Source organism: Microcoleus sp. B3-D2 (assembly GCF_036705345.1).
Classification (GTDB): Bacteria; Cyanobacteriota; Cyanobacteriia; order Cyanobacteriales; family Microcoleaceae; genus Microcoleus.
The window spans coordinates 1-57,671 of the sequence record NZ_JAUBUG010000025.1 but is presented as its reverse complement, the minus strand read 5'-3'; the positions used below and the strand labels follow the sequence as shown (position 1 = coordinate 57,671).

Genomic DNA, 57,671 nt, shown 5'->3' with positions numbered 1-57,671 from the left:
AAAGTGCGATCGCCACCGCTGTAATTATCCAAATCGTACCGCCGACAATCAGCAATCCCGACTGCTGAATTGCTTGGGGAAAATTGGGCATTGCCGGGTCGTCTCCCAGCCAGTTGTAGCAGTAGAAAGTTGCTCCGGCTATAATTAATAAAAATACGACATTGAAAATGTATGTAGCTAACAGCCCTCGCGGTAAAGAATTCGGTTTTTTTTCTAACTTTATCCGCCTGTTTTCAGGTTCGTTACCTGCAATAATATCGCTCCACAGCAGCGTTACCAAAATCGCAGCGGCGGGGATTAAAGGCAATACATAACTCGGCAATTTGGTCACGGCGATCGTAAAAAAGCCAAAAATGCAGCCGAACCAAAATAGGGCAAATAAACTCAACTGAGCCGATCGCGGTTGACGACGCCAGTAACTGCGCTGCCAAAAACGGGTGCGGGCGATCGCCACCGGCAAATAAATCGACCAAGGCGCAAAACCCACTAGCACTACAAAAAAGTAAAAATACCAAGGCGCCGAGTGCTTGTTCACTACTCCAGTAAAACGCTGGAAATTGTGATAGCCAAAAAAGCTGTCAATATAAGTTTGACCGTTGTCTAAAATAACCAAAATGTACCAAGGCAGGGCGATCGCCAGAATAATTAAGATTCCCGACACCGGACGCATTTCGCGCCAAAGTTGCCGAAAATTTCCCAAATAAAGCCCGAAGCAGCCAACAATCAGCGCTGGCACGACAATTCCCACAGGCCCCTTAGCCAGAATTGCTAAGGCAATTAGTACGTAAAAAGTCAGATACCACTTATTAGGAAATCGGGAAGCGGAAACGGTAGAAAATTCGGCTTTTTCTCTCTGTTCTTCGAGGGTGTAACCGAGAAAAAATGCGAGTAGTGCCGAACACATACAACCGACTAATAGCATATCTGAAACGCCAGTCCGTCCCCAGGCAATAGTTTGGGGATTTAAAGCTATTAGGGCCGCACCAATCCAAGGAGTAGAAAAAAAGATTGGAAGATTGGGGGAGTGTCCGAGGGGGGGAGTGTCCGAGGGGGGAGACTTTGCTTCTTCCTCATTCTGTCTTCCTTCTTCCTTCTTCCTTCTTCCTTCTTCCTTCGATTTCGATAGGGTATAAAATCCGAGGCAAGTCAGACCGATCGCGCACAAAGCCGAGGGAAGACGCACGGCCAATTCGTTAACGCCCAGAGTGCGGTAAGCCACCGCCATCAGCCAGTAAATCAACGGCGGCTTGTCAAACCTGGTTTCGCCGTTGAAATAAGGAGTGATGATATCTCCTGTCACCGTCATTTGACGGGCGGCTTCGGCAAACAACGGTTCGGTTTCGTCAACTAAACCGATGTTGCCGAGATTCCACAAGAAACCTACCCAGGCGATCGCGCACAGCCATACAATCGATAGCAGCAAAGGTGCGATCGGGCGATTTCTAAACTCTGACAAACTTTTAATAACTTCCTTCACCCAAACTTCCTGCGATTTTAGATTTAAAATTTTAGCTCGCATAGAGAGTCTACCGAAAGATTCGCATTCTCGAAACTCCCAATTCGATCGACTCCGGTTAAACTCACATCTTGCACCAATATCAATTACTTGTTTAGGAACAGGCAAGATGCCTGTTCCACAAGAGATCAATTTTATTGTGGAACAGGCATCTTGCCTGTTCTTGAGAATGGTGCAACATCTCTGTTTAACTGAGATGTTGCACCATTCTCAACAAGGCTTTCATGGGCGGGCTCTCCTGCCCAAACCCTACTCGCCACAAGAAAATTCACTCTTTGTGGAACAGGCATCTTGCCTGTTCCTTATAATGATGCCGCTATCTGAGGTTAACTCCCATAGCGGCATTGTTCTCAATAAAACCGGATCGACCGGGTTTCTCGACCAAAATCTCGGCACCTGCTGCTAAGGGTTTAAGGCTGCAAAATTAATTGCCATTCTCCGGCTGTGCTGTTCCAAGCGGGCGAGGGTGTCTCCCCGGCGACGAAAGGCCCCCAGTAGCGGCGAGAACCATCCTGAGCAAAAACCACCAGAATGTCTCCCCGTTTGACTTGTAACTTGCCCTCCGGCAGCGATAGCATCAGTCCCTTGCCGCCGCCTTCCCCCGGCGCAAAATCCCAGTGCGCGGGTTTGCCGTAGGATTCCTTGGCTTGCCGTTTCGACAGCAGGGCCACTCGCACTGGGTGTTCGCTGCGGTTGCTGACGCGCAAAAGGCCGGAGGCCTTAGCATTTATAGGGATTGAGGAAAGCAATTCCTCCTCTGGATCTGGGGGGGTTGGTGTTGAGTCGGGCTTGGGCGCGGTGGCGGTGCCGGCAGAAGCTGTCGGGACTGGGGGAACCGGGGGTGTGCGGGGATGTGCGGTGGCTTGTGAGGGCCAATCGCTCGACTGATTTGAACTGTTGGAGATAGTGATTTCAAAACGTCCTAGAAACATTCCTGTAATTAGGACGATCCACACTCCAATTATGATCTGGTAAATTTTAAGATTCATAAATTTTAGGCTTAAAGGATAGGCTGCACTCGCAATTAGTCTTAACTATTTTTAATGTAAAACTAGGGGCTGCTGTGCCACAAGATACAGTTACACTTAATTACTTGAGCGTTCTCGGCTATAAATCCGCGATCGCTCAATACCATCTTAGATGTTAAATTTTATATTTTAGATGGCGACATACTCACCCCGGTAAGAATTTGAAGTTGGTCGGGAGGGGCATTTGTTTACTCATCGGTCTAGCTTTTAATACCAGTTGAAAAAAAGAGTGCCACTATAGCCCCGTACTCCAAACCCCAATATTCATCAGTCATTCCGCCTCTCCAATCTCAAATCTCACATCTCAAATGGTATAACTTTTATGCAGAATACCCGAATTAACAGATTAATTGATGTTCTGGGCGATCGCTTCCGAGGCTGGCTGAGCAATCCTTGGCGGCGGATTTCGCTCCTGATAATTAGCCTGCTGTTCGGCACTTTTTTGGGAACAGCTATTTCGACCATCGCGGGACAATCTGCCGATTGGGATATTATCGCGGCCGGGCTGTTGGTGTTGTTGACCGAGTTGGTGAACTGGCTGGTTTACGGCGGCCCGCGGTCTGCGGCAGGTTCTTTGTGGGTGGAGATGCTCAATGCTCTGAAAATTGGTCTGACTTACAATTTATTTGTCGAGGCTTTCAAACTAGGTTCTTAAAAAATGGTGAAATATTTGTCTGCTGTAGATAGTATTTACATAAACGTGTTCTTAAAAAAATCTTAATTTGAACTAGGGTGGGAATTTTTGAACTCTCCACGACCCGAGTTGAGGCTTGTATCCGTTTTGAGTGGGGTCAAATATTTGTCAATTGCAGATAGGATTTGTACACAACCCGCCCCCGCATCAAGAGTTTTGAGAAGATGGATCGATCGACTGTAACGCCTGTTGAAATTTTACATCGGTGGCACGCCGGCGATCGCCCGATGGCGCCCGACTTCGAGCACCTGGCTTTTTGGGAACTTGCAGATGATGTGCGATCGCGCGCTTTTGGCATTACTCCCGACAATGCAGCCGATGTTGTCCGCTGCCAAACCGATTTATTCTTTTCTATTCTTGATGAACTGCATACTTTCCCGCTAAAGTCAACTGTTTTTCTCGAAACTTTGTGGAATCTTTGGCTGCCACTGGCCATGCAATTATCGGCTAAAAAACAAAGTTTAAACCGTCCTTTAATTCAAGGAATTTTAGGAGGGCAAGGAACGGGAAAAACTACTTTATGCCAAGTTTTGACGCTGATTCTAGGAAAATTAGGATATTCTACTGTCAGCCTTTCTTTAGACGATCTTTACAAGACTTATGCCGATCGCCAACAACTCCAAAAAGCAGACCCGCGTTTAATTTGGCGAGGCCCCCCCGGCACTCACGATATTGACTTGGGCATCTCAGTTTTAGACAAGTTGCGCGGTTCTCAAACTCGCGATTTAGCAGCAGTTGACAATCCACAATCTGATGCCCTCAAACCGGATATAATAAAAAATATAGAAATTCCCAGGTTTGACAAATCTGCCTACGGAGGTGCAGGAGATAGAAGTCAACCCGAAATTATTTCCGGTGCGGATATTGTACTTTTTGAAGGTTGGTTTGTCGGTGTGAATCCGGTGGTTGATGCCAAATTAAACGAGTTTTTGGCTGCTGCACCGTTTCCGATTTCTACAGAAAGCGACTGTCAGTTTGCGCGCGACATGAATGCGAAGCTGCACGACTATCTGCCGCTGTGGAACCGATTAGATCGGTTGATGGTTTTGTATCCCCAAGATTATCGCATTTCTCAAGTGTGGCGCAATCAGGCGGAACGGGAAATGATGGCGGCGGGGAAGTCGGGAATGTCAGAAGCTGAAATTAATCGGTTTGTCGAATATTTCTGGAAAGCGCTGCATCCCGAGTTATTTATTAAGTCGATGGTGGAGGGCGATCGCGTGGATTTAGTAATTGAAGTTTTGAGCGATCGCACTGTCGGCAAAATTTGTCGGGCGATCGACTTAAAATTAAGCGATTAGAAAGACTTAAAATTAATGCTTTGAAGACACAACAATGTTGTGTCCCTACCCTATTGCAGCTTTTAAGGACACAACAATGTTGTGTCCCTACTGTATTGCAGCTTATCAGAAAATTGGGTCTAAAACCCCGTCCTTCTAGGACGGCTTTTAGTATTGTATTTTTCCCAGATATTTGTTGCTTTCTCAGTGTAATATATTGTACAATAAAAACGACGCTGACAGATTGGACGATGAAAGCAAGATATCAATACAGGTTCTACCCCACAGACCAACAGCGATTGAGCTTAGCTCAGTTGTTTGGTTGTGTGAGAGTGGTCTGGAATGATGCCTTAGCTTTGTGCAAATCTGCTGATAAACTACCAAACTACAACCAACTATCTGCACTATTAACCAGTAGCAAAAAGACCGAATCAAGAGTTTGGTTAAACGAGGTTTCGTCTGTTCCTTTGCAGCAGTCTTTGAGGCATCTAGCCACGGCTTACAAGAACTTTTTTGATTCCCATAATGGCAAGAGAAAAGGGGGTAAACTTGCAGCGCCTAAGTTTAAGAAGAAGACCAACAATCAATCAGCGGAGTTTGCTAAGTCGGGATTTTCTCTTAAAGGAACTCAAGTTTCCTTGGCAAAAATAGGGTTGGTCAGTCCTATTAGGTCTAGGGAATTGCCCTCAAAACCTAGTTCGGTAACAGTAATTAAGGACTGTGCAAATCGGTATTTTCTAAGTTTTGTAGTAGATGTATAACCTCAAAATTTAGAGGCTATTAATCATTCAATTGGCATTGATTTGGGTTTAAAAACCTTCGCTACTCTCAGCGACGGAACGCAGGTTAAAAGTCCAGACTACTCAAAATCGGAGCGCAAAATCAGGAAGTTGCAGCGCCGATTGGCTCGGCAACAAAAAGACTCAAAACGCCGTCATAAGACCCGCATTCAAATTGCCAAGTTGCACAATCAAGTTACTGACACCCGCAAAGACTTTTTGCACAAACTATCAACCAAAATAGTCAACGAAAACCAAGTGATTGTTTTGGAAGACCTCAACGTGTCGGGCCTGGTTAAGAATCGGCGCTTAGCTAGAGCGATTAGCTCTCAAGGATGGAGAGAATTTCGGGAGCTCTGTGAAGCTAAATCCGACAAATTTAGTCGGGAGTTTAGGGTAATTAGCCGGTGGGAACCTACAAGCCAAGTCTGTTCTAAATGTGACTATCGATGGGGTAAATTAGACCTCAAAGTCAGAACTATTACCTGTTTAAGCTGCGGTACAACTCACGATAGAGATGAGAACGCAGCCAAAAATATATATAAAGTCGGGATAGGGCATTGCCACGACTCTAAACGGACGCAGAGGGGACGTAAGACTACTTCAGTAGCAGACCCCAAAGAAGCGTCAAGAATCACCGCACTTTTAGGGCGGTGAGTATGTCAACGTGCACTCACTTGACAATTCATGACTTATGCAAAAAGTGATTTGACGCGCGAATTATAGGGGTAAGGCGCGCCATCAGCACCCTACAATACAGAGGTTTTGCATCGAGGATGGAGAATTTCTAAATTAACTGCCGGGAGTACCAAGATCGAGCGCTTTCTGCATCAAATCGTCGGTAACTTCGCCCGGTGTACCTGTGGGGTTAAGGTCCTGAGCCATCGAACGAAAAGCATCGGGATTGCCGCTTGTATCTGCAGGCTTTGCAATATTATCTGTAGGGGCGGGAATAGGAAATTTAGGTGCAGTTGCAGCGGCGGCAGCTTCGGCGCCGGCACTCGTGCGATCGATGTCACTAACGCTGAATTCTTTTGAAGCTTCGTAGTCTGCTGATACATTAACGGTCGGCAACTTTTGTTCTCCAGCTTCCGCGCTTTCAGTGATCTGCTGAGCGTCAAAGTTTTCAATGTTATTGACTTCTGGATTGATTTCAGACATAGCCGACTCCTTGCTAGTTTTATTTAACAATGCACTGTATCAATTATCACTTGAATTTCCAGGCTTTTTCATCTACCCGCAGATGTATCGTTGGCTTCTATCTTAAGGATGATTTATTCTAGGGTGGTATGTTAACATTACACCACTTTCTGAAAATAATGCAACTTTAGGCAAGCTCCAAACCCATACATACTCAGCCATTTCCCATTGTTTAATCTCAAATCTCAAATCTCAAATCTCAAATCGTATTACCTCTAGGGGATGGTGACTTGCACTTACAAATCTTGATACTTATATATTCTGGAAACATTTTTAAGGAATTTTATTTATGAACTCACCCGCCGCGACCAATCCTCACTCTCTCTCCAACGACACTCAAAACATCGTTCAGGCAATCAACGGGTTGGGTACAGATGAAAAACTGGCGCTGCTCTACTTTGTTTATGAAAAAATGGGAGATTCAGTTACACCAGCAGCTCCCGCCGCCGCCGACCCACAATTAGCTCCCATGCTGCTCGATGATTTTTACAAGCTTTCCCATGACCAACAACTGAATATAATGCGCGGTATTGTCAACCGCGACGACACGCCGTATTCTCACGCTTACGGAGCTTTAACTGCTAACAATCAGTTGGTGGTTTGGTATGCTTGGGCTATTGGTATGGGAGAAACAATTGTCGATATCCCCGAAGGATATGAGGCAACTGAGGCTGTCAATGGCGTGTTGGGTCAAATTGAAGGTCTTGAGTTTGAACAGCAAATTACAGTGCTGCGCGACGTAGCTAATAATATGGGCTACACCGATGTTAAACCAATTGCTACTCAGGCGGAAGTAGGGAAAACTTCTAGTCTGTAAGATAAGACTCGGCGGTTCAAACCGCTGCATAGAGTCAAACGCAGCCTGCGGAGCGACTGAGCTTCGCCCAACGTCATCCGCAGACTGAAGAATAAAGGAGACATTAAAACCAAATTTTATATGATTGGCGGCCATAAATAAACCTCATTGTGTCCGCAGGTTTGTATACTAAATCCGGTTTTAATACTTGCTTTTTTTAGTTGCATGAGTATAGTATGTCATGGCGAGCGATCGCCAAACAATTGCTCGCTATGACTATTACATCACTCTTGAGATAAGCAATTTCCTGTAAATATAATACCAGTTTAACAAAGTCTTGCTACAGCACATTTCAACTGAGCGAACTACTTTTACTCCAGCCGCCCTATTGGGAACACTCCCCTGATTCAAGGGGAAGAGAGGAAGCAGGATTATTCTTGTTTCCCCTATTAATAAGGGGGGAATTGCGGGGCGTGAATTTGACTTGGGGAAGAACTCTAATCATCAATCTTATACCCATTATTAAAACTCGAAGCACCCCGCGCGGGACTTAGGTCTGGGCGTTTCCATACAGATGCTCCCCTATAATCTATAGCGGTTCTCAAAAAAGTGAGGTATGCCCTATGCCCTATGCCCTATGCCCTATGCCCTATGCCCTATGCCCTATGCCCTATGCCCTATGCCCTATGCCCTATCCCCTATGCCCAGTCGTACCTCATCTTTCTGAGAAAGGCTATATATATAGCCCTATTTTTCAGAAATTCTAGAAAAAAGGTTTTCAGTCAGCCAGTGAGTTTTTTAGGGTAAACTTTACGCGGGAATTCCATCCGAAATACCGAACCTTTTTGGGGTTTACTTTCGGCAGTAATTGTACCGTCGATCAGCTTGACTAAAGAAGCACAAAGAGCTAGTCCTAAACCGGTGCCTGGATATTGGCGAGTTGTGGTTTGGTCGCCTTGGTGGAACTTGTCGAAAATGTGGGGAAGATACTTTTCACAGATGCCGATTCCTGTATCCCGAACGGTTATACTTAGCCGATCGCGATTTAATTCCCGCACCTCAATGTAAATGCTGCCCTCATGCGTGAATTTAACCGCGTTGGAAACGAGATTGACCAAAATTTGCCGCAGGCGCAACTTGTCATTAACTATAAACTGATCCTGCAAGCAGACGCTGACGGCCATTGCCACGTTCTTATCGGTGGCTTGATTTCCGAATTCCCGGGCGACATCCATTACTAAATGCCCTAAATGAAATTTTTCAATTTTTAAGTCCGTGCGGCCACTCTCGATTTTGGAGAGGTCGAGGATATCGTTAATTAGCAGTAGCAGGTTTTTGCCGTTATGTAAAATGCGCCCCACCATTTCTGTTTGCTGGGGGGTCAGCAGTTGTTTGTGCTGGCGCAGCAGCAATTGGGAAAAGCCGATAATCGAATTCATGGGAGTTCGCAATTCGTGGGACATGATGCCCAAAAATTGCGATTTTAACTTCGCTGCTTCTAGCAGTTGCAATTTTTGCTGTTGAATGCGTCGCGCCTGATTTTCGAGTTCTTCCTGCTGGCGAATTAGCAGCTCGTTTTGCAAGTCTAAAAGCTGTTCCTGCTTTTTTAATTTTTCGATCGCCAGCGCGTTGTTAATCGCGATCGCAGCTTGTTTTCCCATCACCGCCAGCAGTTGCTGAGTATGGGCGTTAATCGCCCTGCTGTCTTTGCCGTTGCCGATGGCCAACACACCCAAACGCCCGCTTGGCGCCGACTCGATCGCCGCAGCACAGGCCGCCGCCGGCAGCAAGCCGTCGCCAGACTCCGACCGCAACAGTACAGACTCTCCCGTCGCAAATGCTTTCCAAAGCAGCTTGTTTTGCACGTGCGGGGTTTTGCCCTTACCAAAGTTTTCCGTGCCCCCGACAGCGGTGAGTTTGAGGCCGCTGGAATCGTACTCCAGGAGAGCAACTAGGCAAAATTCAGCTCCTGCGATCGCCTCTACAGTCGCGTCCGCAATGCCTTGCAACAACTGACCCAAGTTACCAGCGCGCTGGCTCAACAGATTTGTAAACCGATCGATCGCGTGCAACTCCCGCCCGCTGTCCCTTACCGTTTCGGCTTCACACAACTTTTCTGCTGTGAAATTGTCTTCCGAGGGCACTTGATGGGGCAACAATTCTGGTTCTGCTTGGGGTTCGGGTTGAGTTTGTTGGAGCGCGTCCATATCTGTATAGGTTCCCACCCATTCCAAAACTTCCTGACTGTCTAGATTAGCGGGCGTTGCTCTCGCCAGATTCCAGCGGTAAGTACCCTCCCGCGTCCGCAGACGAAATATAATTTCGTAACTTAGTGGCGGGAACTTAGAAGCCTGCGATCTCGCCAACAGACGAGAACGGTCTTCTGGGTGGATCTGGGCCAGATAGCCGAAACCCAAAGCTGCTGCTGCTGGTACCCCCGTATATTCCTCCCAGCGCTGACCTAAATAAGTCACCCACCCGTCGGCATATGCTTTCCAAACTATGTAAGGATTTGCCTCCCACAAGCGATCGTCCTGAGTTTGGGAGTCGCAAACTTGCGGTTGGGGGGATGTTATTTCAGATACTTTGTGTAAGATTTCAGAGCCGGAAAACTCCGACTGAAAAGACTTATTGCCGGGATACTGAGTCATAACAGGTTATATAAATAAGCATTGGACTTAAGCCCTAACACCGGCTAAAGACTCGTGCTGCTAGCTTTATTGATTTTGACGAGCCAAGTGCATCAAAATTTTTTATACTTTAAATTTATATGGGTAGTGGTATCTTTACCTCTATCAACGGGCGGACAATGAGATAATTCAGTTAAACTGTTGAAACATTGAGAGCTTACCTGTCCGGATCGGGCTCGTGCAGGCATCGCCGCAAAATAACTTAAAAATTAACTTGCATTCTGGGCGGCTACATGAGTATGCTTAAAAATGATGTGCAGCCTGTAAAACCCTAAATCAGGACACATTCTCAAATTTTCTCAGTTTAGCTGAGTCAGTTGACGATATTTTTAAAGTTTACTGGACTATTGGAAGAAAGATGAGTAAAATTCGCGTTGCTTTGATAGAAGACCATGACCTGACAAGAGTCGGCATCCGCACAGCTTTACAACAGCGTGACACGATAGAAGTTGTCGGGGATGCCGCTAACGCTACTGAGGGATTGAAACTGCTTCAGTCTTCAAAACCTGACGTGGCAATTGTAGATATTGGGCTGCCGGATTTTGATGGCATTGAATTGACACAAAAGTTCAAAAAAACGGTAGCGGAGTCCGATCCAGATACCAAAATTTTGATTCTGACTTTTCAGGACAATGAAGAAGAAGTTTTAGCAGCTTTTGCCGCCGGAGCTGACTCTTACTGCATGAAAGATATTAGCTTCGATCAGTTATTAGATGTAGTAAAAGTAACTCACGAAGGTAACTCTTGGATCGATCCGGCGATCGCCCGCATCGTCCTGAAACAAGCTCGCACTCAAGAGTCCGCGCCGGAAGAACCGAAGGCTGAGGGCAAAAGAGTCACAATTAAGGCTGCCGAACCCGAGTTTAGTCACATCATTGAGACTTACCCTTTAACCGAGCGGGAATTAGAGGTTTTGGAACTGATCGTGCAGGGTTACAGCAATGCTGCAATCGCCGAAAAGCTTTACATTACTGTCGGTACAGTCAAGACTCACGTCCGCAATATTTTGAACAAGTTGTGTGCTGATGACCGCACTCAGGCTGCCGTTCTTGCCCTGCGTTCTGGCTTGGTTGGATGAAGCCTGATCGTCAGGCAAAATCAAGTTAAAAGTAGGGTGCGCTGGGCGCACCTTACGGCCACTGATTTAGGGTGTGCAGTGCACACCGACTGACTAATTATTACCAAAAAATTAGGGTAGGCAGTGTGCACCAGCCGAGCAATTATTTGTTGTTAAAAAATTGATAAAGTTTAAGTCCGCATCTATCCCAGTACAGATATTTTTTCACTATTTTAAAAAAATAATATACCTTAAGATAGATGCTAAAAAACTATCATATTACTAATATTTATTGTTGAGCGATACCCAGTTAAATAAATTTCGCTCCCACCGCCAATATTGCGCGATATCACTTCATAAAAGGCGCAGGCCCAAGCCAGATTAAGATACTTTTAGGAATAGTTAAGCCTTAAAGAAATTATATCCGCAGAGCGATGCTGAGTTCGCTTAAATTAGCGAAATTAAAAGTAGCAACTACTACTGAAATATTTTAGAAAGAGGTATTATGGCCGCTCCAATTGAATTCAAATTATTTGCTCCCTACAACAAAGGAGCTGCCTTGATTGGCTCTTTTTCTAATTGGGAAGAGATTCCGATGGAAAAGGACGAAGAGGGTTTTTTCCGCACGCGAGTTGAGTTGGAGGATGGCGTTTATCAATACAAATTCCGCGTTCAGTCGAAAAGCTGGTTTGTGGAAGCGGATCAGTGGGTAGATATAGTCGATCCCTACGCGACTGACATCGACGATCCTACTCAAAATGGCCTGGTTCGGATCAAAGACGGCGATCGCATTGTCGATACCTACGTCTGGAAACACGACGATAAACCGCTACCGGCCGATCGGGAATTAGTGATTTACGAAATGCACGTTGCCGACTTTTCCGGCGGCGAAGCCGATCCCCTGGCCCGCGGCCAGTACAAGCACGTCGTCGAAAAACTCGATTACCTAGTCGAACTCGGCGTCAACGCGATCGAACTCATGCCCCTCAAAGAATACCCAGGCGACTACAGTTGGGGTTACAACCCCCGCTACTTCTTCGCTGCCGAGTCCAGCTACGGAACCACAGAAGAACTCAAAAACCTGATAGACGAGTGTCACGGGCGCGGCATTCGCGTCATCATCGACGGGATTTACAACCACGCGGAAGCATCGAGCCCCCTCACTCAAATCGATCACGATTATTGGTTTCACCACGAACCCCGCGATCCAGACAACAATTGGGGCCCGGAATTTAACTACGAATTCTACGACGAAAACTTAGGAACTTTCCCCGCACGCAGATTTGCTGGCGATACAGTCCGCTTCTGGATTCAAGAATATCATCTCGACGGCATTCGTTTCGACGCGGCGCGACAAATTGCTAACTACGATTTCATGCACTGGATCGTTCAAGAAGCAAAAAGTGTCGCCGGCCCCAAACCGTTTTACACTGTTGCCGAATACATTCCCGACGAGCCCAGCATCACGAATTTAGACGGGCCGATGGACGGCTGCTGGCACGACAGTTTCTATCACTCCCTAATTCCACAACTCTGCGGGGACAATTTTGATTTAGAACGGCTCAAAGAGGTAATTGACTGCAAGCGGCAAGGTTACTTGGGTGCTACGAATGTAGTGAATTATCTGAGCAATCACGACCACGATCGCCTTTTTGCCGAATTGGGTTCGCGCGGCATTTTGGATGAAGCCGCCTTCAAGCGGGCGAAGTTGGGAACCGTACTGTTAATGACAGCAGTTGGCGTGCCGCTGATTTGGATGGGCGAAGAATTTGGCGAATACAAACCCAAAACAATTGAGCAATCTAAAATTGACTGGACGCTGCTAGGAAATGACCTGAATAAAAGTTTGTGGGAATACTACAAAGGCTTGATTCACCTGCGTAAAAATAACCAGGCACTTTACACAGAAAACATCGACTTTTTCCACGAAGACCCTGAATCGAAAGTTTTTGCTTACACTCGCTGGAACGATGAAGGTTCGAGAGTTGTAGTAGTGGCGAATATGTCGGAAAATTATTTAGCAGGTTACAGCGTGCCCCACTTCCCGGCAAACGGAACTTGGCACGAATGGACAGGGAATTATGATATTGAATCTGGCGATGACAATATTATGATTGACTTGCCGGAATACGAAGCGAAAGTGTTTGTTTGGCAGTAAGCTGTTAGGCATTGAAAGCACTGATTCCCAATTCAAAAATATCAGGACTGAAGTTCTTACTACCAACCCGAAAAAAAATGTTGGTAGTAATACCAATTTAATGTGAAGTTGCACATATCTCGATCCCCCTAAATCCCCCTTAAGAAGGGGGACTTTGAGCGAAATCTTGTCCCCCCCTTATTAAGGGGGGCTAGGGGGGATCTGATTCTATGCAGCCTCATAAAAAATTGGTATAAGAACTTGAGTTTTTTCTTAATTCCCCCAAAGTCCGAGAACGAATTTCCTGACTACAAACTTATAAGGGTTATTTGACAGGCTCCGAGTCCATTCACAACTCAAAACAGAAACTCTTTTGTATTCCGCTTCTTGATTGTTAATTTAAACTTCTTATTTCCCCAGATTGATTTTCTAAGCACAATTGGGTTATAGCCGCCGCCGGTATTGGTTTGCTAAAGAAGTAACCCTGACCCATATCGCAGTGATGCGACTGCAAAAACGCCAACTGTTCTGCTGTTTCCACTCCCTCAGCAATCACCTGTAAATTCAGGCCCTGTCCCAAGGCGATCGCCAGTTTCACAATAGTAGCACCGCTGCTGCCGGTCACCAAATCGGCCACGAAAGATTTGTCTATTTTTAAATTATTGAGGGGAAAGTTTTTCAGAGACCACAGCGAAGAATAACCGGTGCCAAAATCGTCCAGGGAAATGTGAATTCCCATGTCCTGCAACTGCTGCAATACCGACACCGTAAAGCTCACATCTGTCATCGCAATGCTCTCGGTAATTTCTATTTCTAAATACTCGGGATTTAACTTGGTTTCTGATAAAATGTCAGCGATGATTTTTACCGTGTGAGGTTGCAGAAACTGGCGGGCTGATAAATTCACCGCTATCCGCATCGGCGGCAATCCCTGTAACTGCCACGCTCGATTTTGCAAGCAAGCAGTCCGCATCACCCATTCGTCAATCGGGCAGATTAATCCTGTTTCCTCAGCTAAGGGAATAAATCGATCGGGAGAAATCAAACCGCGTTCGGGATGTTCCCAGCGAATCAAAGCTTCCAGGCCCACTATTTTGCCAGTCTTTAAGTTTATTTGCGGCTGATAGTGCAGCACAAACTCATAATTTTTTAGAGCTTTGTAAAGATGATTTTCTAAGTTAAGATCCTCGGAGACTTTACTGCCGATCGCCTGCGTGTAAAACTGATAATTATTCCGACCTTTCTGTTTAGCTTTGTACATCGCAGCATCAGCATTTTTCAGCAAAGTTTCTGCATCTTCTCCGTCATAAGGAGCCAAAGCAATTCCCAAGCTAGCCTTAATATAAAGTTCCAGACCGTCAAAATCAAAAGGACTACTTAAACTCTGGATAATTAGCTGGCAAATTGTAGTTGCTTCCTCTGGGCTGTTGATATTGTACAGCAGCACAGTAAATTCATCTCCGCCCCAACGAGCCATCGAATCCCCCACGCGCAAACAGTCAGTCAAACGCCGAGATACACTTTGCAGCAACAAATCGCCCACTGGGTGACCGAGAGTATCGTTAACATTTTTAAATCTATCTAAATCTAGAAAGATTACCGCCAGCATTTCTCCCTTTTGGTGAGCGCTAGCTAAAGCTAAAGACAGCCTTTCATTAAACAGTAATCTATTAGGTAAACCGGTTAAGGGATCGTGAGAAGCTTGATGTCGGATCATCGCCTCGACGCGCCTCTGCATTGCAGCCATGTACAGGTGAGTTCCTAAAGATTGTGCTAGCTTCTGTTCTTCGCTAGTCCACTTTGGAGCTTCGCCTGTTTTGATTTCTTTCCAAGCTGCAAAGGACAGTCGGGGACGATCGTTCCGGGCGTCCGAACTGCAACGGCCCGCCCACAAAATTTCTGTTTCTATAGGGCTGCGAAAAACGGTGAGACAGCCGATGCACTGTTGGCGGTATTGCAGCGGTACTGCCAAAAATGAACGAATGGAAGCTGCGACTAAATTGGCAGATACAGATTTAAGTTGAGGTTCTTTAGAAATATCGGAAATTGCGTACAAGTGCGGTACGATAAAATTGGGAATATTGCTATCAATTGAATTGTAATGCTGGGAATATAGATTTTCAAAAATACCTAATTGGCTGGTATGATTAGCAGTTTGTGCTCGATCGTCTTCGTTTGCCCTCCCCATAATCTGCTGCCAAAACGGGCTGAGTTCAAGGTCGATGTCCGCGGGCTGCTGGCCACAGGTATAAAGCAAAGCGGGCCGATCGCCAAACTCGGCTGCAAGGTAGAGTCGCCCTCCCGAACCTTGCAAATGCTTGACTGTTTGTTCGAGAACTGCTTTCCGAATTTCGTTGAGTTCCAGAGGAGAATGCAGCAAACTGGTAATTTGGTTGATAACGGCTTCGTCGCGCGCTTGCTGTCTAGCTTGACTCAGGAGAAAAGATTGGGCGATCGCAATTGAAAGTTGATCGACAAGCAACTGCACCATTTTCAATTCTCGATCGCTAAACCGTTTCGGTTGGCTGTGGTGAGACACCAACAGCCCCCAAAGCTGATTTTGATGCACAATCGGCACCGTCAGAGAAGAACGTGCCCCCATAGCCTTCAGATATTCTGCGTGACAGGGGTCTACAGGACTATAGGTAATATCTTCAACTGCTAAAGTTTTGCCGGTTTCGGGACAATCTAACCGATTAATTGTTTGATGCTTCAATTCCACATCTACAATCACTCGCTGGCGCGCTTTGAGAAACATTTCCCGAGCACTCTGGGGAATGTCGCCTGCTGGAAAGCGCAAACCCAGCATCGAGGACAAATTGTCGCCGTTGATGGACTCAGCAATTACCTCACCGCTACCGTCGGCCTCAAAGCGATAAACTTTTACTCGATCGCTATCTAAAAAGCTGCGGATTTCTCGCGCAGTTGTCGTCAAAATCTCTTGGAGTTCTAAAGAGTTGCGGATGCGATTGGTAATTCGATTGAGTAAAATCTCTTGTTGTAAAGTCGATCGTGACATTTGTCTAGCTTTGTTGCGGGTCATGTCTTTTGATCTCCCGGGCTGTTGACAGCATTTTTGCGAGCCACCGTCTTAAGTTGCCCTGTATTATACATTACAACACTTTCGCGCCGTCTAGGGCCTTGACCCAACCCAACAGCTAGAAACTCCGTTTCTGGGGATATTTCGGGTTTATCGACAAATTTCGGTGAGAAACCGGCTTTTTCACAGCAATTACAAGGCAAGGAAAGAGCGATCTGACAATTAGTGAGGACTCAAGTCCCGCTCGAACTCGATCGGGACTTGAGTCCTCACTACAAAGCAATTGCAGAGCTACCAGACAAAAGGTAGAGAAAAACCGGGTTGACCAACCAGTCTTCTGCCCTGTGGAGGGAGAATACTGGTTGGTCAACCCGGCGGGTAAGTATTTATACCTTAAAATGTCTCGTTAAGCCGACTCCCACAATTCCCGAATTCTGTCCGGCAAAAAGCCGGCTATTTCCTGAATTCGCTCCTCGGACAGCTCATCCTTCGTTGCCGAAAATACAGCCGCGATCGCAGTTTCCGGTTTTACTCCCGAAGGAAGTGAGCCTTCTAGTTCCACCCTCCGTGCAAACAAATTGCCATCGATCCCCGCAGGTGCAGGCGGGCCGGTCAAAGGCTGACGTATGCGGCTCAGCAATCCCACCAGCGGATTTGTATCTTTCCAGAGGTCTGCTATTTCTTGTTGCAGGGTTTTGTCATCCGTAGGCAAAACTTCTTTGTGCAATTCAGATTCCACGTGCTCGATGGCATCTTTTGTCATCACGTCGCGCATGACCCGGTACACTACTTCGGTAATGTCGCGGGCATCAAAAATATCCTCCAAGTGACCGTTTACCAGCACTTTTTCCAAAAACGGCATATCCTTTGAAGCGATAGGAACTGCCGATCCTTTCTGGTGGAGCGAAGTCGGAGGATTCGTTTCCATTTTTTGTAACAGTTTGCGGCCTTTTTCTGTTAACTCGGCTTCTTGAAATGCCACTAAAGGCGGCAATAACTCAGTTCCCCCGTAAGGTTCTCCACTAAACTCCGCTTTGATAAATTCTCTTTGGTTGAGGTAGTCCAAATGACCGAGCAATTCAGCTTCCGCCACCGGGTGACCGACATATTCTTCCGCTGCGTTCCTAATTTCCGCCTCTCCCCTGCCGTTGCCGCTGCCAATCTTTTTGAGCAAAATGTAAGTCAGGTCGTCTCTGATTGGAATTGTCATTAAAACCTCCTAGGTTAATATCCGGTAAAGCTCATGTAAAAACTAAATTTTTTTACTGGCTTAAATTGTGATTTACTACTTAAAAACATTGAAGTCTAAAGTAGAGTAATCAAGTATCTCTCAGCAGGTGGAAGTTAGGAAACTTAAGTGTCCGCTATAATCTTCCTTTAGATAGATCCGTCTATGGGAACCCATGTCTAATGTGGTTAATATCCTAAAAAGCTGTCGCCAGTATGGAATGCTATTAAGCGAGGATGCTTTATTGGTAAGATTTTTCGTAGTTATTGCGTATTTTTACCAAGGCTGACGCCAAGAGCGCCTCAGTTGGTAATCGGCGCTAGGAGAGGTAGAATAAGCAGATGCTATGGGGTTAATCCACTGCGGTCGTTTTGCCCGCACCTTGTAGCGAGATTGTATCGGCTTAGACCAAAAACTGGTCATGGGAGAGCTACAAATACGAGCCAATCTGTGTCAAGTGCCGCAGCGCCACTTGAAGAATGCCTCGGGGGCAACTTTTTTGATCGTTTCGTTCGGCATTTATGAACTACCCTCACTGGAACAATAAATTGGAATCCTCGTTTGTAAATAGCGGTCAACAGGCGCTAGACCAGCGTCCCTTAGTGTTGGCTGTAGATGACAATCACGACAACTTAGAGCTGCTGACACAAATACTCGATTTATGCGGCTGCGAGTGCGTAGGAGCCGTTGACGGGTATGCAGCTATTTCAGCAGCAGTCGATCGACCTCCCGACCTAATCGTACTCGACATTTGCTTGCCGGATATAGACGGTATGGAAGTGGTAAAACGCATTCAACAAAACCCCGATCTCAGAGATATTCCGATAGTCGCTGTCACAGCACTAGCAAAACCAGAAGACCGCGCTCGAATTCTCCAATCCGGCTGCGTGGAATACCTTTCCAAACCTTTTAACATCAAAGATTTAGAAAGAATTATCCGCCAGCACCTTAACTCTCCAATGGTTTTGGTTGAGTTTTAGATTTATAATTAGAAGCACGAACTTGAGGTGCAGAGTCCAAAATTGCGATCGTTCCCGTGCGGCCCGTCTCCAAGGTCGCATCCCGGAGCAAATCAATGACTCCCACGCCCAAAACCTTTTGGATTAATTCTTTTAGTGGCAATTCCAGAAGTGATTCTAATTGTGTCCGCACCTGCAACGCCAAATCTTGCTGACCATTCTGGGCCAGCAGTTTTTCGGGTTGAGTAAGCCCATTTTCGACAACTATTATCAATTTGTTATCCAAAAGATTGCACAGCGCCTGACTGGTTGAGTGTCCGAGTTGAGAGCGGTACAAAGCTTGAATTCCTTGCGAAAGAGTCCGTTCTAATTTCCCGCGAGTAGGTTCTAAGGTTTCCCCTGCCATATTTTTTGATTGAAACCATGAGAGATAAATAAAAAAGACTGTTAGGAGTTAACAGTTAGGAGTTAAGTTAACTGTTAACTCCTAACAGCTAACTGTTAGAAACAACCGTCGCGTTAGCCGACAGTAACTTCATTAGTTTCCACCCCAGTTGCACCCTTAACACCTTTAGCAATTGTCACCAACTTGTTGACAATTTCCTGACTGGGAACTGTACCTTTGAGAACCACAGTAGTGCCAAGTTGAGCCACATAAACAGTCTCAATATCCGCAACATCTGGATTTGCATCAAAAGCCTGAGCCACCCGTTTAGCTAAACCGCTTTGATCGTATTCTCCATTCAATCCCATGCGTTCCGGCGGGATTGTCTGAGCGCTCCCACCAGACTGAGCTTGAGCTTGAGCTTCAGCTACAGGTGCTTGGTAAGCAGGAGCCTCAACAGTTTCTTGATTTTCAAGTTTTTCTAAACCAAACAATCTTTTTAGCCAGCCCATAGAGTTTGTCCTCCGACAAAGTTTGTGTTAATTGACGTGTTAATTGACGTGTTAATTGACGTGTTAATTCACGGTTGGCAAGTCGCCCTGTAATTGTTATTCTCAATACCAGGAATTACGATCGCACTCTTGGATGCAGAAACCGAGTTTTTTTACAAAAAAGTATCGTTACAGCCATCCACCTAGGCAGAAAAACCCAGTTTGTTTAGTTTGGTGCGCCCATCCTAAATACAATTTACTGTTGTACAACTCCGCCGCTCATCTGCCTGGAGACATAATTCTCCCGCTCTCAAACAAATACTTAGGCTGACCATTCCGGCAAATCAAACTTAAACCCTTCTTCCCCAACTTCTAAGATTTTGTTGTGCATCCACTCGTGCCAAGTTCCGGCAGCCGGAAACTTAGGAATACATTAACCAGATAGATAAGTATCCGAAAAATTGGCGACAACTACTGCTCGCGTTCCCTCCTCGCTCCAGCGGTAGTAAGCCAGCACTTTGGCTTCGGCATTTTCTTGGATAAATTCAATATTTTCGGTATAAAGTGCCGGAACTTTTTCCCGCACCCGAATCACGTGTTTGTAGTATTCCAACAACTCAGATTTGGCTGATTTTTCAACAAAAACCATTGCAGTTTATTCAACTGGTTGGGAGTTTGCGGAGCGGATTGTCCAAACTCTTGGCCCATCCACAGCATCGGTATTCCTACTGCTGTGACTAACAAAACCGCTCCCAATTTAGCGCGTTTCAAAGCCGCTTCTGGGTCGAGAGTCTGAAAGCTTTCTGCCGCCAGCAAGTGCGATCGGTCGTGACTGGCTAAATAATTGATAACATTAGTTACCTTTGGATAGGCTTGTTGTTTGCCATCCAGAACTTCCTTGAGCTTTTCAATATCTAAAGTATCCCCCGCGAGATTTTCTATGGCAAAAATGCGAAAACTTTCGTGCCAGCACCCATCCATCGGCCCGTCTGCAGCGACGAGTTCGGGAAGTTCGGGGATGTGTTCTGCTATGTTGTAAAATGGCTTGTCGCCAGCGGTTTTTTTCGCTTCGCGAGTTATCCAGTGCAGGAAATCTCGATTGTTCAACTGTCGCACTGCATCGTAGCGAATTCCGTCGATATGATATTCTTGAATCCAGAAATTAACGACATCGCCGATGAATTTCCAAGCAGGACGAATGCCGAGTTTTGGGTCGAAGTTTTCGTAGTTAAACTCCGATCCCCAGTAGTTAGCCGGATCTTGGGGATAGTTTTTGTCGCGGTAGTACCAATAATTGCGATCGATTAGTAATAAGGGACATTCTTCATCGCAGTGGTTGTAAATCCCTTCCAGAATCACCCGAATGCCCCGTCCGTGGCACTCGTCAATCAATTGCTTCAAATCTGCGGTTTCGCCGTAGCTGGACTCTAAGGCAAAGAAATCGCGGACTTTGTAGCCCCAGCTATAATCGCCCGGATATTCATTAACTGGCATTAGTTCGATCGCATTTATCCCGAAATCGCACAGATAATCTAATTTCTCCCTCACCTGCTGGAATTTATCGCCACTTTCGGAACCATCCCGCCCGGAAAAATCAGCAACGTGCATTTCGTAAACGACTAATTCTTCATTATGAGGGAGTTCTTTGTCGTCGTGCTGCCAAACATAGGTATCAATAATTCGCGCGCCTGCTTTGATGCGAACTGTACTTGTATTAGTAGTGCGGTCAATTTCAGTAGCGTAGGGGTCATTGACTTCTACCCATTCGTCCGGTTCAAAACATGGACTTTGCGACTGAACTCGGAATTTGTATTGATAAATACCGTCTTCTAACTTAATGTTAGTGCGGAAATAACGTTTCTCATCTTTTTCTAAGGGAATTGCTGCCCATTGGGAAAAGGAGCCGAGCAGTGTAGCTGCTTTGTTGTTGGGAGCGAAGAGTTTGAATTCAATTGCAGCGGTCATGAATACCTGGTTTGCAGAACTTATAAGCGTGATTAGTAGTGATTTTTACAATTTGGTAAATCCGTTGCCACCGTTCTTAAGAGTTAAACCTGTAACTCTTACGTTGTAAGGTACTTGGGGGCGCAGCCGCAGGATTTAGTAGTGCGAACCCTAGCGATTGAGTAAGGTGCGCCCCTAGGCATCCTAAACCTGCTTTTAATCAAAAATGTAGTTAAAGTAACTAAAACTTATTAAGTGCTATTTATGAAAAATAGTCCGGACTGTTTTGAGTTCGTAGTCTGAAACCCTAGATTTTCCGTTGGTAGCGAACTTGCCTTAGAGCCTTGAACCCTTATTCTACGGTTGGCTATCCAAAACTGTCCGAAGTATTGTATGAAAAGTAATTTAACTTTTGATAACTAAATAAATCGTGGTGACTATTTAACATTTGTAACTAAAGAAACATTTTTTAGCAGACAGGAATAATACCGTAGAAAGAGGTCATTTTATGCGGGAACAGAGAGGATGAGCTTGTAATTATAAGGCAAGGGAAACCAGAAACATGAATCCTATATTCAACTGGGTTTTCCTGCGACTTTAAGCCAAGTTTGAGCCGAGAATAGCAATGATTATTTTTGCTTATGTCTTGGCAGCACTTGTTTTATAGTTGTTGACCGGTAAACTTTGTAGAACCAAAATCAGCTTTAATGACTGCTGCTACCTCAGTAATTGGTAATCGGTGAAAATCTCATTCGTCCCTGTTACCCGTTAGATATTCCGAGCAGCGGCTCTAAGGCTCTAAAAGTTTAATGTGGGATGTTGGCGAATTACCGTTACTGTAAAACTCTGGAGTGTTAAATATGCTAAAACAAATGTGTTGGTTGCCCAGACTCGGAGGCAATGGAGAAAAGATATTGCACTTGCGTACCGATGCGCGTCAGGCGTGGCGGCCTTATACAGCTTTTCCGCAGTTCGCTGTATCCGACTACCGGGAACCGGGCGGTTCTAAGGGATGGGCAACATTTCAGAAGCTGAGAGTTCAAGGGTGGAATTTAATATCGACTGAAGAAGGGCAGCAGTCGATTTTTGGCGAACAGAAAAGTGCTTAAAAAGCCCGAAACCCCAGCAATAAAAAGAAGAGGATTTGACCTCTTCTTTTTATTGGTTTTGGACGCAGAAAGTGGCTTTTTCACCATCCTACTTCGTTGCAGCGGTAAGGTGTACACTGCACACCATACATACTTTTGAGAGGTTTGCCAGTTGCAAGTAAATTAGGCGAGCTGCCTTTGTCTCTCTGCTGTTGTTGCTGCGCTATCAAACACCGGCTGGCGAGTTTTCAAGTTAAACCGATATCCGTGGGGGAGGATGTGCAACTTGGCCCCGCAAATCGCTAAACCCTCATCCTTCAAACGTCCCTCAATATTGTCGTGGAGTTTTTCCGACTCGTCGATGACAGTTACAGCGCTTTCGCCAATGACTTCCAACTCGTCACCGTGGACTAAAATAGCTGTATTTTCGTCAATACCAAATCCCAACACAGCCGGTTGCAGCAAGAGTGCTGTAACTAAGCGTCCCAGACGGCCTCGTTGGGCGAAATGCTGGTCGATGACAACATTGGGAAGGAAACCCATTCCCGGGCCCATTGCTACCGCATCAACGCGGGGATTTGTCTCCGAGTCTCCTTCAATAATCATCATGTCTGGCATCATCGCCGCGCCGGCACTGGTGCCACCAATGATAATCCCTTCCGAGTAGCGTTTGTGCATAGCTGCGTCGAGTTTGGTGTCTTTCAAGCAGCTAATAATCCGCGCTTGATCTCCGCCGGTAAAGAATATGCCCGTGGCTTGTTCGATCGCTTCTAAATGCTCTGGATCGCTGGCATCTTCGGGTCTTTGAGTGTCAATAACTCGCACATCTTCAGCGCCAAGTCGCTCAAACACTCGGATGTAATTATCTCCTACTTCTCCCGGTAGGCTTGTTGCAGCGGTCATTACCACAATGCGGGCTTTAGTGCCTCCAGCGCAGCGCAAGAATTCCCGCAGAATTTTGCAGTCGCCCTCTTTGTCTTCCGCGCCACCAATAATTAGCAACTTCCCCTGAGTTTCCTGGCTCGCCATATTATCTCCACTTTTAATTTATTAAGTTTCACTAAAACACAAAATTCCTTTTTCCGAGAACTGCCCAAAGGTATATATAGATACAAAAAAAATATCAGACTTCTACCCCTCCAGGACGCTCACAGCTCAAGCGTTATAGTGGTTTTTTAGTCTTGCTCCGGGCTGTAACGATGGTTTTTTAAACAGTCCTGTAGGGACTAGACTAAAGAAACCGGGAATAGGAACGAAAATTCTACGTTTGAACGGAAAAACTTAACTCAGAAACCCCGGTTTTTGAGAGAGCTTTTGCGTCCGCGACTGGTAAAAAAAACCGGTTTCTGCGTCTAGGACTATCTACTTAACTCATCCTCGACGATCGCCACAAAAAACTTACCCCCCCTAACAGGAGATAGGAGGGGTCAAAAAATGAGCTTAAATTACAAGGCCGACGCGCGGGGGGTGATCGATCCGGTTTCTGACCAGATTCTTCGCTAATCCTCCTCTGATTGCTCGTAAAAATCAGATTGAGCGGCGTCAGTCCTCAATTAGTCCGATCGCCCGTTAGTGCGATCGCTCGATCAAATTGCTCAATATGGTACTCGCCCGTTCTAAAGGTAGGTGTCTGGGTTTGCCGTTCCAGACAATCTGATATTCGTTGCTGTTTTGACCGTCGCCGTAGCCAGAAATTAGCTTCCGGTGAAATGCTTCCTCAGCTAATTCATGAACTTTCTCCCTGAGAGCAGTTTGTGCGATATTCATAATTTGCTGTTTCTTAAATTTTCTTTCACAGTCATAAACAATTATAAGTGGGGAGTGTACCTCTCTAAAGTTATAGGTTTTTTCTGAACGGGGAAGGAAGCAGTCATTAGTTATAAGTGCTTAGTTACCAATGCTTAGTCATGAATGCTCAGTCTGATGTTGAAGTAAAGAAGGAATATTTTCCCACTCTCCCCCTCTCCCATCTCCCCCACTGCCCCACTGCCCCACTGCCCCACTACCCCACTACCCCACTCCCCCACTCTCGCAATAGTGGTGAAGGCAGAATGGGCCCGATTAGTTGTCTCAACTGAGCAGTGCGATATCTATGCCCGCAGGTAGTATCCCCTGCACCGACTATAAAGTTAACGTTAAAAATTAGCTAAAAGGAGGTTAGAAAATGCTGCAAGAAAAAAGCACCGAAACAGCCCGCGTCAATGCTCGAAAAACAGATGTTTTTGATGTTTTCAACTTCAAACACTATATGGGGCCAAACCCTTATTTAGACACAGCAGCTTTAGTTTTCGATTTAACGTTGACGGGCGCGAGCGAACCTTTGCCGATCGCACATTACCAGGAAATTATTGGCGATCGCTACCCGCAACTCCTGCACGAAACTTTCTCGAACCACGCCCAACTCTTCGGCCGTACCGCCTCAGAAGTAGCCAAACTCGACATGGGTTTGCACTTCCACAACTGGAACATCCAGGCGTTTTCTCAGTTTAACAGAATTAGCATAGAAGCACTTCACGCCCGCACCGCCAGAGCCGTAGTTTACGCAGTTTGGGATTGGTTTGAAGCCATCAATCAAAATCAAGACTTTCCCTTGGAAGCACAAATGGGCGCGCTGCAAAATATGTTCCGGCAGTCTGTTTACGGAGGCCCGACAGTTTATTCGTTAATGCGAGCGGCATCTCAAAAAGACATTCCCGTATTTTATTTGTGGGATGAAGGATTGATGCAATACGGTTACGGCAAAAAACTGGTGCGCGGCTCTGCAACTACTTTTGATTCTGACAGCCATTTAGACTCAGATTTTACCACGCGCAAAGACGATTGTAAAGCTTTTCTCGCTACATTAGGATTTCCTGTTCCCAAAGGCGATATCGTCTCCACAGAAAGCGGAGCTCTGGCAGTCGCTAGAGACATTGGCTATCCAGTTGCTGTCAAACCAGTAGTCGGTCATAAAGGAATTGGCGTCACAGCAGATATCCGAGATGGTGAGGAATTGCAAGCCGCTTTTAAAAGAGCAGTTAAGGCCATTCCCGAAACAGAACCGGTGCGAGTAATTGTGGAAAACAGCATCAAAGGATCGGATTTTAGGCTGTTGTGCGTTGACGGCAAATTTGTTTCGGCAACTGAACGCCGGCCCGCTTGGGTAACAGGTGATGGCGACTCAACAGTTCGCGAATTGATCCGCCGCGAAAACCGCAAACCAGAACGTTTGGATACGCCAACTTCGGCCCTGAGCAAAATTCAGTCCGACGAAGCGATGGAAATGTATCTGGCAGAACAAGGGCTGTCATTAGATAGTGTCCTAGAGCGCGATCGTACTGTGTCTCTACGCAAAGTCGCCAATCTTTCCGCAGGTGGCGTCAGCATCGACGCTACCCACAGTATTCACCCGGATAACATCGTTTTAGCACAAGATATCGCCCTACATTTTCGGTTAACTTGTTTGGGGGTTGATGTGGTAACAGAAACTCTCGCCAAATCTTGGAAAACCGGCAATTTTGGGATTCTCGAAATCAATGCCGCGCCGGGAATTTTTATGCACCTCAACCCGGCTGTCGGAGAAGGGGTTGATGTGCCGTCGCATATTGTCGAAACTTTCTTTGACTCGGGAAAATCCGCCCGAATTCCGATTATTACTTTCAACCAAATTTCGGTGCACGATCTGCAAGAAACAATCGACCACATTCTTTTGCAGCATCCCGATTGGACGATCGGTGCTGTTTGCCGCGGGGGACTTTTTGTTAACCGTTCTGAAAAAGTTTTGCATAAGAATTACAATCTTAACGTGCAAAGTTTGCTGCGGAATCCCAAGCTCGATTTGTTAATTGCTGAATATCCCGGAAATATTTTGGAAGCTGAGGGAATGTTTTATGGGGGGAGCAATATGGTGGTGCTGGACAATCCGGGAGAAACTGAGATGATGTTGATCCGAGAAAGCACCGATCACGATACTGTTGTGGTGAGGGAAGGAAATAGTATTTCTATTCGCCGCCAAGGGTTGATCGAACAGTATACTCTGGGAGATGATGAACCGTTCACACGGGTTTATTTGAAGGAAATAGGGACTGTTTTGTAAGCTGTTCCACATTTAAGTTGGCTTTGTAGGGCGGGTATTGATTACCCGCCCCACCAGATCGAGGCTTTTTCTCGTTCTCGGGTGCTTCCGGGGAAGTAACTTGGGGCTCGCCCAGATTTAAACTCGCTTCGTTACACTTAGTTACAATTGGTGGCAATCCCTCAGTGGGGGATGCACTATTCGTAAAAAGCCAATTGCTTCCCAACTTTCTCGTTACCACACCAATATTTTCGTAGAAATTGGGTTTCTCAGGGTAAGTGCTATTGCTGCGATCGTAAGTTTTTAAACAATTTAGTTTATAGGCTGTCGATCGTGCTATCAAGGAACTTCACAAGTCTTTAAACAATTGCACTCCGGTAGCACAAGGTGTGGAAATATGAATGTTGCGAGCAATTGGTTTAATTCGCTGAAGGAAAGTTTACTGTCGCACCGTCGCTACATTCCAGCAGCGCTGATTCTTTCCACCGGCACGAGTTTGTCATTGGCAGCCGCAGCCGTCGTGTGGCATTCGGAAAACCAACGAATGCAAGCTGAATTTCATCAGCAAGCCGATCGCCTGAATGTGGCATTGCAGCAAAGCATCAACAAAAATTTAGAATTTCTGTACTCACTTGAAGCATTCTACAGCGCATCTAGTGAAGTTAGCAGACAAGATTTTAAGCAATTCACTCAACCTGCACTTTCCCGAAATTCTGCTATACATTCTGTTAACTGGATTCGGCGCGTGCCGGCTGCCCAAAAAGTAGCTTACGAACAAACAATTCGAGCCGAAGGTTTTCCGGCATTTCAAATTTACGAGCGAACTCCTGACAAAAAGCAGGTCAAAGCAAAAGTGCGATCGGAATATTTTCCAATTATTTACAGAGAAGCACTAGAAGAAGATAACAAAGTGATCGGTTTTGATGTTGCCTCCAGCCCCGATCGCAAAGCAGCTTTAGAGAAATCGGTGAATACCGGGAAAATAGCCGCTTCCGGGCGGATTAGATTAGTCAGCAACAATCAACCGGGATTGCAAGTATTTCTACCAGTACCCCGCCGCACAACTTCTGCTGATAACTCGATCCACGCCCCCCAAAACCTAATGGGAGTTATTGCGGGTCTGTTTCAGATTACCAATATGGTCGCTTTCTCTTTAGAATCGCTAAATTTAGACAAGATTAATTTTTACCTCTATGACAACTCTGCTATAGAGAAAGAACGCTTTCTGGTGCGCTACGACTCACAAGCTAAGCAGTTGATAGATAACCCAAAACACGAAAAGCCAGAGTTAGCTAATTTGCAGGGAAAAATCTGTCAAAATCCTAGTGCTTGCACTCGCCTATTTAACGTAGCAGACCGCCAGTGGAGGCTGCTAGTTTTGCCTGGGAAGGGGTACAACAGTATGACGACGCATCAGGGTTCGCTGGCAATTGGCGCGATCGGGCTATTGATGACTGGCGGCTTGACGATTTACCTGTTGATGTCTCTAGAACGTACTGCAAAAGTAGAACAGCAAGTGTACGATCGGACAATTCAACTAAAACAGCGCACCGCTGAACTAGAAACGGTACTAAAAAATTTGCAGGAAGCTCAATTTCAACTAATCCAAACTGAAAAAATGTCCAGCTTGGGGCAGTTGGTGGCTGGAGTTGCCCACGAAATTAATAATCCTGTCAACTTCATCTCTGGCAACCTGATCCATACAGGCGCATATACCCGAAACTTGCTGGAACTTGTGGAAATATATCAGCAGCAATATCCCAACCCAACGCCCGAAGTGCAAGCGAAACTACAAGAGATTGATTGGGAGTTTATCAGTGAAGACTTGCCTAAAATCCTACAATCTATGAATATGGGAGCTGAACGGATCAGCCAGATCGTGCTTTCTCTGCGGAACTTTTCGCGCTTGGATGAAGCTGAAATGAAGTCGGTTGACATTCACCAAGGCATTGACAGCACCTTGATGATTTTGGATAGTCGGCTGAAACCCCAACCTGGTTTTCCGGGCATTCAAGTCATCAAAGAATACGGAAATTTGCCCTTAGTGGAGTGCTGGGCTGGACAATTGAATCAGGTATTTATGAATGTTTTGAGCAATGCCATTGATGTTTTACATGAAGAAAAGAGTCACATTTTACCCAATGGTAAAAATCCCTATGATGCGGCTTTTTTACCTAGGATTCGGATTCGTACTGAACTTTTAAGTTCCAATTGTGTATGCGTGCGAATTGCTGACAATGGAGCGGGTATGACGGAGAATGTAAAAAAACGTTTGTTCGATCCGTTTTTTACTACCAAGCCTGTAGGCAAAGGTACTGGCTTGGGATTGTCGATCGGCTATCAAATAGTGGAAAAACATAAAGGTTCGTTCAGGTGCGTATCGGCTCCGGGAGAGGGAAGTGAATTCTGGATTGAGGTGCCGGTGCGGCAACAGTCTAAGCAATCTGTTTCTAAGGTTTCACCTGCGGTAGGTGCCAGTTGGAATTAGCGGGAGAAATCTCGTTTCTAGCTGAGTCTGACTGGGAGCATCTCAATGAAAGCAGCCCAGCCCAAAATTGGAGTTTGGAGGCAGGAGGCAGGAGCCAGGAGGAAAGAGTCAGAAGAAAGGAGGAAGAAGGAAGGAGCCAGAAAAAGTGTTTTTACAAATATGAGATGCTCCATAATTCCTGTTTAGAAAATGTGAACTATCCGAACTCTACTTGGGAAAGGTGCGGATTCCGTACTCTACTTTCAACAGTTAACTGTTAACTGTTAACTGTTATAGTTATTGGCAAGCGCGTGCTAATTTCCAGTGGAATATGGCTGAGAACAAATATATGGGGTTTTACCCGTCGTGACAATTTATAATTGTAGCAAGGCCAGATTACCAATTATTAACTACGATGTCTTTACAATCTATTAGCATTCCGCCCACAACCGATCGCCAACCTCTCGCTTTGATGGTCGCTTTGCATGGATGGGGTGCTAATGCTCGGGATTTGACTTCCTTAGCACCCGTTTTCAATTTGCCGGATTATCAGTTTGTGTTTCCCGATGCCCCCTTCCCCCATCCCCAGGTAACGAGCGGCAAAGCGTGGTATAACCTTCAAAGCAAAGACGCTCAGGGATTGGTAGAAAGCCGGCAATTGCTGAGGGAATTTTTGCTGTCTTTGGAAAGCAGCACGGGCGTGCCTTTATCTCGCACGATTTTAGGTGGCTTTTCTCAAGGCGGAGCGATGACTCTAGATGTGGGGTTGACTTTGCCCGTAGCCGGTTTAATTTGTCTGAGCGGTTATTTACACCCGATTTCGCCAGTTGCTGGGAGTGCTTTGCCACCTGTTTTAATCGTGCACGGTACTCAAGATACTATTGTGCCGGTTAGTGCTGCTGTGCGATCGCGCGAGAGTTTGACGGCTTGGGGAGCTGCGGTGCAGTATCAAGAATTTAACATGGGACACGAGATTCTGCCGGAAGTTATAGATGTAATGCGAAGTTTTGTTGTACAAACTGTGTCGAAATCTGATTAAAGGTTTAGTATATAGTATGGCGGAAGTCTCGGGCAGGGGAAAAAAATGAAAACTTTAACCAAAGCATCGCGCGATATTGCTGTACTTACTTCTCAGGACGTGGCAGAATTGGCTGTCCGTTTGGAAGTTGACGATTATACAGATCCTTTTGAGGGATTGAATGATTGGCATTTGTTGCGATCGCTTGCCTTTCAGCGGCCGGAGCTGGTTGAACCTTATCTCCACCTTCTGGATATGGAAGCCTACGACGAAGCATAGACTTAAAAATCTAGGTCAAAAAATTCGACGGAATTGAGGAAGAAGTTAGCAGCATATTTTGTTGCGGATTAAACAGATGAATTAGAGATTTGAGTCTGTTTTTATCTTAATTTCTTTCTTGATTCTTTTTTATGGCTGAAGGAAGAAGGAAGAAGGAAGAAGGAAGAAGGAAGAAAGAATGAGGAAGAAGGAAGAAGGAAGAAAGAATGAGGAGATGCGATCGGGCAATTCTTCGCACTGGTTTCAGGAATTCATCAAGTACTCATAACCTCGAAGGTTGCTGTATTACCAAAAATCATGAAAGGCAGACGAATTTTAATCGGCGTTAGCGGCGGGATTGCGACTTATAAAGTTTGCGAAGTAGTTTCAACTTTAGCGAAAGCTGGAGCTGAAGTTAAAGCTATTCTTACTGATGCGGCCGGGGAGTTTGTCACGCCTTTGACTTTTGCTACTCTGTGCCGCCATCCTGCTTTTACTGACAAAGATTTTTGGCAAGCAAGTCACGGGCGTCCCCTGCATATTCAACTGGGAGAATGGGCGGAAGTTTTTGTGATTGCTCCTTTGACAGCTAATACTTTGGCTAAGTTGGCGGGGGGTTTTGCTGATAATTTGCTGACTAATACTGTCTTAGCTTCTAATTGCCCAATTTTGCTGGCGCCGGCGATGAATACGGATATGTGGGAACAGCCGGCGGTGCAGCGGAATTGGCGGGAAGTGTTGACTTATGGGCGCTATCATGCTGCGAATCCGGGGGCGGGAATGCTGGCGTGCGATCGCGCGGGTGTCGGCCGCATGGCAGAACCTGGTGAGATTTTGCCTCATATTGAATCGCTGTTGTATGCGAAGGGCGATCGAGATTTAGCGGGCCTTCGGGTGTTGATCAGTGCGGGAGGAACGCGGGAACACCTCGATCCGGTGCGGTTTATCGGCAATCCTTCCAGTGGCAAAATGGGTATAGCTTTGGCGCAAGCTGCACAGCACCGCGGCGCGACTGTGACGCTGGTACACAGTATAACTGGCGAATTGCCGCTCTCAGGTGTGCGGGCGATCGCAGTTACCAGTGCACAAGAAATGCGGCAGGCGATGCTGCAATGCTTTCACGATGCCGATTTGACGGTGATGGCTGCGGCAGTAGCGGATGTGAAGCCGGCTGAGTACAGTAGTGAGAAACTGCCGAAGCGATCGCTCCCGAATTGTTTACCGTTGGCACCGGTAGCGGATATTGTGGCAGAGTTGGGAATTTTGAAACAGCCCCACCAAAAATTAATCGGGTTTGCAGCACAAACGGGGGATATTGTCAAGCCGGCTTTGGAGAAATTGCGGGCGAAGAAACTGGATGTAATTGCCGCAAACCCGATCGATCAAATAGGTGCAGGTTTCGGCAGCAATACCAATCAAGCAATATTAATTAATGCCGCCGGCAAGCAAGTAGAAATAGCACCTTGCAGCAAGCTAGAAATGGCTCACCGATTGTTAGATTTTGTGAGGGAAGGGTGAGGGCGCGATTTACTCATTAACTGGGATTAATTACTACTGGTTCGGGCGATAATTCTGATTCCCCAATCTCCGCTTCTGAGTCAGCCGACAACTCAGTATCTGCGACAGTAATTTCTAGTTTAAATCCTAATGCTTCGAGCAATTCTACCAAACTATAGATTTCCGAACCTGCACTTTCAGTCAGCAGCTTGTCGAGTTTTTCGTGATGCTGTTTGGCTGACTCCGAAAGAGCATTCATCCTGATTTTAGCGTCAATCACCTTTCGGATGGCATTTCTCAAAAGTGCGGGTTCAGGGTCTTTTTCTTCCAAGATAGCGCCCATAAAACCAGCAGCTTTTTCCGGCTCGTGGAGAGATTCAATTAGGTACTCGCGGTAGCTATCACTTGTCGGTGCTTTCACGTTTTTCATAATCTGTCCAGTATTCTATAGCTTGTCGAATGTTCTGTTCTTGGGTGCTTTTATCCCCAGCAATGGGGATGACCACAATTATCAAGGATTTGATTTTAACTCTAACATTCCGATCGCGGAGGGCATCAACCCACTCGGTGAATGGTGCCGTACCCTCTGCTGTAGTGTAACGTCGAATTTCCCGGGGTTGTACATTGATTAACAATTTCTCTCGTAAGGGCGATCGACAGTGCATTAAGTGGGGAAATCATACTTAAGACAGAGGTATTCGATAGACAAAATAGTAAACCTTGTTTGAGGAAACAAAGTTTAAATCAAACAGGGCATTGTGAATGAATTTTAAATCGATCGCAAAAACCAATCTACTCTTCGGCAGCCTGATAATTAGCCTCGGATTGCAAGCACTTCCAGCCACAGCGCAAGCAGTCACCGACGCCCAAGTTTCCGCCCTCGTAGAAGCGCTGCGACAAGCCGCGCCGCCACAAGCCGCAAATGACGGAATGTACAGTCAGTGGCAAGTTTTACCGGGCAATATTTCCCGCTGGGCAAAATTCTGTACCAAACAAGATTTAACACCCCAACAATTTGAGGCCGACGCGACAAAAGCCAAATCAATTGTTACCTGTATCGTGGGCGATTTGCTGCGCGACGAGTACAAAGCTAGCAGCAACAATGAATTAACCGCTGTACGCCGCGCCGCTTGCTGGTGGATGACAGGGGACTCCGCAGCTTGCAAAAGTGGCGCAACTGCTACTTATGCCGATAAAGTTATCAGCGTTTACCAGCAGCAGCAACCTAAAAAGTAAAGTTTTTGCTGACGGAATTTAGATTTTTTTGACCGCAGATGGACGCAGATGGTTTTGTGCTGATGGACAGATAAGAGCGATTTGATATCAAATTCAATTATCCTATAAACGCCAAAGATTCTTGAGAACATTAATCAGCTCTTTCTGTCGTCGAGCGATTACTTCTGGCGTCCATTCCTGTTCCCGCAGCACTTGGGTAGTAAGTGCAAAGGGTGAAACACCTGTCTTAGTGGTGAAATACTTCTGTTTTTTCACATCAAAATCATAATTTTGTGCCAGAGTGTTTTTCGCAGAAGATAGCAAAACTAAGTTGCCAAGACGATGCACATATTGATCGCGCTCTTGCTGACTAGGAAACGACTTCATCCACTCACTATTAGCGTCGGGATTTTGGGGAAGTACGTGCTCGACAGTAATGTTGGAGAAGTTGTAAGATGCTTCACCTTCTGACAGAGCAGCATCTAAGCGCAGCAAAACATAACGACGAATTTTTTGAATTAGGTAAAGGTCACTATCGAGGACTCTGAGGATATTTTTTGACTCTTCAGGAGTAAACTGGAGCGGTGAATTGGAATTGAATAAATCTTCCTCTTGCTCAATAGCAGTAAGCAATCTGCTGTAACGTTCAATGCGCTCATTGATATTGGCGCGGACAATCATTAAACCTGCCGCAAGGCGGTCTAAATCCGTAAAAAAACGCACCAAATTATCCGGGTTATTACGGTGGCGCGACAGGTAGAGAATCGCAGGCGGTATCCAGTCAAAATTATCAATTTTGTTTAACCATTTAAATAGTTGATTAATTTCCTCGGGCCGCCGCTCGCTTTCATACCTTAAGTTTTGAATTTCGGAAAAAGCCTTAGCATAAGGATATAAAATTTCATCAATGAATTGCTGAGACCCTGCGGCAGGATTGATGTTTTCCTGAAACTCTTTAAGGATACTCTTGCTAAGTTTTTTCTTTTCCTTAATCATCCGAATATGAGAAAACAAGTCTTTGAATAACTCGCGTCCCAGATCCTCCTCGGTATCTTCCCACTTTTTAGTATATTTTTCTTTTTGCCCTTCTGGTATTTTTCCAATAATGTCAGCTTTCAAGATATCAGTTAGGGAGAGATCCAATCCCCTGTTGTTCAACACAGAAAATATCCGATATGCAGAGTCAAAGTCAGGCGTAGAAACCACTACCAAGAAGCACTGGGTAATGAGGAACTGGGCAAGACGTATACGGTGGGATTCCGCGATCGTCTGCAAACGTTGCAAGAATAAATGTGCATTTTCTTTAATAAGCTTCTGAGTATCCATCAGCTCAACATTGTTCAATTCTTTGAGCTTGTTAATACCACCTTCATTTTGAATATATTCCTTAAAAAACTCGGCATCTCGCTCGCGCAAAGTCAGACGGTAACGATTATTTATACCCGCGATTAAGCTGCCTTTTTGGTATAGATAAGTGGTCAAGTCATTGGCGTGTTCTGTTGGCAATGATGCCCTGAGAGCAGCTAGTAGTATGGTGAGAGTTGTTAGACGTTGCTGACCATCTACAATTTCAGCATCTGGCGGCCCAGATTTGATCAAAACAATGCTGCCTAGAAAGTACGGGTTGAGTTGATCAATCGTGTCATTGCCATCTCCCAATGATGTTAGCAAGTCTTCCAGCAGTTCTCCAGCTTGCTCATTTGTCCAAGCATAGGGACGTTGGTAGAGGGGAATGGTGAACATAAAGTCATCGCTAAAGATTTTTCTAATGGGGTGTTCCTCACCCTTGATGCTGACACGGTTCATGCTGGGTTCCTGTCTTAGGTGTGGTTGTTAATTGCTTCCCGAAAGTCAATTTTCCTTGTTACTAGAATACCATGCTCAAGCTTGGAAAGGCTAACCCTCAACTTAGCCTGTGCAGGCTGGTTTCATTCGTCCCGCCACAGGTTTCAATCTGCGAGTGAATATATCATCCATTTTCCGCCTGACTTCTCATCAACTTTTGCACGCTCCCCAAAGCTCGATTTAATTCATAATTTTTTGTTTCTGAATTCTGCAAAAAAGCCTGCTGTTCTTCCTCAATCATTAACACATCCTGCCGCACCAAACCATCTAATAACTTTTGAGCCGCACCGAAACAACTATCTTTGATAAACCTGCGAAACCAAACAGGCAATTTGTGCAGCCGCCAAAACGCATTTAATGAGGTAAAATGAATTAAATAAGCGCGAGTTGCCGTCTCGCTAACCGGACAAACCAAGCAGTAAATCTTAAAGTCGCTCCCCAAAGTGGAAACCCAATGCGGGTAAACATAACTCACGTCCAGCGGTTCCGGGTGCAGTCGGCGCAAAAACTTAAAAAATAACTGAGAAATTGACCAAATTTTATCTATTTTGTAATAACTTTGTGCCTGATAGCGCGCTGTTACTTGATGCTCGTTTTCTTCTATAGTATCTAACACCGGATTTGCCCAAGCTTGCCAGTCATCGTGCAAGTGTCCGTGGTACATATCCATCAAGTTTTCAATTAAAAATGAATAGTGTGCCTGACAGTCGATGACTGAAACTGTGGCAATATAATTGAGATGTTCCCACTCTGGCAAATCCAATAAATCTATTTTTTCTGCTCGCATTTCTTCGCCGGGAAACAGCCAGATAAAACCGTTTTTTTCCTGGACTGGGTAGGAGCGAATTTTGCACTTAGGTAGCTTTTGATTTTCTGCTAAATAATCGACTTCGGCGCATTCTCCGCTTGCATTTAACCGCCATCCGTGGTAAGCACATTCGATTAAATCGCCTTTAACTTGGCCGTGGCTGAGTTTAACTTGCCGGTGCGGACATCTATCTTCTAAAGCGTTGATTTTGCCTGAACTGTCGCGGAAAAGTACGATCGCCCGATTCCAGATTTTCGCAGCTAGCGGCTGAGTTTGCACCTCGGTGCTGCGGGCGATGGCATACCAGCGATCCAGATTAATGCCCAACTCGCGGATGTGAGTTTTTTCTCCCCTTGCAGATACCGATTTTATCGCGTTGTTTTGCATTATAAATGTTCCCAAATTACGCCCATAAAACAACCCAATTTTACAAAATAACAGCCCGGAAAGCAACGACCGTAAATTTTTCTAAATCTCCGTTCTGACAAATACCTATCGTTAGCTAAATGCTTCAACCACCCCGGCGACAATCTAAATTTTAATAATCTTAAAGCATTGCGAAATCCGTAGGTGGAACAGTCGGGCTTAAAATCTCTCGCTGCCCCTAATATGTAGCCTATTCTAGGAGGTGTCTCGACTTCCGATATATTATCTAAAAAGACGATTTTTCCGTGCGGATTTAACAATTTTTTACTTGCCTCAAGGGCGGCTGGGAGGTTGGGCAGGTGGTGAAAAGTAGCAGCACTAACTATTAAATCAAATTTGCGGTCGATCGCTAATTGACTGGCATCCATTTGGATGTATTCGATATTGGGGGATGAGCGTTTTTGACGGGCGATGTCCAGCATTTTTGCTGATAAATCGACGGCCACTACATTATCGTAATACTGGGCTAATTCAAAAGCAAGAATTCCCGAACCGCAGCCAATATCTAATGCTGCACCTTTGCTGACCGATAGGTTGTTAGTAAAGAAATCGTTCTGGTTTTGCAAGGTGGCGGCGAAATCATATTCTGTTGCAAAAGCATCAAACATTACAGATTTATTGCGAATTTTGCAGTTACTCTTCAGCATCTATTATTGCTTTATACTCATTCAATAATATTTTAACCGCAGATCCACCCCCCTCAACGCAGATATTTTTTTTGTTCGCAAGCTCTGCCTTTTCCCCTCAGCGAAACCACACCCACAAACCGTAACTCATCTTAAAAAAAGAATGCAACTTTAGGAAACCTCCAAATCCTTATTTAATCAGTGATTCCCATTTCTTCAAATCTAAAATCTAAAATGGTATGACAGGGGGCGGGTTTTACCGAGAATAGCAGCCGATAATTGACAATTTATAAAACCCGCCCCGCTACAAACCTTAGATTTTTAACACGCCTTCGGGATTCACCGTCAAGAGCGATCGCCTCTGCAAACCCTCCTGATATAAAATAGCATTAGCTGCCAACAAACCGCTGCTAACCGCCCTTTCCATTAAACCGCAAGGAAACGGCATTTTTACCCAATCTCCCGCAAACAAAAGATTAGGTACAGCGCAGCAAGTCTCCGGGCGTTCCGCATAACTACCGGGGGGATATCCAGAGAAATTCTTTTGATTTACTAATTCCCGGTGCAGCATATTTGCCTCTTTTAATTCCGGTACAATTTCGTACAATTCTTGCTCAAAAGTCGCCAGTAAAACTTCCTGGTTCGGAAATTCCTTTTCCTTGTAACAATAAGCGTGCAGTTCCACTACACTACCGCCAGTTTTCTGATTCCACTCGATGAACTGATCCTGAATTCGGTGGTAAAGCGTAATGCTGTCAGTCAGTTTGTAGCCGGAAAGCGAACTGAAATTGCTGTGCTCCCATGGAAATTCGCGATCGAACCAAAAGCGGCCCACCGCAAACGGATCGGCTATATTCAAACTCTCGATCCGACTCTGCACCTGCGGATTCACCTCACCGCTGGCTAAACTAAACAAATGCTGCATCCCCGGAACATCTGCCGCCAAAACATAGTAATCAGCCTTCAATGTTTCTCCCAATTTTTGCGGCTGCGATTGGTTAACCGCTGCTGCTAACTGTATTTCATCTGCTTTTTCATCGACTACCTTAAATCGAGGCAAATCCCGCTGAGCAGGCCCGCTCACCACTCGCCCTTCGGCATCAAAAACTGCCCCGTGGCAAGGACAGTGAAATTGACCGTCGTTCTGTTTCTGAACCGTGCAGCCTTGGTGAGTGCAGGTCAGAGAAATTGCCTCTTTTCCCGACGGTGCGGCGGCAAATACGCTGTCCCCAGCGCCGAAATATTCGGTAGAGTTGCTATCAGTTAACAGCGCGTTTCGCTTAACCCAAAAAGGTATTTTACTTTGCACGTCTCCCGACTGGTAACTCAGAGAATCAATCTTGCCGTTTTCCCAGCGAATCTCACTGACTGCGACATCTGTCAATACTTTGCCGCCTTTGCTTTCAATGGCTCTGGCAATAGGCTGCACCAAACTCGTCCCCATATCTTGCCGCGTGCCGTTGAAGGCCAAACCCTCTGGATTTCCGAAAAAGTAAAAGTGGAAAAATTGCATTAATTCTCCCGCGCTCAATTCGTCTGGAGCGTTGAGGCTGGATTTGGCAAAAGGCAGAAAATACAAGTCATAAAGTCCGCGCGGAAATTCACCTTTTACCCAGTCGGCAACTGATATATTGTCTAGGCGCTCGAAAGTTTTTTTAGTTTGAAAACCGCCGATTTCCCGAAATACTTGCCAGTGAGCGGGTTTTGTAAGATTGATTCCCCACTTGAGCCGATTGGGAGAAGATATCCCCAAATCAACTATATTCCAGGGAAAAGCTGAATGGTTGGGACGGAAAACTTCGGGTTTGTATTTGCCGTCTCGAAACAAAACAGCGTAGGATTCTAAAGATACAAAGTTATCGGTAATTTCTAGTTCTTCAACCACACTTTTGAGGTTGTAGTATTGCGGGAAAAAACCGTGGAAACCGTGTTCCATCATAAAATTTTCGTTCCCAACTTTAATCGGCCAACTAGCAATTTTGCCACCGAGTTGGGGCGATTTGTCGAGCAATGTTACGGCGAAACCCCGCTGACTGAGCTCGTAAGCACAGGCGAGCCCGGCCAAGCCTGCCCCCACAACTGCAACGGTTTTGCGGTTATTCAGCATTCGCGGCAAGTCAAGAGAATCTTGCACAAAAACGGTGGGCTCTGGCTTGGAAAATCGAGAGTAGCCCAGCAGCCCGCCGGCGGCACCGACTCCGAGGAATTTGAGGGCGGTTCTTCGAGAAACTGGTTGGGATAGCGGTGAATTGGTTGATTGACTCATCAGCGGTACGCGGTAACGGGCTTTAAACACAAATACGCCATAAGGCATATATCATAGACCGAAAGCAGGATATGTGAAGAAATACTAAGACACATTCCTCAGTCCGATCGCGATCGCACCGTGTCAAGTGCGATCGCACACAATGTATAGCGGAAGGAAGCAGGCTTTAGTTATCTAGGAGAGAACTTAAGAATCAACAACGAAAAAGCGATCGACCGCATAGCGTAAAATCCTCTAAATAATTAAGTGTTTTTATTTATGTTGCTCAACTCTTGGCAACCGCCGCCAATGATGTTAAAAAACTAGGAGATTTTCATGCTAAATCTTAGGCAAAAGGCAGTCTAGGCGAAGTGTAGGAAATAACCGGGCAGATATCCAAGGCAAAACAATTAACCAGTCGAGCTTTAAGTAAGTTGGCGCGAAAAAAATTAACTATTTTAAAATAAGTAAATACAGAGAATATATCTCCTGAGGTAACTCAATATATCGGCGCTCGATTCAGGGGATTCCTCACTTAATACCAAGACCAAACCCGATTCAACTTGAGAAGTGCAGAGGTGCCGCAAAAAGTCAAAGACGGCCCTAGAGGTAATGCCGGTTAAACTCAGATTTTGCATCATTTTTAAGAACGGGCAAGATGCCCGTTCCACAAGAGATAAATTTTTTGTGGAACAGGCCGGACAGCCTGTTCATAAAAGGATTATTGAGAATGGTGCAACATCTCAGTTAAATGTACCTGGCTGCTATGTAGAAAACAGGACTTACTTGAAGAAACCGGGTTTTCGCGTAAGTCCTGTTTATGCAAAACCCCTGCATAATTTACAAACTTTTACATAAATCGCGAATTTCTTGGTGCGGGGACTCTGTTGGTGCTGGTGTCCACACCCTACGGTAGATATTTGCAGTTGGTCTTGAATGCTACAATCGTGCCGCGATCGCCAGCACAGTCAAAATTCCCACCCACATCCCAACTTTTGCTAACTGCTGCCGCCAACGGCGCCCTTAACCGCCCCAAAATCATGCACTACCAATCCCAGCAGCAACGCCAAAAACACACTACTCAGAAAAAAATTAAAAAAGCTATTTTTTACTGTTTGATAGCAATATTTTTCTGCTGGAACACCGCCAACCTCCCTACAATTGCCCAAAACACAGGCAAGGGCGGGCTTAACGGGCAAGAAATGAGAAATTTGCTCGATCGGGGCAACCTCACCGAAGCCGTAACCAGAATCGAAGAAACCTGGAAACAAGACTATCAAAAATACTTTGAACAAGACTTTAACACCCGTGGGCAAACCGCCGAAGCAATATCAAAAACTCTCTCCCGCCTAGCAGTTCAAACAAAGAAAAAACCTGCTTTAATTTACGCTATCCCGCGCACCGACCAACTAGAATTAATCTTAATATTACCCGATCGCCGGCCCATTCTCCGCAGCGTTCCAGAAGCAAAACAAGAGAAACTGCTCTCAGTAGTCCAAGAATTAGGTAGCGAAATCACCAATCCCGTAAAACTCAACACCACCAGCTATCTAGCACCAGCCCAACAACTCTACAAATGGATAGTTGCACCCCTAGAAACAGATTTGCAAACCGCAAAAATTGAAACATTGCTGTTCTGCGCCGGCGCAGGTTTACGAACTGTACCCTTAGCAGCAATGCACGACGGACAGCAATTTTTGATCGAAAAATACAGCCTCGCCCGCATCCCCGCCTTCAACCTCATAGACATAAATTACGCCGACCTCAGAAACGTGCAAGTCCTAGGAATGGGAGCATCAGATTTCGCAGAAACGGCAAACAAAGAACCGCTGCCAGCAGTGCCGTTAGAACTCGGCGCGATCGCCCGACAGTGGCCCGGTCAATCCTTTCTCAACGAAGATTTCACCATAGTAAACTTGCAATCCCAGCGACTGCAACAAAGATACGGAATCATCCACCTTGCCACCCACGCCGAATTCCGCCCCGGAACCCCAAATAACTCCTACATTCAATTTTGGGACACCCAACTGCGCCTCGCTCAAATGAGAGAATTGAAATGGAACAATCCGCCCCTCGAACTATTAGTATTAAGCGCCTGTAGAACCGCCTTGGGAGACAAAGAAGCAGAACTCGGATTTGCCGGTTTAGCGCTGCAATCGGGAGCAAAATCAGCCCTCGCCAGCTTGTGGTACGTCAGCGATGCGGGCACTCTCGCCCTGATGACAGAGTTTTACCAGCAGTTAAAAATCAGCAGGCCAAACGACCCTCCAATCATTAAAGCTGAAGCTCTCAGGCAAGCACAAATTGCCGCGATCGAAGGCAAAGTGACGATCGAAGGCGGTCAACTGCGAAGTTCCCGAGGCGACATTCCCTTGCCCCCGTCCATCCCCAAACTCGACAGCAAAGATTTATCCCATCCGTATTATTGGGCAGCTTTCAGCATAATCGGCAGTCCTTGGTAAGTGGGCCTCTTGACCGACACTGGTGATAGGCTATAAAAAATAAAGTAATTCAATGCCTGTAGCTGTCGCTCAACAAGCCACCACCAATCTGTGACAAATCAAGCGGGAGCCTTCAAGGGGAAACTAAAATGAAAAAATTAGAATTTTTGCTACAGAAAGAAGGCGATCGCGCCTGGTTGCCCCTAGAAACCTCCGACGTGGAAATTCTAGAAGGTAAATACCGTGTTGTTGCTCGCATTCAGCACCCCAACACCGACATCGAAATTCGCGTTACCCATACCTCCTTCGACCCAGGGGCGCAGCGGAAAGTTCAAAGCCGATCGGCCCGCACCAACCCCGAAGGATTAGTCGTGATCATTCCCTACACCAGGCTCAAACCCGGACTGTGGGAACTCTCCTGCTTGCCAGATCCCAAAGCAACACCACTAAAACCTTGGCAGTACGGGGTTCAGTTGGAAGTATTGCCCGCAGAATCGGAAACCTCCGAACCCCTACCGCCGATCGACCAAACCGAACCCGCAACTTCCCCCACAGCACCACAAATCACAGCACCGGTCGATCGCGCAGCCCCACAAATCGCAGCACCGGTCGATCGCCCAGCCCCACAAATCGCAGCACCGGTCGATCGCGCAGCCCCACAAATCGCAGCACCGGTCGATCGCCCCGCACCAACCCAAATCCCAGCAGCCGATTCAGCACCGCAGCAGACCAAAATCTACCAATTCCCCATTCCCCAAACCCCCGAACCCAAACCGGGCGTCAAACTCGAACTCGTCCTCGATCGAGAAACCTTCGTCACCCAACTCGGTCGCCCCTTAATCATTTCCGGCCAAATCGACATTCCCCAACACCCCCAACAAAGCAGAAAAACAGCAACTCTCATCCCCGAATCCGAAGCGATAGAACTCAAACAACTCATCGGTTCAGCACAACTGCAAATTTACCTGCGCGACCCCCAAACCTCAAAAATTCTGGCAGAAATCCAGCAGCCGATGCCAGAACAAGTTCCCCCCTGCATCTTTGCCTGCGTCACCTACATTCCAACCGAGTGCAAAAGCCGCCTAATTTTAGGAGAAGCAATTCTCAGCAGCGGTGGCGTCACCCTAGCCACCAAACTATTCACAATTACAGCCCGTTTAGAGCACCTTCTACAGGAAATTAAAGACAATTTCATCGAAGAAAAGCATCAAGCCGAACCCTCCCCAACAGCCTCAAAACCGTCGGGAAGCGCCAAAAATATATCCTTCCTCCAGCTAGTAGAAAAATCCTTAGACCCTCCATCCCCCGCCGAAGTCCCAACCACGGAAGCCTTACCCCCTCTACTGGCTTCGCGTCACACCCCAAGTGGAGGCGGTCTAGAATTGCCCGCATTCGGTAACAAACTGCCCGACAGCAGCCGATCGCCATTGCTGTCGGAAATCTCCAATTCGCCTCGAACGGTCGCAGAGTCGATCGACTCACAAGCCAAAGCCTCAGACCTGCCAACTTCCCCTAAAACAGCGGAAATCGGGGCGATCGACCAAAAACCAGAAAACAGCCCCGAATTAGAAAAAACAGCCCCAGAAACTCCGCCAGCACCCACAAAAAAGGCATTTCAAACCTTAAACGTCGAAAGTCGATTTTGGTCGCGACTGAGTTCCTTAGCCAGCAACGGCGAATCCCCCGACTGGCTCAAAGCAACCACCCTGTCACCAACTCCAACAGCCGTCGCAAATAGCAGCGACGAAATTGCTGTTGTGGAAGAAAACAGCCCAACCCAGCAGCAACCCGAAACCAGCGAAACCAATTCCGATCCCAAATCCACTAGCCCGGAAGCCAGAGAATTTGTGGTTTTTGACGAACCCCCGCAACCGAAAAAAGTTGCTAAAAAAACCACAACTGTCGCAGAAGAAGTAACTCCCCCGACTCCCTACGTTTTGCCCGAAGACGAGTTAGTACCGATGCCGATTTTGGAATTGCCGCGGGCCGAAATCCTTGCCGGCGGGCCCGTAAAAGTGCAAGTGCAACTGCCGGAATTAATGCCCCGGATTTATGTGAAAGTTTGGGTGTACGATCGACAAACCTACCTGATTCTCGACGGGCCGCGCTGGATTACCGAATTTAAATCTAACGGGTTGGGAAACGTTCGAGCAAGTGTCGAGTTAGAGATTCCCTACGGCTGCATGGAAGTCGAATTTGAGGCGATCGCCGTCGAAATGCAAACTCAGCGGGAAAGTCACAAAGTAAGCGTTCACCGCCAAGTTTTACCCCCACCCGGGCCAACTTTACCCCTGGATGGGTAAGCCCAAATCCGCGTGTATCCCCGTTCATCCGCTGACATCTGCGGTAAAAAAAAAGCCTCTTGACCAAAGACTATTAAAAAAATCTGGATGGGGTGGCGAGAAATCGACGAATATTCCCGGTTTCTCGCCCGCGCGCCCCAGTCCTAATCTACTTACCAGTCAACTGCCGAAACTTCTTCTTAAACTTATTCTTATACACGTAGATCGATCGCTGTAAATCCTCAACTTGCAGCGACATCTCGGCAGCCAAACCCGTGCGGTTCCAAACATCCTCTTCACACTTGCGGCGACAAAAATTCATCGGTTCCGAGTAAACTTTCCCCGTAGATAAAGTCGGCTTCAGCCCGCACCAGTGAATCACCGTGGCCTGAGTGCGATCGCCCGCAGGCCCGCTTGACTCAACCGGAAACCGCTTTCTCAGCAAATCCTGGTCAAAATCGGGCACCAACAACTGCATATCCACATTCTGCACCCGCAGTTTGCCCTCTTGAGCAGCGCGGAAGACCATCAGGTTAAAAAAGCCCATGTCTCCATACTTAAATATCTCTGGATGTTCATCCTTAAAATCCAGAATCTTTCTATACTCCTCTAAGCTGAAAACACCTCGCTTCCCAAAGAATGTCCCTGGACAGACATAGCGAGAGCGATAGTCTTGCCAACGAAAATCTGGAAAATACTTTTCGACTCCCGGAATGTCAAAGAAAAATTCCGTGACATCCGCATCCGAGTAATGGTGACAAGGCTGGTCAATAATAAAGTCGAAGTCTTGAAAATTAGCCAATTTGAGGACATCTCCCCAAACAATTGTATCTGCATCCATCACGAGAAAATTTTGCCAAGGACTTTCCCAAAAGGGAATCATATGACTTTTTCCCCAACCAAAGCTTCTTTTTCTCAGAAGTGGCTCAGAGACGCTATTGTGATTAATGACGCGCACTCCGTAAACTTTTTCTAGGGGAACCACGGAAAACGTACCGTCAATCAACAGGCAGATGGGAACATCTCCCAGGAAATATCGGATGCTAGCACAGCAACCCTTTGCCAACAAATAATCTTGGTCGCAGCAAGCAATAATAACACCAAAATCTTCCAGAAAACCTCACTTTTTCACTAATACCAGTTACCCAAAATAATCCAAGTGTAGGCAAGCTCCCAACCTTTATGTCATCAGTTACTCCCAATTCTTTAAGCGAAAATGGTATAACTTGCTTACCCCCAGCGTTTGGGTTTTTTGTTCTGACAGCAGCTCTATTTTCGAGTTCTGCATTTTCGCCAGCTTAGCACTAAACTCCTGCGATCGTCCGTAGGCAAAAACATCGTTAAAACCTCTAGGAATCATGGATATAGTGGTCAGTCAACCCACTGAGCTTTCCTGGCGCCAACAGCGGGTCAAGCACCACCCGTTACAGCCGCACTCAAACAACAAAAAAGTTGTGTTAAAATAGCGGGAAATTAAACCCGCTGACGCTTAGTCTCAAAAATGGCGATCGCCCTGGCAAGTCTCGACGGCAGCGGGCATCAAAAAACCAACATTGGTCAAGCCTGAACTTTGGTTTGGATCGGGTAAATCTACCAGCCTTTAGGTCTCAGTTCCCCACTCATGGCGGGAAAATAGCCCCTGCCGGGTCGCGAGGTTTAAAGTTAGGTTAAAAAGCTTGACATTATAGGATATAAAGCTGTATAAGGGATGCGACAAGCAGCCACAATCCTACCTATAACTGTCTGTTAAGTCTGGCGTAACCGAGGACTCGGGGCAGTTGTCAGTTAGAGGCAGATTGTGGTCGAACCCGTAGAACCAGTTGTCGATCGCCCGCAGAGCAACTCAAGCAAGTCGGGCGATCGAGAGATGAAATTAGCACGTGATGGTATAATCAACTGTAATGTAATGTGGGCTTGACCTGAATTGATGCCTGGGCGGTATAAGGGCTCAGCCCCCTACGTTCAAGCAGAAGTAGACACGCCTACTGTGAATCAACAGTGAATCAACAGTTATGGATAGGTTCTATTTTGGCAGTTATTGTCAACAGGCAAGCAACCACAAAAATTAGCAGTTGGGAATTGCTGCTCGTCGAGTTGAATAGAGTGTGAAGGTGTGAGGAAAATGAACAGAACTTTTTGGAATTTACTGCTAGTATCCCCGGCAATTCTGGGGCTATCATCAGTCATGAGTGCCACTGCGATCGCCGCTGAAGCGACCGCAACCGCTGAAGCCAACCAGCTAGCTACAGCTCAGTCATCTGAGTCAAAAATTGCAGAAATAGTTGGAGAAATAGTTGCAGAACCAGTTGCAGCAGCCCCTGCTGCTCCAGAAAAGCTGGCTTTAAACAGCAGTGTCGAAGCGGCCCAAACCCCGGTCGTCAACGAAGCAGACGCTGAAAAACTCGCCTCAATCGAACCAGAAACCAGCGAAGCAGCACTGCAAACAACACCGCAAACAACACTGCAAACAACAGGGAGCGACATCGAGTTAGCAGCCCCAAGCGCTCCGACCAGCGCCGCAGCAGCGACTGAACCCCTAGCAGCAGCAGGTACAGCCGAATCCTCGCCCCAAGCATCAGACTTGGCAGTGCAAATCAGCCCGACAGACACCGCTGGGAAAATTGAAGTGCCAGCAGTCGCCAGCACCCCAGCTACTACCTCAGCTACTACCCCAGCTACTACCCCAGCTACTAAGGTAGAAATTGCTCAGACAGCGCCCGCCGGAATGGGTGGCCCCATCGTCCCTGTGGCTCCCCAAGCGCTGCCGGCCCAACCATCCGGAACCATGTCCCAGGTGACATCAGTCACTCAGCTTTCTGACGTGCGACCGACAGATTGGGCATTCCAAGCCCTGCAATCCCTAGTCGAACGCTACAGTTGTATCGTAGGTTATCCCGACGGCACCTACCGCGGCAACCGCGCCCTGACTCGCTACGAATTTGCAGCCGGCGTCAACGCTTGCTTAGACCAGATAACCCAGCTAATTGGGTCAACAGGTAACTTAGTTACCAAAGATGACTTAGCCATCCTGCAACGCCTGCAAGAAGAATTTGCAGCCGAACTCGCTACCCTGCGCGGACGAGTAGACGGCCTAGAAGCTCGCACCGCAGAACTCGAAGCCAACCAGTTCTCCACCACCACCAAACTGGCTGGAGAAGCCATTTTTGCCGTCAGCGACACCTTCGTCGGAGATGGTATCCGCCTTGAGGACGATAGAACAGTCACCAACTTGGGCTACCGGGTGCGCTTGAACTTATTGACAAGCTTCACCGGTCGAGACTTGCTCAGAACCCGCTTGCAAGCAGTCAACGTCGCCAACTACGGAGCATCAACCGCTACGGGAACTAACATGGCTCGCTTGGCCTTTGACGGCCAGGAGGGTAGCCAATTCACACTAGACGAACTGTACTATCGTTTCCCGGTCGGTCCCGCTACAGTCTTTGTCGGTCCTAAAGGACTTGACCTGGATGAAATTGCAGACCCGGTAACACCCTTTAACTCTACGGGTACTGGTGCCATTTCCCGATTTGGAGTTCGTAACCCGGCTGTATTCCGCGGGCCGCAGGGAGCTGGCGCAAGTTTGACTTTCAACTTGGGCCCCCTCCGAGCTACTGGGGGCTATCTTGCCTCCGACGGCGATGCTCCCGACCCCGCAAACGGCAGGGGCGTTGCCGACGGTTCTTTCAGCGCTCTGGGTCAGATCGGCTTTTTTAGCAAACCGTTTGATTTGGCCTTCACTTACACCCACAAATACAATCGCGCAGGCGATGTTGGCATCATGGGCGGTACGGGCAGTGCCTTGGCTAACCGGCCCTTCGGTCAAGCAACCACTCAAGCAGATAACTATGGCGTGCAAGTTAACTTCAAACCCAGCCGTCGCTTTCAGCTTGGCGGTTGGTACGGTTATACGAAGGCTGAGCAACTGCGGGGGGGCGGCAATGACGCGACGATCCAGAATGGTGCTATCACTTTGGCCCTGGCAGATTTTGGCCGGCAAGGCAACCTCCTGGGTTTTGTCTTCGGTGTACCGCCAAAAGTTACTGAGAGTGATATCGCCAGAAACCGCAACACCTCTTATCACTTAGAGGGTTTCTATCGCTTCCAAGTCAATGACTTTGTGTCAGTGACACCGGGCGTTTACGTGATTTTGAATCCCGAACACAACAACAGAAACGACGATATCTGGGTCGGACTCCTGCGTACTACCTTTAGTTTCTAAGGTTCCCAAATATCTACTCACAGCTAAAAGCGGCAGGCGACTGCCGCTTTTATTTATTGGTCATCAGTGGATCGATTTTAGATTTTAGATTTTAGATCTTCAATTGTTAACAGTTAACAGTCAACAGTCAACAGTCAACAGTCAACAGTTCACAATTTATGAATTTTGGCGGCAAATCCCGAATACGGATGTGTAGCCGTGCAGAAATGTGCTGCCGCCGACGGGGCCGATTTCGCCGTTGCAGAAAAAGCCGCTCAGCGGGATGTTTTTGAGGTATCGACCGAACAGTCGAGAGTCAAAGTTCGACTGGCCGTAAAGCCCTTCGCCGCGCCCCAGACAAGAGAACATTAAGGCGCCGGCGCTGGATGTACCGCTGTACTCGGCGGCCCGCTGATAGCGATCGAGCAGCATTTCTAGGTCTTCTGCGGAGGTGCGCGCGTCCCGCAGGTGAAATTGGATGCGCTGTCCGGGACGGACTCGATCGCCGATCGCAATTGCTCCCACTTTCGGATCTACTCCCAACAGATTGCGGATTAAAAAGTCTCCCGGCTCTAATGTCAGCTTGAATTCATCGCTGACTAAGCCTACAAATAACGAATGCTGGGCTAATTCTCGGTCTTCTTCGCTCAAAGTTTGAACTAACTCTCGCAAAGCCTCTAAGGGCGATCGCTCGATGCCCCCGCTGCCGGTATCGTCGGTTTGTTCTTCGAGTTTCAGCAAAATATTGCGTTCTCCTTCCGTCACCCGATAAGGATGCCCGATCGGCCTGCAGCCTTGAGCTACGATCGTTTCCAAAACTATATTGCCGCTCAAAGCTACCCCAACCGTCCCTTCTCGGTAAAGCTGATAGTCGCAAAACAGCGCCGCGCCCCTGCCCGCACCGTCCCCCCCGGCGAGCCCCCCTACCTTCGCCGCACCCGGATAGGCATAATCTAGCCCTTGCAGCAAATCGTTAATTTTTGCCGAAAAGGGGTCCGCCAAGATGATGAACTGCGGTTCTTCCTGGGCCGGCACGCCCAAGAGATCCACCCAAGTATCCGGGGGGCTGTCTAAGTCCGGCAGTTCTTCTGCACCGACGTGAAAAGTTCTGACATTCACTCCGGGCAAGCGCGCCAGACTCAGGCTGACTGCGGGAGATCCCTCGACTTCTTCGGTGAGGCCGCCCCGGTTCGTGCCGATGACTCCTCCCCCGCCGCAGCCCAGGATCGCGGGCACTGGCAGCAGTTCTCGGAGTAAAGGCATCAGCCGAGAATACTCGCTGGCAAAGGCAGACGAGATAAATATCAGCGCTAAATCGGCCGGGCCTTCTAGGTCGCGATCGGCTTGTTCTATAACTTCTTTGAGGGCGGATTCCAAAGACGGACGGGTTGATAAGGCGCTGACCCATTGCATTTGGTTTTGGCTGTACATAAGGCAAACTTCTCTATAAAACTATCTCTATACATTAGGCTAACCGGAACTTGCCGCTGGGGGGACGGTATTCTTGGGCGATCGATTCCCCCTCGATCGCCGTTCTTGTGTTAACATAAGTTAACATGAGAGTCCCCTTAATTTGTTAAGTGTGAAATGCCGTGTTCAGCTAAATCTTAAAAGATAAAGCTTAATACAGTTTGACACACCAACCTCGTGTAATGTTTTCATCAAAAGTAAGGTTGGCTCGACCTACATTGATGCCTGTGGACTAGAACCCGCCTACGGGCTAGTAAAGCAGGGAGTAGAGACGGCTACTGCATCATACTTATGGATGGTTTCTATCTGGGCTGCTGCAACAGCAGCGCATCTCAAGCTATTATTAGCTGGGGTCGCCATACCGAAACAGCAAATCCAACCCAAACAAACATCCAAAAAGAAAACCTTTCTTACTTAATAAGGTGACAGTCAACGACTCAACACTCAAGTGACTGGGCTTCTGGCCTAAAACTTCAGTTTTACTTGACCAGCCTAAGACTCTAGAGGTCTCAGTTTTTTGAGTGATGACACCAAGCGGCTGCTTAGCTAGTCCCTTGCTCTGTCGTTAACGGTTAAACATCTTTATTTGGGTTAAGGATGTGCCGTTAGCCGAACAAGCTCACTAAACCCAGGGGCGTGCTAACATTACCTAGAAATAGGTCGGGGACCACCATATTCTCCTACACATTCATACCAACAAGCTTTATGACAACAACACCCGCAGGCAACATCCAAGAAAAAATTGAAGAAGAACTAGAAAGCGCTCGTACCGTCTGTGACCTCAAGGGCGCCACTTCCGGGGAATGCGCGGCGGCGTGGGACGCAGTTGAAGAACTGCAAGCAGAAGCTTCCCACCAAAAGCAAGTCAAACCTAAGAATTCTTTTGAAAAATTTTGCGACGACAATCCTGACGCTGCTGAGTGCCGCATCTACGAGGAATAAACGAGCCATTTAGCTCTATTCCTTCCCTCCCGCGCCGAAATCTAACTTTTGGCGCGGGAGAATTTTATTTTAGGGGTTGAGCCTTGAAATAGTGGCGAGATTTGCCCTCTATCCCAATACGGTTAAAATCAGCCAGCTTCTCCCCACTCCCCGAACCAAGGGGGACAATAATTCGCTCTGGCGCGCCTTGGTTCGGGGGATGGGAAGGCGAGATTTGAGGAATAAACAGTTTTAATCCAAGCATATTGCCGTCTATCGCGTCTCAAGTACCCTTCAAAGCGTGCCAAGTACCTTAGAAAAAATAGCAGTAACTAAAACATTAAGACCATGTTTAGGTTGCTGATTTTTTAGCATTTTTGTAGTAAAATTTGTCACAAATAAGTGAGTATATTTTCCCAAAGATGTTGAGTCTTTTATTGGCAGCCACCGGGCCTTGGTTTCAACCGCTAGTCTGGATGGATTACCGGTTGTCTGTGTTATTAACAATTTCGATCCCGCTGGTAGTGCTGATTTGGGCTGTTGTGGCAAAAGCTGACGCGATCGTCCGTTTGTCGATTATTTATTGGCGGGTGGCGAGTTTGCTGGCAATTACACTTTACCTGATGATGGCTGCGCTGCCTGTGAGCTTTGTATCGTCGGTGATTGGGAGGGCTTTGATTCCTGCTAGTCTGTGGTTTTGGGAGGATTTAAACGAAGAAATTGCCGATCGACCGCAGTCGCCCCTGAAATTGGCTTTTACAGCTTGGCGGTGGGCGATTACTGTTTACAGCGGTTTGGGCGCTCTAGCTCAACTTCCCTTCTTAAGCTGTGCTTTTAAATCGCAAATTGAGGTAATTGACGAACCTTTTTGCCGCATTTGGTTAGACCCACCTTGGCTCTATAAACAAATGTTTCACCCTACGGCAACCCCTCAATTTTTGGGATTGTTGGGTCTGATAGGTTTAGTAATCTATGTAATTTACTTGTCATACTTTGTGCTTATTAGACTAGGAAAACAGGGGAGGTCAGCTACCGGAAATTAAGTTAATTTTAAGTAGGTATTTGCCTCCTAAATAGCAGCTAAAGTCTTCAACAAAACACTCAAAAATCCCAAGAAAAAGAACCGGGCGCATATACGAAAGAATGGAACTAACAGCAGAGTAGCTGACGTGACGCCGCCCAAAAACGGATACAAGCCGCCGACTCATGTCGTGGAGATATAAAAATTTTAGACTAAGGTTCAAGCTTCCAAATTCATCTGTGGAAGAAATCTAAAATCTAAAATCTAAAATCTAAAATCGACTGACAGCAATGTTATTGGGAAAGACTGTGATGGATAGCAAACAAGCCTACTTACAGTGCTTAGAAAGGCTGATTTGGGCGATCGATCGCCTGGAAGCAAAAGTCGAACCAAGTGAAGTCGCTCGGATTGCCGAACTGATTGTTCAGCCGATGATGGGGCCCTGGCGGTTTTTTCACACTCCCGAACATATTTTTGAGGTGGGGGGAGATGAAGACGCGATCGAGGTTTTGGCAGCTTTATTTCACGATACCGTCTACGTGCAAGTCGATCGCAGCATTAACTTTAACGTCAGCTACTACATCACTCCTGTTGCAAAAGAGGTTAACAAACAACTACAAATTCGGGATAAATCTGAACTGTCTGCGGATGCTACCTTCGAGATGGTAATGCTGGTATTCAATTTTGAACCGGGCGAAGTCCTCAATCCTTTCGCCGGACAAAACGAATTTCTCAGCGCTGTGGTAGCAGCAAAAGCTTTAGAACCATTTCTCAAACGCGAGCAATTGCTTCAAATTGCAGGCTGCATTGAAGCAACAATTCCTTTTCGCGTCGCCGATGCGGGAGTAACGGTAAGCCAGCGCCTTTATGAGCGCTTGCAAGCAATAAATAGCCTGTTTAACCTCAGTTTAACGGACGAGGAAATGCGGGAAACGGTCAAAAAAGCTGTGCGAATCTCTAACCGGGATGTGATGAGTTTTGCTCACCATAGTTCAGCCCATTTTTTGGCAAATACCTGGAATTTACTGCCGGAAACCAATCACAATCTCATCTGCTGGGGTTTTTACACGGTTCGCGACTACCGAGTTGCTTTGCTCAAGATGGAAGGTTTTCTGAATTATCTCAAACCAGAGATGATTTTCCGGCAGTTTGAGGGATATCCAGACGATCGCACCTATCAGCGCTGGGAAACTACTGCTAAGTACAATCTCGAAATTGCGAAGCTTTATTTGGGGTGCAAACTGGCTGCCCTAGCCCTGCTAGAAGCTCTTTCTTCGGATTTGGGGATTGAGGTTTCTCTGGCGATGATGATGGGAGCAATTCCCGATCAAGCTGCTAACTGCGTGCGCCTGGAAAGCTTTTTTCCCGAAATAGAGAAACCTTACAAACCTAAAATTGGTTTAGAAAAAGAAGTATTAAATTTATTAGAAAATGGGCGGGCTAAAAGCACTTCTAATACCGATTTGGAGAGTTCGCCACTGACAACGTTTGTGGTGAAAATTGTTGGCTTTGACGAAATGCGCTATCAGTGCGATCGAGCTAAGGAATTTTTTCGAGAAAATCTCAACGCCGACGAGTTTATTTCCGATTTTAACCCGATAGTTACAGAAATTGTCATTGATTCAATTCTCAAGTTGTTTGACAGCCGGAAATCTACTATCTACCGCTACTACGATATCACTTCTAAGTTAAAGTCGCAACCCCAGACTAATTTTCCCGATCGCCCTTTTCGCTCACATGGTTAACTAGCTTTAAATACAGTATTTTTGCCTCCTCTATAGAAAAAACCCTTACTCAGCTTATACAACAGTGGAGCGATTACACCGTGACAGGATTGATTGCCTAGCCAACCTACGTCAATCTGGCTATCCATCCCGACACCAACAGCCCTACAGGTATGGTGTGGGGCTTCCGGCAAAGATGCTAAAAGTTGATAAAAAATGGAAATTCGCTGCAATTTGCCTTTGACAATTACTTTGTACAAAACGGATTTGATAGCTGGCTGTCACTCATCTGAGCTACCCCAGATAAGCGTCACTATAAAAAGCGACTGTTAAAGCACTTCCCCCCACAGCTACAACTGGGGAATAGCAAGTTCAAACGACTTGCAAACCACTAATCGCCAATCAAACCATGCAAACCACAAATTCAATTTACGCTCAATTGCCTCTTTGCTCTTCACTGCCCACGCTGAAACGAAATAATAGCACCACTGCCAATCAAAACGTCCGCTATCTCCAACAATCCTTAGTTGAAAACGGATATCCCGTCGGAACTGATGGATTCTTCGGCCCAAAAACCGAACAAGCAGTCATCAGATTTCAAAAGGAAAATCAGATTGCTGTTGATGGCATTGTCGGCCCTCAAACTTGGAGTCTATTAGGCGCTTGTTATACAGGTGAACCCGGATGTTAAATCCAAGTTAACTAATCCTAGGCGCACGGGTAGCAAGAAACTGGGTTTTTTCACAGCAATACTTCCTTTACACCCCCAGAAACGCTAAAAAACCTGGTGGTTGAGCGAAGCCGAAACCTCGTTTATGCGAGTAAAAAGTGCATCCAGGACTATTAATTAACATCTTTTCCGCACTTCTCTGCTTTTAAACAACTTGCAAACAACCAATGGAGAATCAAACCATGCAAACCCCAAACGCAATTCGCACTGAATTACCTTCCTGCCGTTATTTTCCCCTATTAAAGCGCAACGATGGCGTCACGCAAAATGAGGACGTTCGTTACCTTCAGCGACTCTTGAACGCCAGCGGATTTTCTTTAAATACTGATGGAGGATTCGGCCCGAAAACCCAACAAGCAGTCATCAATTTTCAAAAGCAGCAACAAATCGTTCCTGATGGCATTGTCGGCCCTAAAACGTGGAATAAATTGGGTGTTTGTACAACTATATTTTAAAGTTTGTGCAACCATCTGCTAAAGAGAGTAGGGCGTGCAGTGTGCGCCCTATTTCTCCGTCGAAGTTTCCACCCCAGACCACCCCTCCGGGGCTCCGTACATTCGATACTTGCGAGCTCGTTTGAAATACAGCATTGCTACCCGATCGTCTGGATTGATTTGTAAAATATTCTGAAATACTTTTTGGGCGGCAACAAATTTTTGCTCGTAGTAAAAATTTAGAGCTTCTTGAAAAACTTCCGCAGTTTGCTGCTTGAGTACAATGCTCTGCTCTGGTTCTGTATCGTAAATTTCAAACACCGACACAGCAGTTGTCTTTCCTTTCACCGTTACTCGATCGACAAATCTGTACTTATATTTTTCTGGATCGTCGAGCCGATCGATAATTGCACCGCTAACTAGAATGCCCGATCCGTAAACCTTAGTCAATCCTTCCAAACGAGACGCGAGATTCACCGCATCAGCAATCACCGTACTTTCCATCCGTTCTCGTTCGCCAATGGTACCCAACATCAAATTGCCCGCGTGCAAACCAACGCCGATCGCGATCGGAAACAAGCCATTTTTTTCTCGCTGCTGGTTATAGAGATTTACTTCTTTCTGCATATCAATTGCTGCTCGCACACCATCCTCTGGAGAGGTAGGAAACAGTGCCATGACTGCATCACCAATGTATTTGTCAATAAACCCGTTATTTTTCCTGATTGCAGGGCTAACCCTTCCCAAGTAAGTATTAATAAATGCAAAATTTTCATCCGGTGTCATATTTTCCGAAAGCGCCGTAAACGAGCGAATATCAGCAAACAGCACTGTCATATCTCTTTCCTGATGTTCGCCTAATTTTACTTCAATAATACTCGGCTTTTCCAGCAAGTTTAGAAAATCGTGCGGCACAAACCTGCCGTAGGCTGCATTCAGTTTTGCTAGGCGAATTTGCGTGTTAATTCTCGCCAACAATTCCTTTTTGATAAAAGGTTTAGTTACATAATCATTTGCTTCTAAGTTAAAAGCTTCTACCAAGTCGGTAGTTAGATTTTTAGCCGTCAGCATCAGTATCGGCAGTTCTAAAGGCGAGTATTTTTTGCGGACTTCTCGACATACTTCATAACCCGTCATCTGCGGCATCATTACATCGAGTAAAATTAAGTCCGGCTTAAATCCTGATTCAATTAGATTTAAAGCTTCTAAGCCGTTGCTCGCTTGAGTAATCTTGTAGTTTTCTACAGAAAGACTGTTGATGATGACATGAATATTAATCGGCTCATCATCAACTACCAAAATTTTTAATTTTTCACTTTCTAGCAAGTCGCTATTGTCTGATAGCTGAGAATTTATTATAGAGGATTTGCCCGCAAATGCAGGATTAATTAAAATGGGAGAACCCTCGGTTAAACGCGGCTGTATGCTACTAAATTCCGGCTGACTCTCAGATACGGGCAAAGTAAAGGTGAATTGGGAACCGACGCCTACAGTTGAAGATACCGAAATTTTACCTCCGTGCAATTCCACTAATTGCTTGGCAACAGTTAACCCTAAACCCGTGCCGCCATATTCTCTAGCAGTGGAACCGTCAGCTTGTTCAAAGGATTCAAAAATTCGCTCTAATTTATCTTCGGGGATGCCAATACCGGTGTCAGATACACTAATGGCTAATTGGGAATTAAGGGGTGATTGTGCGTTGCCCGTTACTAATTCTGCGGAAATTTCTACTCGACCACTTTCGGTAAATTTAATCGCATTGCCGATTAAGTTGTAAAGTATTTGCTGCAACCGATTCTCGTCGGCTGCTAGTGGCGGCAATTCAGGAGCGACTGAGTTAATCAACTGCAAGTTTTTTTTGCCTACTAATGGCTGAGACAAAGTGATAATTACAGAGACTATTTCTCGAATCCCGACGGACTTAATTTGTAGTTCTATAGTTTTGTGTTTGAGCTGCGAAAAATCCAGAAGATCGTTAATTAAAGAAGACAATCTTTTGCCCGATGATGAAATCAAAGCTAAGTTAAAATTTGTGGATTCTGGCAGTTGTCCGGTAGCACCGTCTATTAAAGATTCTGCAATTCCAATAATGCCGTTGAGGGGAGTGCGGAGTTCGTGGGAAGTATTGGCTAAGAATTCGTCTTTCAGTTTGTCTAGTCGCTGCAATTCGGTATTTTTAGTTTCTAAGGCAGTAAAAGATGTTTGCAGTTGTGCTGCCATGCTGTTAAAAGCAGCGGCAAGTACGCCCAACTCGTCGGAGCGATCGAGCTTTACAGTTTGGTCAAATTGTCCTTCAGATAAAGCTATTGCTGCATTTTTTAATTTTATAAGAGGTTTGATAATCCAGCGAGAAGTGAGAATTCCTAACACACTTGCCATGCCCAAAGCTGCCAGACATAGTAACACTGTAGTTCGGTTGCCCGCATTAATTTGTTCCATAAAGTCGGCTTCTGGAACGACAACGACAATCAGCAAATCTAAACCCTTGTCGTCTTGGAAGGGCAGGACTTTTAAAAATTGCTGCTTCCCCTTTATTTCAAAATTGAGTTGCTGCGATTTTGTGATTCTCTGCAAGTTTTGAAAGTGACTTTCTAAATATTTAGCTGTAGTTTGCGTTACTGCATCGCTGCTTTCTGTAACTTTAAAAACTTCTTTTTTACCGTTTTGGCTGCGGAAAGGTTTTTCGGGTGTGGAAGTTGCCAGCAGCGTGCCATTTCTTTCGATAATAAAAGTTTGACCGGATTTACCTATTTTGAGGCTGTTTAAAAATTGACCGATACTGTCGAGACGCAACGCAGCAATTAATACTCCTTCTAGCTGTTTCTGGCTGTTGTAAACTGGTTGCAGCGCGCTGAGAATCAATGTGGGTTCTAGGAAGGATATATAAACTGAACTCCAAGTTGGTTTGGCTTCTAGAGCCGCATAGGTGTAGGAAGGGTGCTGTCGGATGTCGAAGTTTTTAACGGAGGCGGCTACTGTAGTGCGATCGCCCGTATCATTAGTATTGTAAGAATAAAAATCAAAATTTGTAGACGGGCCCGATGCGTTAATCAATAAAGTGCCGTTAGACATCTTTTCGCCAGTGCGATATTCTCCATCTTGATTAGCGATCGACGTAAAATTGATATAAGGATATAATTGCACTTGCCGCCACAGATATTTTTCCCAAGCTGACAAGTCTTTCATGTTCACAAAACCCAGTTTCACTGCATCCAGCTTGCTTTGATTGATTTGGTGCGGAGTTTGCAGATAAGTTCTCAAATTTTGCTCGATGCGATTGCTCACCTCGCCCATCAACTGATCCGCAAGGTCATTTACTGCTCTTTGAGAGTTCCTAAATGATAAATACCCCACAATACCCACCGCTGCAAATACTTGCAAGACAAACGGAACTATGAGTACGGTTTGCAACGTTGCTTTTCTTGAAAGTTTTGCCACTAAGTGCTTGAGAGAAAGAGTGGACATAACATTAATTTAGGTTGAAAAACCCAGTTAATACTTGGAGCGAAGGCTGAGCGCTGGTAAAGATTATAAACCATTTTGTACTTAAACACAACTTACGCAAGGAAGACCCGATCTAGTTTCTACAATCCTTAATCTTATATAGCCTTTCTCAGAAAGATGAGGTATGATGTAACTGACTTGAACGAAGTGAAAAATATAGAACCCGAAAATGTCA

Annotated in this window: 43 protein-coding genes and 1 pseudogene (1 of these 44 running past the window's edge); 23 read left to right on the top strand and 21 right to left on the bottom strand. The window is 46.2% G+C overall.

Annotation, left to right across the window (positions count from 1 at the left end; translation table 11 throughout):
* Positions 1 to 1,624, bottom strand: the 5' portion of a protein-coding gene (locus QUB14_RS11940; protein ID WP_333217191.1) for a glycosyltransferase family 39 protein. Its footprint begins 419 nt before the window's first position; 1,624 of the gene's 2,043 nt are visible here — the first part of the coding sequence; its start codon is at positions 1,622 to 1,624; the stop codon falls past the left edge of the window.
* A gap of 1 nt (position 1,625) precedes the next feature.
* Here QUB14_RS11940 and QUB14_RS11935 point away from each other — a divergent pair, with 1 nt between their 5' ends.
* Positions 1,626 to 1,922, top strand: coding sequence for a hypothetical protein (locus tag QUB14_RS11935; protein ID WP_333217190.1), 297 nt, complete (start codon positions 1,626 to 1,628; stop codon positions 1,920 to 1,922).
* 4 nt (positions 1,923 to 1,926) lie between these two features.
* On the opposite strand, the gene QUB14_RS11930 is transcribed toward QUB14_RS11935, so the two are convergent.
* Entirely contained in the window at positions 1,927 to 2,505 is a 579-nt protein-coding gene (locus QUB14_RS11930; protein WP_333217189.1) for a hypothetical protein, read from the bottom strand.
* A 361-nt stretch (positions 2,506 to 2,866) separates the two neighbouring features.
* Here QUB14_RS11930 and QUB14_RS11925 point away from each other — a divergent pair, with 361 nt between their 5' ends.
* From QUB14_RS11925 to QUB14_RS11915, 3 genes and pseudogenes are all read left to right on the top strand, one after another.
* On the top strand, positions 2,867 to 3,199 hold the full coding sequence (locus QUB14_RS11925) for a DUF565 domain-containing protein (RefSeq protein WP_333217188.1): 333 nt from the start codon (positions 2,867 to 2,869) through the stop codon (positions 3,197 to 3,199).
* A gap of 203 nt (positions 3,200 to 3,402) precedes the next feature.
* A complete protein-coding gene (locus QUB14_RS11920; RefSeq protein ID WP_333217210.1) occupies positions 3,403 to 4,539 on the top strand; it encodes a glycerate kinase in 1,137 nt (378 codons plus the stop codon).
* A gap of 230 nt (positions 4,540 to 4,769) precedes the next feature.
* Positions 4,770 to 5,954: pseudogene (locus QUB14_RS11915) on the top strand (RNA-guided endonuclease InsQ/TnpB family protein).
* A 135-nt stretch (positions 5,955 to 6,089) separates the two neighbouring features.
* On the opposite strand, the gene QUB14_RS11910 reads toward QUB14_RS11915, so the two are convergent.
* The gene (locus tag QUB14_RS11910; RefSeq protein ID WP_333217187.1) at positions 6,090 to 6,458 is read right to left on the bottom strand and encodes a hypothetical protein; all 369 of its coding nucleotides are present in this window, start codon (positions 6,456 to 6,458) and stop codon (positions 6,090 to 6,092) included.
* A 328-nt stretch (positions 6,459 to 6,786) separates the two neighbouring features.
* Here QUB14_RS11910 and QUB14_RS11905 point away from each other — a divergent pair, with 328 nt between their 5' ends.
* Entirely contained in the window at positions 6,787 to 7,314 is a 528-nt protein-coding gene (locus QUB14_RS11905) for an orange carotenoid protein N-terminal domain-containing protein (protein WP_242716741.1), read from the top strand.
* Between the two features lie 761 nt (positions 7,315 to 8,075).
* On the opposite strand, the gene QUB14_RS11900 is transcribed toward QUB14_RS11905, so the two are convergent.
* Positions 8,076 to 9,944 carry a PAS domain-containing sensor histidine kinase gene (locus tag QUB14_RS11900; RefSeq protein WP_333217186.1) on the bottom strand — a complete coding sequence of 623 codons (1,869 nt, stop codon included), beginning with the start codon at positions 9,942 to 9,944 and terminating at the stop codon, positions 8,076 to 8,078.
* 397 nt (positions 9,945 to 10,341) lie between these two features.
* Here QUB14_RS11900 and QUB14_RS11895 point away from each other — a divergent pair, with 397 nt between their 5' ends.
* Positions 10,342 to 11,061, top strand: a complete 720-nt coding sequence (locus QUB14_RS11895) for a response regulator transcription factor (protein ID WP_190662814.1) — start codon at positions 10,342 to 10,344, stop codon at positions 11,059 to 11,061.
* Positions 11,062 to 11,545: 484 nt separating this feature from the next.
* Positions 11,546 to 13,198 carry an alpha-amylase family glycosyl hydrolase gene (locus tag QUB14_RS11890; RefSeq protein WP_333217185.1) on the top strand — a complete coding sequence of 551 codons (1,653 nt, stop codon included), beginning with the start codon at positions 11,546 to 11,548 and terminating at the stop codon, positions 13,196 to 13,198.
* Between the two features lie 373 nt (positions 13,199 to 13,571).
* Here the strand turns inward: QUB14_RS11890 and QUB14_RS11885 are convergent, their stop codons facing one another.
* Together QUB14_RS11885 and QUB14_RS11880 are read right to left on the bottom strand one after the other, a co-directional pair.
* Positions 13,572 to 16,220 (bottom strand): EAL domain-containing protein, encoded by a 2,649-nt coding sequence (locus QUB14_RS11885; RefSeq protein ID WP_333217184.1) that lies wholly within the window; start codon positions 16,218 to 16,220, stop codon positions 13,572 to 13,574.
* Positions 16,221 to 16,623: 403 nt separating this feature from the next.
* Positions 16,624 to 17,427, bottom strand: a complete 804-nt coding sequence (locus tag QUB14_RS11880) for a DUF2267 domain-containing protein (RefSeq protein WP_333217183.1) — start codon at positions 17,425 to 17,427, stop codon at positions 16,624 to 16,626.
* Between the two features lie 539 nt (positions 17,428 to 17,966).
* On the opposite strand from QUB14_RS11880, the gene QUB14_RS11875 reads away from it, so the two are divergent.
* Positions 17,967 to 18,425 carry a response regulator gene (locus QUB14_RS11875; protein WP_333217182.1) on the top strand — a complete coding sequence of 153 codons (459 nt, stop codon included), beginning with the start codon at positions 17,967 to 17,969 and terminating at the stop codon, positions 18,423 to 18,425.
* On the opposite strand, the gene QUB14_RS11870 is transcribed toward QUB14_RS11875, so the two are convergent.
* The 4 genes from QUB14_RS11870 to QUB14_RS11855 form a co-directional block, all read right to left on the bottom strand.
* Positions 18,394 to 18,810 carry a DUF2294 domain-containing protein gene (locus QUB14_RS11870; RefSeq protein ID WP_333217181.1) on the bottom strand — a complete coding sequence of 139 codons (417 nt, stop codon included), beginning with the start codon at positions 18,808 to 18,810 and terminating at the stop codon, positions 18,394 to 18,396. The two genes, QUB14_RS11875 and QUB14_RS11870, sit on opposite strands and share 32 nt — an antisense overlap.
* Before the next feature lie 113 nt (positions 18,811 to 18,923).
* Positions 18,924 to 19,301: a BON domain-containing protein gene (locus QUB14_RS11865; RefSeq protein ID WP_006632731.1), complete on the bottom strand. Its 378-nt coding sequence runs from the start codon at positions 19,299 to 19,301 to the stop codon at positions 18,924 to 18,926.
* A 412-nt stretch (positions 19,302 to 19,713) separates the two neighbouring features.
* Positions 19,714 to 19,893 (bottom strand): hypothetical protein, encoded by a 180-nt coding sequence (locus QUB14_RS11860; RefSeq protein ID WP_333217180.1) that lies wholly within the window; start codon positions 19,891 to 19,893, stop codon positions 19,714 to 19,716.
* Positions 19,872 to 21,245, bottom strand: a complete 1,374-nt coding sequence (locus QUB14_RS11855; protein WP_333217179.1) for an alpha-amylase family glycosyl hydrolase — start codon at positions 21,243 to 21,245, stop codon at positions 19,872 to 19,874. Before QUB14_RS11855 ends, QUB14_RS11860 begins: the two co-directional genes overlap by 22 nt.
* Positions 21,246 to 22,084: 839 nt before the next feature.
* On the opposite strand from QUB14_RS11855, the gene QUB14_RS11850 reads away from it, so the two are divergent.
* A complete protein-coding gene (locus QUB14_RS11850; RefSeq protein ID WP_190662808.1) occupies positions 22,085 to 22,333 on the top strand; it encodes a hypothetical protein in 249 nt (82 codons plus the stop codon).
* A 162-nt stretch (positions 22,334 to 22,495) separates the two neighbouring features.
* On the opposite strand, the gene QUB14_RS11845 is transcribed toward QUB14_RS11850, so the two are convergent.
* Together QUB14_RS11845 and QUB14_RS11840 are read right to left on the bottom strand one after the other, a co-directional pair.
* The gene (locus QUB14_RS11845; RefSeq protein WP_333217178.1) at positions 22,496 to 23,341 is read right to left on the bottom strand and encodes a cyanophycinase; all 846 of its coding nucleotides are present in this window, start codon (positions 23,339 to 23,341) and stop codon (positions 22,496 to 22,498) included.
* Positions 23,342 to 23,881: 540 nt separating this feature from the next.
* Positions 23,882 to 24,079 (bottom strand): hypothetical protein, encoded by a 198-nt coding sequence (locus QUB14_RS11840; RefSeq protein ID WP_190662806.1) that lies wholly within the window; start codon positions 24,077 to 24,079, stop codon positions 23,882 to 23,884.
* Positions 24,080 to 24,476: 397 nt separating this feature from the next.
* Between QUB14_RS11840 and QUB14_RS11835 the strand changes: the two genes are divergently transcribed.
* From QUB14_RS11835 to coaBC, 5 genes are all read left to right on the top strand, one after another.
* Entirely contained in the window at positions 24,477 to 26,387 is a 1,911-nt protein-coding gene (locus QUB14_RS11835; RefSeq protein ID WP_333217177.1) for an ATP-binding protein, read from the top strand.
* Positions 26,388 to 26,763: 376 nt separating this feature from the next.
* Positions 26,764 to 28,854: a CHASE domain-containing protein gene (locus QUB14_RS11830; protein WP_333217176.1), complete on the top strand. Its 2,091-nt coding sequence runs from the start codon at positions 26,764 to 26,766 to the stop codon at positions 28,852 to 28,854.
* A 394-nt stretch (positions 28,855 to 29,248) separates the two neighbouring features.
* Entirely contained in the window at positions 29,249 to 29,872 is a 624-nt protein-coding gene (locus QUB14_RS11825; RefSeq protein WP_333217175.1) for an alpha/beta hydrolase, read from the top strand.
* Between the two features lie 45 nt (positions 29,873 to 29,917).
* Positions 29,918 to 30,130 (top strand): protein IsiD, encoded by a 213-nt coding sequence (gene isiD, locus QUB14_RS11820; protein ID WP_006632739.1) that lies wholly within the window; start codon positions 29,918 to 29,920, stop codon positions 30,128 to 30,130.
* A gap of 297 nt (positions 30,131 to 30,427) precedes the next feature.
* Positions 30,428 to 31,627, top strand: a complete 1,200-nt coding sequence (gene coaBC / locus QUB14_RS11815) for a bifunctional phosphopantothenoylcysteine decarboxylase/phosphopantothenate--cysteine ligase CoaBC (protein WP_333217174.1) — start codon at positions 30,428 to 30,430, stop codon at positions 31,625 to 31,627.
* Between the two features lie 16 nt (positions 31,628 to 31,643).
* Here the strand turns inward: coaBC and QUB14_RS11810 are convergent, their stop codons facing one another.
* Both QUB14_RS11810 and QUB14_RS11805 read right to left on the bottom strand, forming a co-directional pair.
* A complete protein-coding gene (locus QUB14_RS11810) occupies positions 31,644 to 32,036 on the bottom strand; it encodes a transcriptional regulator (protein ID WP_333217173.1) in 393 nt (130 codons plus the stop codon).
* Positions 32,008 to 32,241, bottom strand: a complete 234-nt coding sequence (locus tag QUB14_RS11805) for a hypothetical protein (protein WP_333217172.1) — start codon at positions 32,239 to 32,241, stop codon at positions 32,008 to 32,010. The genes QUB14_RS11810 and QUB14_RS11805 overlap by 29 nt, the downstream gene beginning before the upstream one ends.
* 127 nt (positions 32,242 to 32,368) lie before the next feature.
* Here QUB14_RS11805 and QUB14_RS11800 point away from each other — a divergent pair, with 127 nt between their 5' ends.
* The gene (locus QUB14_RS11800) at positions 32,369 to 32,842 is read left to right on the top strand and encodes a hypothetical protein (RefSeq protein ID WP_333217170.1); all 474 of its coding nucleotides are present in this window, start codon (positions 32,369 to 32,371) and stop codon (positions 32,840 to 32,842) included.
* Between the two features lie 102 nt (positions 32,843 to 32,944).
* On the opposite strand, the gene QUB14_RS11795 is transcribed toward QUB14_RS11800, so the two are convergent.
* The 4 genes from QUB14_RS11795 to QUB14_RS11780 form a co-directional block, all read right to left on the bottom strand.
* A complete protein-coding gene (locus tag QUB14_RS11795) occupies positions 32,945 to 34,627 on the bottom strand; it encodes a DUF262 domain-containing HNH endonuclease family protein (protein ID WP_333217169.1) in 1,683 nt (560 codons plus the stop codon).
* Positions 34,628 to 34,790: 163 nt separating this feature from the next.
* Positions 34,791 to 35,861 carry an aromatic ring-hydroxylating dioxygenase subunit alpha gene (locus tag QUB14_RS11790; protein ID WP_333217167.1) on the bottom strand — a complete coding sequence of 357 codons (1,071 nt, stop codon included), beginning with the start codon at positions 35,859 to 35,861 and terminating at the stop codon, positions 34,791 to 34,793.
* The gene (locus QUB14_RS11785) at positions 35,861 to 36,547 is read right to left on the bottom strand and encodes a methyltransferase domain-containing protein (RefSeq protein ID WP_333217164.1); all 687 of its coding nucleotides are present in this window, start codon (positions 36,545 to 36,547) and stop codon (positions 35,861 to 35,863) included. The genes QUB14_RS11790 and QUB14_RS11785 overlap by 1 nt, the downstream gene beginning before the upstream one ends.
* A 292-nt stretch (positions 36,548 to 36,839) precedes the next feature.
* The gene (locus QUB14_RS11780) at positions 36,840 to 38,840 is read right to left on the bottom strand and encodes an FAD-dependent oxidoreductase (protein ID WP_445251835.1); all 2,001 of its coding nucleotides are present in this window, start codon (positions 38,838 to 38,840) and stop codon (positions 36,840 to 36,842) included.
* 821 nt (positions 38,841 to 39,661) lie between these two features.
* Here QUB14_RS11780 and QUB14_RS11775 point away from each other — a divergent pair.
* Together QUB14_RS11775 and QUB14_RS11770 are read left to right on the top strand one after the other, a co-directional pair.
* Positions 39,662 to 41,233, top strand: coding sequence for a CHAT domain-containing protein (locus tag QUB14_RS11775; RefSeq protein WP_445251834.1), 1,572 nt, complete (start codon positions 39,662 to 39,664; stop codon positions 41,231 to 41,233).
* 128 nt (positions 41,234 to 41,361) lie between these two features.
* The gene (locus QUB14_RS11770; RefSeq protein WP_333217160.1) at positions 41,362 to 43,515 is read left to right on the top strand and encodes a hypothetical protein; all 2,154 of its coding nucleotides are present in this window, start codon (positions 41,362 to 41,364) and stop codon (positions 43,513 to 43,515) included.
* Between the two features lie 148 nt (positions 43,516 to 43,663).
* Here the strand turns inward: QUB14_RS11770 and QUB14_RS11765 are convergent, their stop codons facing one another.
* On the bottom strand, positions 43,664 to 44,608 hold the full coding sequence (locus tag QUB14_RS11765; protein WP_445251836.1) for a hypothetical protein: 945 nt from the start codon (positions 44,606 to 44,608) through the stop codon (positions 43,664 to 43,666).
* A 1,008-nt stretch (positions 44,609 to 45,616) separates the two neighbouring features.
* Here QUB14_RS11765 and QUB14_RS11760 point away from each other — a divergent pair.
* The gene (locus QUB14_RS11760; protein WP_333217156.1) at positions 45,617 to 47,713 is read left to right on the top strand and encodes an iron uptake porin; all 2,097 of its coding nucleotides are present in this window, start codon (positions 45,617 to 45,619) and stop codon (positions 47,711 to 47,713) included.
* A 156-nt stretch (positions 47,714 to 47,869) separates the two neighbouring features.
* On the opposite strand, the gene QUB14_RS11755 is transcribed toward QUB14_RS11760, so the two are convergent.
* Positions 47,870 to 49,123: an FIST N-terminal domain-containing protein gene (locus tag QUB14_RS11755; RefSeq protein WP_333217154.1), complete on the bottom strand. Its 1,254-nt coding sequence runs from the start codon at positions 49,121 to 49,123 to the stop codon at positions 47,870 to 47,872.
* Positions 49,124 to 49,867: 744 nt separating this feature from the next.
* Between QUB14_RS11755 and QUB14_RS11750 the strand changes: the two genes are divergently transcribed.
* The 5 genes from QUB14_RS11750 to QUB14_RS11730 all read left to right on the top strand — a co-directional run bounded on the left by QUB14_RS11750 (position 49,868) and on the right by QUB14_RS11730 (position 54,013).
* Positions 49,868 to 50,104 carry a Calvin cycle protein CP12 gene (locus QUB14_RS11750; protein ID WP_190662788.1) on the top strand — a complete coding sequence of 79 codons (237 nt, stop codon included), beginning with the start codon at positions 49,868 to 49,870 and terminating at the stop codon, positions 50,102 to 50,104.
* 401 nt (positions 50,105 to 50,505) lie between these two features.
* On the top strand, positions 50,506 to 51,126 hold the full coding sequence (locus QUB14_RS11745; RefSeq protein ID WP_333217152.1) for a DUF3177 family protein: 621 nt from the start codon (positions 50,506 to 50,508) through the stop codon (positions 51,124 to 51,126).
* 268 nt (positions 51,127 to 51,394) lie between these two features.
* Positions 51,395 to 52,849: a hypothetical protein gene (locus QUB14_RS11740; protein WP_333217150.1), complete on the top strand. Its 1,455-nt coding sequence runs from the start codon at positions 51,395 to 51,397 to the stop codon at positions 52,847 to 52,849.
* A gap of 388 nt (positions 52,850 to 53,237) precedes the next feature.
* Positions 53,238 to 53,519 (top strand): peptidoglycan-binding domain-containing protein, encoded by a 282-nt coding sequence (locus QUB14_RS11735; RefSeq protein WP_333217148.1) that lies wholly within the window; start codon positions 53,238 to 53,240, stop codon positions 53,517 to 53,519.
* Between the two features lie 221 nt (positions 53,520 to 53,740).
* Positions 53,741 to 54,013, top strand: a complete 273-nt coding sequence (locus QUB14_RS11730; RefSeq protein WP_333217146.1) for a peptidoglycan-binding domain-containing protein — start codon at positions 53,741 to 53,743, stop codon at positions 54,011 to 54,013.
* Between the two features lie 48 nt (positions 54,014 to 54,061).
* Here QUB14_RS11730 and QUB14_RS11725 read toward each other — a convergent pair whose 3' ends face one another.
* Positions 54,062 to 57,457 (bottom strand): ATP-binding protein, encoded by a 3,396-nt coding sequence (locus QUB14_RS11725; RefSeq protein WP_333217144.1) that lies wholly within the window; start codon positions 57,455 to 57,457, stop codon positions 54,062 to 54,064.
* Positions 57,458 to 57,671: the final 214 nt, after the last annotated feature.

Excerpts from the sequence above, each read along its gene's own strand:
- QUB14_RS11935 (WP_333217190.1), top strand. The coding sequence starts at position 1,626 with ATGCCTGTTCCACAAGAGATCAATTTTATTGTGGAACAGGCATCTTGC.
- QUB14_RS11930 (WP_333217189.1), bottom strand. The coding sequence starts at position 2,505 with ATGAATCTTAAAATTTACCAGATCATAATTGGAGTGTGGATCGTCCTA.
- QUB14_RS11925 (WP_333217188.1), top strand. The coding sequence starts at position 2,867 with ATGCAGAATACCCGAATTAACAGATTAATTGATGTTCTGGGCGATCGC.
- QUB14_RS11920 (WP_333217210.1), top strand. The coding sequence starts at position 3,403 with ATGGATCGATCGACTGTAACGCCTGTTGAAATTTTACATCGGTGGCAC.
- QUB14_RS11910 (WP_333217187.1), bottom strand. The coding sequence starts at position 6,458 with ATGTCTGAAATCAATCCAGAAGTCAATAACATTGAAAACTTTGACGCT.
- QUB14_RS11905 (WP_242716741.1), top strand. The coding sequence starts at position 6,787 with ATGAACTCACCCGCCGCGACCAATCCTCACTCTCTCTCCAACGACACT.
- QUB14_RS11900 (WP_333217186.1), bottom strand. The coding sequence starts at position 9,944 with ATGACTCAGTATCCCGGCAATAAGTCTTTTCAGTCGGAGTTTTCCGGC.
- QUB14_RS11895 (WP_190662814.1), top strand. The coding sequence starts at position 10,342 with ATGAGTAAAATTCGCGTTGCTTTGATAGAAGACCATGACCTGACAAGA.
- QUB14_RS11890 (WP_333217185.1), top strand. The coding sequence starts at position 11,546 with ATGGCCGCTCCAATTGAATTCAAATTATTTGCTCCCTACAACAAAGGA.
- QUB14_RS11885 (WP_333217184.1), bottom strand. The coding sequence starts at position 16,220 with ATGACCCGCAACAAAGCTAGACAAATGTCACGATCGACTTTACAACAA.
- QUB14_RS11880 (WP_333217183.1), bottom strand. The coding sequence starts at position 17,427 with ATGACAATTCCAATCAGAGACGACCTGACTTACATTTTGCTCAAAAAG.
- QUB14_RS11875 (WP_333217182.1), top strand. The coding sequence starts at position 17,967 with ATGAACTACCCTCACTGGAACAATAAATTGGAATCCTCGTTTGTAAAT.
- QUB14_RS11870 (WP_333217181.1), bottom strand. The coding sequence starts at position 18,810 with ATGGCAGGGGAAACCTTAGAACCTACTCGCGGGAAATTAGAACGGACT.
- QUB14_RS11865 (WP_006632731.1), bottom strand. The coding sequence starts at position 19,301 with ATGGGCTGGCTAAAAAGATTGTTTGGTTTAGAAAAACTTGAAAATCAA.
- QUB14_RS11855 (WP_333217179.1), bottom strand. The coding sequence starts at position 21,245 with ATGACCGCTGCAATTGAATTCAAACTCTTCGCTCCCAACAACAAAGCA.
- QUB14_RS11850 (WP_190662808.1), top strand. The coding sequence starts at position 22,085 with ATGCTAAAACAAATGTGTTGGTTGCCCAGACTCGGAGGCAATGGAGAA.
- QUB14_RS11845 (WP_333217178.1), bottom strand. The coding sequence starts at position 23,341 with ATGGCGAGCCAGGAAACTCAGGGGAAGTTGCTAATTATTGGTGGCGCG.
- QUB14_RS11840 (WP_190662806.1), bottom strand. The coding sequence starts at position 24,079 with ATGAATATCGCACAAACTGCTCTCAGGGAGAAAGTTCATGAATTAGCT.
- QUB14_RS11835 (WP_333217177.1), top strand. The coding sequence starts at position 24,477 with ATGCTGCAAGAAAAAAGCACCGAAACAGCCCGCGTCAATGCTCGAAAA.
- QUB14_RS11830 (WP_333217176.1), top strand. The coding sequence starts at position 26,764 with ATGAATGTTGCGAGCAATTGGTTTAATTCGCTGAAGGAAAGTTTACTG.
- QUB14_RS11825 (WP_333217175.1), top strand. The coding sequence starts at position 29,249 with ATGTCTTTACAATCTATTAGCATTCCGCCCACAACCGATCGCCAACCT.
- isiD (WP_006632739.1), top strand. The coding sequence starts at position 29,918 with ATGAAAACTTTAACCAAAGCATCGCGCGATATTGCTGTACTTACTTCT.
- coaBC (WP_333217174.1), top strand. The coding sequence starts at position 30,428 with ATGAAAGGCAGACGAATTTTAATCGGCGTTAGCGGCGGGATTGCGACT.
- QUB14_RS11810 (WP_333217173.1), bottom strand. The coding sequence starts at position 32,036 with ATGAAAAACGTGAAAGCACCGACAAGTGATAGCTACCGCGAGTACCTA.
- QUB14_RS11800 (WP_333217170.1), top strand. The coding sequence starts at position 32,369 with ATGAATTTTAAATCGATCGCAAAAACCAATCTACTCTTCGGCAGCCTG.
- QUB14_RS11795 (WP_333217169.1), bottom strand. The coding sequence starts at position 34,627 with ATGAACCGTGTCAGCATCAAGGGTGAGGAACACCCCATTAGAAAAATC.
- QUB14_RS11790 (WP_333217167.1), bottom strand. The coding sequence starts at position 35,861 with ATGCAAAACAACGCGATAAAATCGGTATCTGCAAGGGGAGAAAAAACT.
- QUB14_RS11785 (WP_333217164.1), bottom strand. The coding sequence starts at position 36,547 with ATGCTGAAGAGTAACTGCAAAATTCGCAATAAATCTGTAATGTTTGAT.
- QUB14_RS11780 (WP_445251835.1), bottom strand. The coding sequence starts at position 38,840 with ATGCCTTATGGCGTATTTGTGTTTAAAGCCCGTTACCGCGTACCGCTG.
- QUB14_RS11770 (WP_333217160.1), top strand. The coding sequence starts at position 41,362 with ATGAAAAAATTAGAATTTTTGCTACAGAAAGAAGGCGATCGCGCCTGG.
- QUB14_RS11760 (WP_333217156.1), top strand. The coding sequence starts at position 45,617 with ATGAACAGAACTTTTTGGAATTTACTGCTAGTATCCCCGGCAATTCTG.
- QUB14_RS11755 (WP_333217154.1), bottom strand. The coding sequence starts at position 49,123 with ATGTACAGCCAAAACCAAATGCAATGGGTCAGCGCCTTATCAACCCGT.
- QUB14_RS11750 (WP_190662788.1), top strand. The coding sequence starts at position 49,868 with ATGACAACAACACCCGCAGGCAACATCCAAGAAAAAATTGAAGAAGAA.
- QUB14_RS11745 (WP_333217152.1), top strand. The coding sequence starts at position 50,506 with ATGTTGAGTCTTTTATTGGCAGCCACCGGGCCTTGGTTTCAACCGCTA.
- QUB14_RS11740 (WP_333217150.1), top strand. The coding sequence starts at position 51,395 with ATGTTATTGGGAAAGACTGTGATGGATAGCAAACAAGCCTACTTACAG.
- QUB14_RS11735 (WP_333217148.1), top strand. The coding sequence starts at position 53,238 with ATGCAAACCACAAATTCAATTTACGCTCAATTGCCTCTTTGCTCTTCA.
- QUB14_RS11730 (WP_333217146.1), top strand. The coding sequence starts at position 53,741 with ATGCAAACCCCAAACGCAATTCGCACTGAATTACCTTCCTGCCGTTAT.
- QUB14_RS11725 (WP_333217144.1), bottom strand. The coding sequence starts at position 57,457 with ATGTCCACTCTTTCTCTCAAGCACTTAGTGGCAAAACTTTCAAGAAAA.